Source organism: Sporosarcina sp. USHLN248 (assembly GCF_037144575.1).
GTDB classification, from domain to species: Bacteria; Bacillota; Bacilli; order Bacillales_A; family Planococcaceae; genus Sporosarcina; species Sporosarcina contaminans.
Genome location: NZ_JBBCZC010000031.1, coordinates 1 through 47624, shown reverse-complemented (window position 1 = coordinate 47624; position 47624 = coordinate 1). Strand labels below are relative to the sequence as shown.

45 protein-coding genes, 1 pseudogene and 2 other annotated features are annotated in these 47624 nt (G+C 40.6%); of the genes and pseudogenes, 44 read left to right on the top strand and 2 right to left on the bottom strand.

The genetic code is table 11. The features are described 5' to 3' along the window. Window positions 1-531 precede the first annotated feature (531 nt). From WFH04_RS13005 to WFH04_RS12935, 15 genes are all read left to right on the top strand, one after another. Complete coding sequence (locus tag WFH04_RS13005; RefSeq protein ID WP_336824485.1) at window positions 532-1284, top strand: aminoglycoside adenylyltransferase domain-containing protein; 753 nt, start codon at window positions 532-534, stop codon at window positions 1282-1284. 203 nt (window positions 1285-1487) lie between these two features. Beyond that, complete coding sequence (locus tag WFH04_RS13000) at window positions 1488-1946, top strand: GyrI-like domain-containing protein (protein ID WP_336824484.1); 459 nt, start codon at window positions 1488-1490, stop codon at window positions 1944-1946. Window positions 1947-2632: 686 nt separating this feature from the next. Then, window positions 2633-3580: a DUF3196 family protein gene (locus tag WFH04_RS12995; protein WP_336824483.1), complete on the top strand. Its 948-nt coding sequence runs from the start codon at window positions 2633-2635 to the stop codon at window positions 3578-3580. Between the two features lie 110 nt (window positions 3581-3690). Beyond that, on the top strand, window positions 3691-4977 hold the full coding sequence (gene tig / locus WFH04_RS12990; protein WP_336824482.1) for a trigger factor: 1287 nt from the start codon (window positions 3691-3693) through the stop codon (window positions 4975-4977). A 412-nt stretch (window positions 4978-5389) separates the two neighbouring features. Further along, on the top strand, window positions 5390-6655 hold the full coding sequence (gene clpX / locus WFH04_RS12985) for an ATP-dependent protease ATP-binding subunit ClpX (RefSeq protein WP_336824481.1): 1266 nt from the start codon (window positions 5390-5392) through the stop codon (window positions 6653-6655). A 122-nt stretch (window positions 6656-6777) separates the two neighbouring features. Continuing rightward, the gene (lon, locus tag WFH04_RS12980) at window positions 6778-9099 is read left to right on the top strand and encodes an endopeptidase La (protein WP_336824480.1); all 2322 of its coding nucleotides are present in this window, start codon (window positions 6778-6780) and stop codon (window positions 9097-9099) included. After that, window positions 9096-9677, top strand: coding sequence for a ribosome biogenesis GTP-binding protein YihA/YsxC (gene yihA / locus WFH04_RS12975; RefSeq protein ID WP_336824479.1), 582 nt, complete (start codon window positions 9096-9098; stop codon window positions 9675-9677). The genes lon and yihA overlap by 4 nt, the downstream gene beginning before the upstream one ends. A gap of 226 nt (window positions 9678-9903) precedes the next feature. After that, the gene (hemA, locus tag WFH04_RS12970; protein WP_336824478.1) at window positions 9904-11256 is read left to right on the top strand and encodes a glutamyl-tRNA reductase; all 1353 of its coding nucleotides are present in this window, start codon (window positions 9904-9906) and stop codon (window positions 11254-11256) included. A gap of 44 nt (window positions 11257-11300) precedes the next feature. After that, window positions 11301-12131: a cytochrome C assembly family protein gene (locus WFH04_RS12965; protein WP_336824477.1), complete on the top strand. Its 831-nt coding sequence runs from the start codon at window positions 11301-11303 to the stop codon at window positions 12129-12131. Between the two features lie 118 nt (window positions 12132-12249). Further along, a complete protein-coding gene (hemC, locus tag WFH04_RS12960; protein WP_336824476.1) occupies window positions 12250-13179 on the top strand; it encodes a hydroxymethylbilane synthase in 930 nt (309 codons plus the stop codon). After that, complete coding sequence (locus tag WFH04_RS12955; protein WP_336824475.1) at window positions 13172-13936, top strand: uroporphyrinogen-III synthase; 765 nt, start codon at window positions 13172-13174, stop codon at window positions 13934-13936. Before hemC ends, WFH04_RS12955 begins: the two co-directional genes overlap by 8 nt. Continuing rightward, window positions 13936-14916 (top strand): porphobilinogen synthase, encoded by a 981-nt coding sequence (gene hemB / locus WFH04_RS12950; protein WP_336824474.1) that lies wholly within the window; start codon window positions 13936-13938, stop codon window positions 14914-14916. Before WFH04_RS12955 ends, hemB begins: the two co-directional genes overlap by 1 nt. Window position 14917: 1 nt before the next feature. Next, window positions 14918-16210, top strand: a complete 1293-nt coding sequence (gene hemL / locus WFH04_RS12945; protein WP_336824473.1) for a glutamate-1-semialdehyde 2,1-aminomutase — start codon at window positions 14918-14920, stop codon at window positions 16208-16210. Window positions 16211-16435: 225 nt separating this feature from the next. Further along, a complete protein-coding gene (locus WFH04_RS12940) occupies window positions 16436-17452 on the top strand; it encodes a cell envelope integrity TolA family protein (RefSeq protein ID WP_336824472.1) in 1017 nt (338 codons plus the stop codon). A 241-nt stretch (window positions 17453-17693) separates the two neighbouring features. Then, window positions 17694-17913 (top strand) — a binding site (T-box leader). A 70-nt stretch (window positions 17914-17983) separates the two neighbouring features. Beyond that, window positions 17984-20629 (top strand): valine--tRNA ligase, encoded by a 2646-nt coding sequence (locus tag WFH04_RS12935; protein WP_336824471.1) that lies wholly within the window; start codon window positions 17984-17986, stop codon window positions 20627-20629. A 17-nt stretch (window positions 20630-20646) separates the two neighbouring features. Here the strand turns inward: WFH04_RS12935 and WFH04_RS12930 are convergent, their stop codons facing one another. Beyond that, window positions 20647-21441, bottom strand: a complete 795-nt coding sequence (locus tag WFH04_RS12930; RefSeq protein WP_336824470.1) for an ATP-grasp domain-containing protein — start codon at window positions 21439-21441, stop codon at window positions 20647-20649. Further along, window positions 21438-22304 (bottom strand): ATP-grasp domain-containing protein, encoded by an 867-nt coding sequence (locus tag WFH04_RS12925; RefSeq protein WP_336824469.1) that lies wholly within the window; start codon window positions 22302-22304, stop codon window positions 21438-21440. Before WFH04_RS12925 ends, WFH04_RS12930 begins: the two co-directional genes overlap by 4 nt. Before the next feature lie 61 nt (window positions 22305-22365). Here WFH04_RS12925 and WFH04_RS12920 point away from each other — a divergent pair, with 61 nt between their 5' ends. From WFH04_RS12920 to WFH04_RS12780, 29 genes and pseudogenes are all read left to right on the top strand, one after another. Then, window positions 22366-23604 carry a bifunctional folylpolyglutamate synthase/dihydrofolate synthase gene (locus tag WFH04_RS12920; protein WP_336824468.1) on the top strand — a complete coding sequence of 413 codons (1239 nt, stop codon included), beginning with the start codon at window positions 22366-22368 and terminating at the stop codon, window positions 23602-23604. Between the two features lie 185 nt (window positions 23605-23789). Further along, window positions 23790-25496 carry a sensor domain-containing diguanylate cyclase gene (locus WFH04_RS12915; protein WP_336824467.1) on the top strand — a complete coding sequence of 569 codons (1707 nt, stop codon included), beginning with the start codon at window positions 23790-23792 and terminating at the stop codon, window positions 25494-25496. Between the two features lie 17 nt (window positions 25497-25513). Next, the gene (locus WFH04_RS12910) at window positions 25514-27244 is read left to right on the top strand and encodes a sensor domain-containing diguanylate cyclase (protein WP_336824466.1); all 1731 of its coding nucleotides are present in this window, start codon (window positions 25514-25516) and stop codon (window positions 27242-27244) included. Window positions 27245-27380: 136 nt separating this feature from the next. After that, complete coding sequence (locus WFH04_RS12905; RefSeq protein WP_336824465.1) at window positions 27381-27806, top strand: type IV pilus modification PilV family protein; 426 nt, start codon at window positions 27381-27383, stop codon at window positions 27804-27806. An 18-nt stretch (window positions 27807-27824) separates the two neighbouring features. Then, entirely contained in the window at window positions 27825-28256 is a 432-nt protein-coding gene (locus WFH04_RS12900; RefSeq protein ID WP_336824464.1) for a prepilin-type N-terminal cleavage/methylation domain-containing protein, read from the top strand. 19 nt (window positions 28257-28275) lie between these two features. After that, on the top strand, window positions 28276-29490 hold the full coding sequence (locus tag WFH04_RS12895) for a hypothetical protein (RefSeq protein ID WP_336824463.1): 1215 nt from the start codon (window positions 28276-28278) through the stop codon (window positions 29488-29490). Window positions 29491-29513: 23 nt separating this feature from the next. Then, a complete protein-coding gene (locus tag WFH04_RS12890; protein WP_336824462.1) occupies window positions 29514-30836 on the top strand; it encodes a VanW family protein in 1323 nt (440 codons plus the stop codon). Window positions 30837-30852: 16 nt separating this feature from the next. After that, on the top strand, window positions 30853-32508 hold the full coding sequence (locus WFH04_RS12885) for a GspE/PulE family protein (RefSeq protein WP_336824461.1): 1656 nt from the start codon (window positions 30853-30855) through the stop codon (window positions 32506-32508). Window positions 32509-32518: 10 nt separating this feature from the next. After that, on the top strand, window positions 32519-33556 hold the full coding sequence (locus tag WFH04_RS12880) for a type IV pilus twitching motility protein PilT (RefSeq protein ID WP_336824460.1): 1038 nt from the start codon (window positions 32519-32521) through the stop codon (window positions 33554-33556). A gap of 2 nt (window positions 33557-33558) precedes the next feature. Continuing rightward, window positions 33559-34770: a type II secretion system F family protein gene (locus WFH04_RS12875; protein ID WP_336824459.1), complete on the top strand. Its 1212-nt coding sequence runs from the start codon at window positions 33559-33561 to the stop codon at window positions 34768-34770. A 120-nt stretch (window positions 34771-34890) separates the two neighbouring features. Then, window positions 34891-35331: a prepilin-type N-terminal cleavage/methylation domain-containing protein gene (locus tag WFH04_RS12870; protein ID WP_336824458.1), complete on the top strand. Its 441-nt coding sequence runs from the start codon at window positions 34891-34893 to the stop codon at window positions 35329-35331. Window positions 35332-35343: 12 nt separating this feature from the next. Further along, complete coding sequence (gene pilM, locus WFH04_RS12865; protein WP_336824457.1) at window positions 35344-36303, top strand: type IV pilus biogenesis protein PilM; 960 nt, start codon at window positions 35344-35346, stop codon at window positions 36301-36303. Next, window positions 36303-36911, top strand: coding sequence for a hypothetical protein (locus WFH04_RS12860; protein WP_336824456.1), 609 nt, complete (start codon window positions 36303-36305; stop codon window positions 36909-36911). Before pilM ends, WFH04_RS12860 begins: the two co-directional genes overlap by 1 nt. Next, window positions 36904-37584, top strand: coding sequence for a hypothetical protein (locus tag WFH04_RS12855; RefSeq protein WP_336824455.1), 681 nt, complete (start codon window positions 36904-36906; stop codon window positions 37582-37584). Before WFH04_RS12860 ends, WFH04_RS12855 begins: the two co-directional genes overlap by 8 nt. Beyond that, window positions 37581-38336, top strand: coding sequence for a prepilin peptidase (locus WFH04_RS12850; RefSeq protein WP_336824454.1), 756 nt, complete (start codon window positions 37581-37583; stop codon window positions 38334-38336). Before WFH04_RS12855 ends, WFH04_RS12850 begins: the two co-directional genes overlap by 4 nt. 88 nt (window positions 38337-38424) lie before the next feature. Beyond that, on the top strand, window positions 38425-39105 hold the full coding sequence (locus WFH04_RS12845) for an ABC transporter permease (RefSeq protein WP_336824453.1): 681 nt from the start codon (window positions 38425-38427) through the stop codon (window positions 39103-39105). Window positions 39106-39203: 98 nt separating this feature from the next. After that, window positions 39204-39818, top strand: coding sequence for a Maf family protein (locus WFH04_RS12840; protein WP_336824452.1), 615 nt, complete (start codon window positions 39204-39206; stop codon window positions 39816-39818). Between the two features lie 16 nt (window positions 39819-39834). Beyond that, window positions 39835-40506 (top strand): RadC family protein, encoded by a 672-nt coding sequence (gene radC / locus WFH04_RS12835; protein WP_408020191.1) that lies wholly within the window; start codon window positions 39835-39837, stop codon window positions 40504-40506. A gap of 428 nt (window positions 40507-40934) precedes the next feature. Further along, window positions 40935-41951: a rod shape-determining protein gene (locus WFH04_RS12830; RefSeq protein WP_336824451.1), complete on the top strand. Its 1017-nt coding sequence runs from the start codon at window positions 40935-40937 to the stop codon at window positions 41949-41951. A gap of 19 nt (window positions 41952-41970) precedes the next feature. Then, on the top strand, window positions 41971-42864 hold the full coding sequence (mreC, locus tag WFH04_RS12825) for a rod shape-determining protein MreC (RefSeq protein WP_336824450.1): 894 nt from the start codon (window positions 41971-41973) through the stop codon (window positions 42862-42864). Next, window positions 42861-43379: a rod shape-determining protein MreD gene (gene mreD / locus WFH04_RS12820; RefSeq protein WP_336824449.1), complete on the top strand. Its 519-nt coding sequence runs from the start codon at window positions 42861-42863 to the stop codon at window positions 43377-43379. Before mreC ends, mreD begins: the two co-directional genes overlap by 4 nt. Before the next feature lie 24 nt (window positions 43380-43403). Continuing rightward, a complete protein-coding gene (minC, locus tag WFH04_RS12815) occupies window positions 43404-44075 on the top strand; it encodes a septum site-determining protein MinC (protein WP_336824448.1) in 672 nt (223 codons plus the stop codon). A gap of 2 nt (window positions 44076-44077) precedes the next feature. After that, window positions 44078-44875 (top strand): septum site-determining protein MinD, encoded by a 798-nt coding sequence (minD, locus tag WFH04_RS12810; protein ID WP_336824447.1) that lies wholly within the window; start codon window positions 44078-44080, stop codon window positions 44873-44875. A gap of 169 nt (window positions 44876-45044) precedes the next feature. Further along, entirely contained in the window at window positions 45045-45596 is a 552-nt protein-coding gene (locus WFH04_RS12805; protein ID WP_336824446.1) for a peptidoglycan DD-metalloendopeptidase family protein, read from the top strand. After that, window positions 45593-46204 (top strand): metalloprotease, encoded by a 612-nt coding sequence (locus WFH04_RS12800; RefSeq protein ID WP_336824445.1) that lies wholly within the window; start codon window positions 45593-45595, stop codon window positions 46202-46204. Before WFH04_RS12805 ends, WFH04_RS12800 begins: the two co-directional genes overlap by 4 nt. Before the next feature lie 42 nt (window positions 46205-46246). Continuing rightward, window positions 46247-46320, top strand: a sequence feature (ribosomal protein L21 leader region). Between the two features lie 13 nt (window positions 46321-46333). Further along, complete coding sequence (gene rplU / locus WFH04_RS12795; RefSeq protein ID WP_336824444.1) at window positions 46334-46642, top strand: 50S ribosomal protein L21; 309 nt, start codon at window positions 46334-46336, stop codon at window positions 46640-46642. A 6-nt stretch (window positions 46643-46648) separates the two neighbouring features. Further along, a complete protein-coding gene (locus WFH04_RS12790; protein WP_336824443.1) occupies window positions 46649-46975 on the top strand; it encodes a ribosomal-processing cysteine protease Prp in 327 nt (108 codons plus the stop codon). Between the two features lie 12 nt (window positions 46976-46987). Continuing rightward, window positions 46988-47278, top strand: a complete 291-nt coding sequence (gene rpmA / locus WFH04_RS12785; protein WP_336824442.1) for a 50S ribosomal protein L27 — start codon at window positions 46988-46990, stop codon at window positions 47276-47278. A gap of 181 nt (window positions 47279-47459) precedes the next feature. Next, window positions 47460-47624: pseudogene (locus tag WFH04_RS12780) on the top strand (ISL3 family transposase); the annotation flags it as partial.

The following is a 47624-nucleotide window of genomic DNA, read 5'->3' as shown; positions in this document are numbered from 1 at the left end:
CGCCTTGTCTGACAAGCGTTTTCAAGCCAAGCTGGGCAAACACCTATCTCATGACTACAAACCTTAAAAGAACTGTAGACAAAGTAAAAAGATACTTTGTCTACAGTCTGAAAGAACGTCCTATTCGGGCGTTCTTTTTTATTTAACGAAAATCGGTTTGTAAAGATGGAAGCTATTAGTATATACGTTTGATGCTTTTTACTTCGAGTTAGACATAGTGGAACCAATTAATCTCTCGTTTGAAACCTCGCATAATACACTGAAAGCCTCTTGGACATACACAAAAGAAACTCCGTTCCGATTTTTTGCTGTCGTGGCATACTGGTCGCACCAATACCTATCGTATTGCTATTGGCTATGAAAAATTACATGTGCTTGTATTACAGATGAAATAAACAGTGTTTGGCAGGATTAATTGGAACAGGAGATGTTGTGTATGTTTCAAATAATTTATAATAGATACAGTTCTATTTTTAGGTCGCAACTATTCAATGATACATACTACAAATTCATTTTGGAGGTGAAGTTCAATTGGATACGAAAAAAACATTGGATAAAATTTCAAATGAGTATCAGAAAATACTACGGAATAACTTAGTAGGTATTTACGTTCATGGATCAATTGCATTTGGCTGCTTTAATCCGAATAAAAGTGATATTGATTTTATTGTTGTTGTTGATGAATCCCCGTCACTTGAAGAAAAGATAGCATTAATCAATGTGTTATTGAAATTATCAAGTGAGTCACCTGCGAATGGTTTTGAAATGAGTGTTGTACTTTTAGACTCATGTCAAAATTTTGCTTATCCTACACCTTTCGTACTTCACTATTCAAAACTGCACATGCAGCAATGTTTGGCTGATATTACGTCATATAGTGAAATGATGAACGGAACAGATAAAGATTTAGCTGCCCATTTTACAGTTATTAAAAATGTTGGCCTCACTCTTTTTGGAAAGCCGATTGATGACGTATTTGGGGTTGTACCGGAAAATGATTATGTAGATAGCATACGATTCGATATCGCTAATGCGGAAAACGAGATTTTTGAGCGCCCAGTCTACATTATTCTTAATTTATGTCGTGTATATGCCTATAAGCATGATCGGTTAATTTTATCGAAAGAACAAGGTGGGATGTGGGGCATTCAAAATCTTGATCATAGATATAGTCCTATAATTTCAACAGCTTTAAGAAATTATAAAAAAAACGAAGAGTGTGCATTTGATGTTGAGCTATTAAAGGAGTTTAGTAGGTATATGTCTAAGTTGATTTTTAATTAAATATAAAATGTCTTGTAAATACAATTTAGTTATCGTTTGCTTATTGCAAGGCGACCAACGGCTTAGGAGGTTGTTGCTCTATTCACGACAAATTTAATACTTTAGAAAGTAAATATAAAAGCTTTATACTATTTGAATTATTGATATACTCGTGAAAGGAAAGGGTTTATACAACTCGTTTGGGTTATAAAGGGGGAGTGGCGATGGAAGTTCAAATTAAAGAGAGTAATGAATTGAAGTTAGTCGGGTTCCGAGTGATATGCGAAGGCGATCAATTTATTACTGAAATACCTAAAGCATCTTTGCGATTAAATGATCGTGTTGACGAAATTCAGCATGTTATCAATCCGGATGTTCAAATGGGTGCGTTTGTAGTGGAACCTGAAAATGCTGAGGCAGATGGATATTGGGTTTGTGTTGAAGTGGAGGAGTTTGAAAAGATTCCTGCTGATATGGTTGCTTTAACTGTGCCGGCGCAAAAGTATGCAGTTGTAAGGCACAGGGGGAGTAATTCGAAAATAATGGATCTATATGATGACTTGCATAAATGGATTGAAAATGAAAATTATAAAAGGCTAAAAAATAGATGGCATATTGAGAAGTATTATAGTTGGACAGATATAGAAAATGTAGATTTAGAACTATGGGATACAATTGAGTGACGTGTTGAATTGGAAGCACCAATATTGCCGCGAATAAATCCTGTTGCTTGAAATTTAATTTAACGGCAGGTTTTGCTTATGCTTTCTCGTTGAATATTTTGGTTTTGTAGATAAGAGGCAGTTTGAGGCAAGTAATTTATATAGTAGAAGTCCACGCTGAAGAAAAAGTATTAGCTGCAATTCAAAGAGTGATTATTCAAAAGAAGAAAGCTGTAAATGACCTTTTTGTAATAGGTAAGTAAAAACCTCATTTATAAACTACTGCTTGCAAATAAAAGAAACCATTTGACTGCCGTAATCGTTTATATGAATAGCGATTGCGGCAGTTCCATTCTTACGCATACAGCCACACTTGACTAAATCTGTATACGAAAAAAATTGATCGGCAAACAAAGTGTTGTGTATCTAATAAACTCAGCAAATTGAAGTGGGTTTCTACAAAGCAAGTATTGTTTTTGAAGTTGAAATAGAACCTTATTATATAATAGTAAGAATGCTGTCAAATAACCTATAGAAATGAATACATTTTTAGTTGTAAAAAGGGATATGGTATAGTGAACATAAATTAGTGAAATCTCCACATTATAATGGAAGGAGAAGAAGTTACTTGAATGAACCTGAGTGCACATAGTGTAGTTGGGTGAAAGAGGGTGTAAGCACTGAAAAGGCGTAAATACGGCAGATTAATGAAGAGAGATAATGTAATTCTTTTTCCTGGTTCATTGGAAAGATTGCTTGATGAAGGTTTGGATGCTGTGGAGGATGGGGATTATGAACGTGCCATTAAAGCCTTTGAACAAGTTTATCGCTTCGATACTGACCATCAAAGCTACTTAGCACCATATGCGGTTGCTCTGTATGAGACGAAGGATTTTGTCAAGGCAAAAGAGATCGCGGAGAAGTTGTTGCAGAGCGGCACTGCGAATTATATAGATGCAATGGAATTATATCTTGCGATTAGTATTCAACTGCAATTGTACGATGAAGTGGAGATGGCAATTGATGCGCTGTTCGAAGAAGATGCCATTCCAGAAGAAATGGTGAATAAGTTTAACTATTTAAGGCAATTAAATCAAAGACTATCTGATCGCTATACACCTGATGAAACCCGTTTTCACCAAGAAACCTTCACATTGGAGGAGTTCCTTGAACAACCGGTTGAAATGCAGCAAAATATGCTTTCAACATTGGAAAGCGGAGACATAACATCTGCAATTCCCGTTATAGCGCAAATTGTTGAACAAGAAGAATTGCGACCGTTAGTTGTTACCTTTGCACTCGTATTACTTTATCAGGTAGAGTACGAGCAACCGGTAACCGTGAAAAAATTCGGCAGAGAGAAAACGGTAATCCCTTCGAAGATTGCTTTGCCAAATCAAGACGAACGAACTGCCGAAGTCCTCGATTTGTTAGGTGTGCAATTTGAAAAAGATCCTTCCATGTTGCAATTAGCAATTGAAGCTGTACAAAAGTATGGTATTTTAGATTACCCTTTTTCGTGGGATGGCTATTCGACAGAAGAGGTTGCAAAAGCATATGCACAATACATACATAGCATGTTTTCGGGGAATCAAATTGAATGTAATGACCTGTGTACATTCATCCGACATATCGATCAAGAAACGGACCGGTGAGAATTCGTAAATCTGTTGAAAGATCGAAAGACTATGATATACTGTAATGGTTGTAAATGACGTATACACGTGCGAAAATATATTGTTGATAATGATTCGGAGGTTTTTACATGTCAGTCAAATGGGAAAAAGAAGAAGGCAATAAAGGGATATTAACAGTAACAGTGCCAGCAGAGAAAGTCGATGCTGCACTTGATGAAGCGTTCAAAAAAGTGGTGAAACAAGTTCAAGCACCTGGGTTCCGCAAAGGAAAAATGCCACGCAAAATGTTTGAAAGAATGTACGGTGTAGAAGCGCTTTATAATGATGCGCTTGACATTATTCTTCCAGAAGTTTACAGCAATGCGCTTGACGAAGCAGAAGTAGAGCCAATTGCACAGCCTGAAATCGATGTAGAGCAAATGGAAAAAGGAAAAGAACTTATTTTCAAAGCTCATATTCAATTGAAGCCTGAAGTGAAATTGGGCGACTACAAAGGTCTTGAAGTGAAACGTCAAGAAACTGAAGTAACAGATGAAGAAATCGAAGAGCAATTAAAAGACCGCCAGCAAGCTTTTGCTGAAATGGTCGTTAAAGAAGACGGCGCAGTCGAAAATGGCGATACTGTCAACTTGGATTTCGAAGGATTTGTTGATGGAGAAGCATTCGAAGGCGGAAAAGCAGAAGGCTATGATCTTGAAATCGGATCGAACTCTTTCATCCCTGGTTTCGAAGAGCAAATGGTAGGCATGAAAATGGGCGAAGAGAAAGATATCGAATTGACATTCCCTGAAGAATACCATGCTGCTGAATTAGCAGGTAAACCTGCAGTGTTCAAAGTGAAAGTAAATGAAATCAAATCAAAAGAAATTCCTGAACTTGACGATGAGCTTGCAAAAGAAATCGATGAAGAAGTGGAAAGCTTGGATGCACTTCGCAGCAAATTGAAAGAAAAAACTGCTGAAGAAAAGAAGGCTGCTTCTGAAACTGCATTGCGTGACGACTTAGTCGAAGCAGCAGCAAGAAATGCAGAAATGGACATTCCAGAAGTTATGGTTGATTCTGAAGTTGACCGTATGATGAATGACTTTGCACAACGTTTGCAAATGCAAGGCATGAACCTTGACCTTTACTTCCAATTCTCTGGTCAAGACGAAGATGCATTGCGCGCTCAAATGAGAGACGATGCACTTAGCCGTGTAAGAGTTTCCCTTACATTGGAAGCAATCGGTAAAGAAGAAAACATTGAAGTGACTGAAGAAGAGATCAACGAGGAGCTTCAAAAAATGTCTGAGCAATTCGGTATGGAAATCGATCAAATCAAGCAAACTTTAGGTGGCACACAAGTTCTTGAGAATGATCTTCGTTTCAACAAAACAGTTGAATTCTTAGTGGAAAACGCAAAAGTTACTGAATAATAGCAGATGAATACGACAAGGTACGGAAGACCGTACCTTGTTTTTCTTAACTAAAGTAAGCTGAATGAACATTATAGCTTTTAAATTTGATAAAATGAATATAAAGGTGTTTTGAATTCATTCCAAGATCTGTTATTCAACTTTACTTTCAGAATGTCCGACGAATGCTTTATAAAGTTTGAATTCAAAAAAAGAGTTCAATTTTAAATGGCTCCTATTCAAGTGTATGTTATTCACGAATATTCCGACAGTTGTAATAGGAATTGTTTCTGTTTTAAAGGAATTGCATAGAGGAGTTCCGAGGTATAATATAAATTGAATAGGTCATTCTTCTTGGGAGAGAGTTAATTCTAATTAGTTGATTAAAACGGGGGAATCTTGTAAGATTGTCACTTGAATAGGGGTGAGCTTGATGTTCAAATTTAATGATGAAAAAGATAACCTGAGTTGTTCTTTCTGTGGAAAAACCCAAGACCAGGTAAGAAAGCTTGTCGCTGGTCAAGGTGTATATATTTGTGATGAATGTGTAGAGTTATGTGCTGAGATCGTTGAAGAAGAGGTTGGCCTAGATGAGGATTTCGAGCTGAAAGATGTTCCAAAGCCACGTGAAATCCAAAGTATTTTGGATGAATATATCATCGGGCAGGATCGAGCGAAAAAATCTTTAGCAGTAGCTGTTTATAACCATTACAAACGTGTCAATACGAACAGTAAAATTGATGACGTGGAAATTTCAAAATCCAATATCGTCTTGATTGGGCCGACAGGTAGCGGTAAAACGTTGTTAGCGCAAACATTAGCTCGGATTTTGGATGTTCCATTCGCAATAGCGGACGCTACATCCCTTACTGAGGCTGGTTATGTCGGCGAAGATGTTGAAAACATCCTTTTGAAGCTGATACAAGCTGCGGATTTCGATATTGATCGCGCTGAAAGAGGCATCATTTATATCGACGAAATTGATAAAGTTGCCCGTAAATCCGAAAATGCATCCATTACTCGTGATGTGTCAGGTGAAGGCGTTCAACAAGCTTTATTAAAAATTCTTGAAGGTACGGTTGCGAGTGTGCCTCCGCAAGGCGGCCGCAAACACCCTCATCAGGAGTTCTTGCAAATTGATACAACGAACATTCTATTTATCGTCGGCGGGGCATTTGACGGCATCGAAGACATTATCAAACGCCGCACAGGCCAAAAGGTGATTGGCTTCGGTACGAACAATGAAACTGCAGACGCTGAAGAGGCGTTGCTATCAAAGTTGATCCCTGAAGATTTACAACGTTTCGGCCTTATTCCAGAGTTCATTGGTCGTTTGCCGGTAATTGCAACTTTGGAACCTTTAAGTGAAGAGACGCTTTATCAAATCCTAACGGTTCCTAAAAATGCGATCGTGAAACAATACCAAAAGATGGTAGGCATGGACGGTGTCAATCTACGTTTTGAAGAAGATGCACTCAATGAAATTGCGAAAGAGGCAATCGAACGTAAAACAGGTGCACGTGGTTTGCGTTCCATCATTGAAAATATCATGTTAGATATTATGTATGAACTCCCATCGCTTGAAGAAGTTACAGAATGCGTCATTACAAAAGATGCAGTTTTGAAAAAGGCAAGTCCATTGCTATATCGGGAAGATGGCTCACAGCTTGATCTCGATCAAGAGAAAAACACGGCATGATGCCTGCAGGAATAAAGCTGACGCCGAGGATGCGAACGTTTCGCTCGTCGGTTGTCAGCTTTTCTTAACTTATAGACCATGCTTGAATTGGACATACATAACATAATGGAGGTGACTTCCGCATGCAAAATAAAAAAACAAACATACCTTTATTGCCACTTCGCGGAATGTTAGTCTACCCGACAATGATTTTACATATTGACGTTGGAAGAGAGCGCTCCGTATTTGCAATTGAACATGCAATTGCACAAGATCATTTGATTTTCTTAGCGACTCAAAAGGATACAAGTATTGAAAACCCTGAAATGGATGATTTATACAAGGTAGGAATTATAGCTTCTGTAAAATCGATGACTCAACTTCCTAATGGAACGTATCGGGTTTTAATTGAAGGACTCGATCGGGCGAAATGGTCGAATTATGAAGAAGCAGATTTATATCCTGTTGTAGATGTCCAAAAAATGTCCGACAATGAAGAGTTGGATGCGGAAAGCGAGGCCCTTATGAGGACTTTGCTTACGTATTTCAAAAAGTATTCCAAGATTTCAAAACGGGTTTCTAAAGAAACGTATGATTCCGTTGCATCTATCACTGAGCCGGGAAGATTAGCCGATATGGTTGCATCTCATTTGCCGCTGAAGCTGTCGGCTAAACAAGAAGTTCTTGAAATGACGAACGTTAAAGAACGTCTGGAATGGCTAATTAGCCGTCTTTACAATGAGCAGGAAGTTTTGAACTTAGAGCGCAAAATTAATGAGCGGGTCAAAGAAGCGATGGAGAGAACGCAAAAAGAGTTCTATCTCCGTGAGCAGATGAAAGCGATTCAAACTGAATTAGGAGATAAAGACGGTAAAGGTTTAGAGGTTGCAGAGCTTACCGCGCGAATTGAAGAAGCGAATATGCCTGAAGGTGTAAAAGAGGTTGCGCTGCGGGAATTAGATCGCTATGAAAAAGTGCCATCTGCTTCTGCAGAAAGCGGTGTAATTAGAAATTATATTGATTGGCTTGTTTCGTTGCCTTGGGCTGTAGCATCCAAAGATCATTTGGATATTAAACGATCAGAAAAGATTTTAAACCGTGATCATGAAGGTTTGGAAACCGTTAAAGAGCGTATTTTAGAATACTTGTCGGTAAGACAATTGACAAACTCATTGCGCGGTCCAATCCTTTGCTTGGACGGACCGCCAGGTGTCGGTAAAACTTCATTGGCAAAATCGATTGCTGAATCTTTAGGTAGAAAGTTTGTCCGAATCTCTTTAGGTGGCGTACGTGATGAATCGGAAATTCGTGGACATCGCCGTACTTATGTAGGAGCGATGCCGGGAAGAATCATTCAAGGAATGAAAAAAGCAGGAAAAATCAACCCTGTTTTCCTTTTGGATGAGATCGATAAAATGTCCAATGATTTTAGAGGAGATCCTTCTTCAGCGATGTTAGAAGTGTTGGATCCAGAACAAAATAGTACATTCAGTGATCATTATATCGAGGAGCCGTACGACTTATCGAATGTTCTGTTCATTGCAACATCCAACGATCTAAGTTCGATACCGGGGCCATTGCGTGACCGTATGGAAATTATCAATATTGCGGGATATACAGAGCTTGAAAAACAGGCAATTGCCAAAAACCATTTAATACCGAAACAACTGAAAGAACACGGCTTAACGAAAGCGCAAGTCCGTTTTCAAGACGAAGCGATCATGAGCGTAGTGCGTCATTATACGCGAGAAGCCGGCGTCAGGGGGTTAGAACGGGAAATCGCCCGCATTTGCCGGAAAGCTGCAAAGCTTATTGTAACAGGAGAGCAAAAGAGCATTACAGTTAGCCCGCGTACAATTGAAAGCCTATTGGGCAAAAAGAAATTCCGATATGGACAAGCAGAAGAAAACAATCAAATCGGCGTCGCAACAGGTCTTGCCTACACTGCAGTTGGCGGCGATACTTTGCAAATAGAGGTTTCATTATCACCGGGGAAGGGAAAACTTATCTTGACCGGCAAATTAGGCGATGTCATGAAAGAATCCGCACAGACAGCGTTATCCTATGTCCGATCAAAAGCAGGTGATTTCGGAATTGACGCTGATTTTTATGAATCGAATGATATTCATATCCATGTTCCCGAAGGAGCAGTGCCAAAAGACGGTCCTTCCGCTGGGGTGACAATTGCGACTGCATTGGTATCTGCATTGACGAAACGCCCAATTCGCCGAGAAGTCGGCATGACTGGTGAGATTACGCTTCGTGGCAGAGTATTGCCAATTGGCGGAGTGAAAGAGAAGACGTTAAGTGCACACCGTGCAGGCTTGACAACGATCATTTTACCGATCGATAATGAACGAGATATTGAAGAAATACCAGAAAGTGTGCGTAACGAGTTGACTTTCAGGTTCGTTTCTGACGCGGAAGAGGTCATTTCGATCGCGATAGAGGGGGCTTTAAAGTGAAAGTCAATCACGCGGAAATTGTAATAAGCGCAGTGAAACCGGAGCAATATCCAGAGGATGGATTTCCGGAATTTGCGTTAGCAGGTCGTTCGAATGTCGGAAAATCATCTTTCATCAATAAAATGATTGGCCGGAAAAGCTTAGCAAGAACTTCTTCTAAACCCGGAAAAACGCAAACATTGAATTTTTATAAAATCGAAGAACAGCTCTTTTTTGTCGATGTACCAGGGTATGGCTATGCAAAAGTTTCCAAGTCGGAACGTGAAGCTTGGGGCAAAATGATCGAGCGGTATTTGACTGGCAGAGAACAATTAAAAGCTGTCCTGTTAATTGTCGATTTGCGTCACCCTCCAACAGAGGACGATTGCATGATGTATGATTTCTTAGGGCATTATAATATCCCAACGATTGTCGTAGCGACAAAAGCGGATAAGATCCCAAAAGGCAAATGGGAAAAGCATAAAAAAATAGTCCGGGAAGAATTGCAAATGCGTGCGGGAGATCCACTTGTCCTTTTTTCATCAGAGAAAGGTATCGGGATGGAAGAAGCATGGCGTGAAATAGAAAGTCGAATGTAACAATGAAATGTCCGGATGGGTAACCCCTCATCCGGACCATTTTTTTATCTGTCTTTTAAATGCATATTGACTATTATATAATTTTCTTTATCTAATAATAATTATTCTAAAAATCGTCCGCAAACCCTATAAATTCAAATGTTGTTCACATTATAAACTTAAATTCGGCAGGAAAGTATGTTATAATTATGACCAGAAATAAGAACGTGAGAGGTGTGAACACCTAATGCATACAATCGTAGTCGGTGTCAACTATAGAACTGCACCGGTTGAAATTAGGGAAAAATTATCATTTGTAGAAGCTGAATTGCCAAAAGCGATGCAAATGCTGCAATCTGAAAAAAGTATATTAGAAAATATTGTCATATCGACTTGCAATCGTACAGAGCTTTACGCCGTTGCTGACCAACTCCACACAGGGCGGTATTATGTTAAGCGTTTCTTAGCGAATTGGTTCGGCATGTCCATTGAAGAATTATCGCCTCATTTGATCATTTATGAGAACGACGAAGCGATTGAACATTTGATGAGAGTGACAGCTGGGATCGATTCGATGGTATTAGGAGAGACACAAATCTTAGGGCAAGTCCGGGATAGCTTCTTGAAGGCTCAAGAAATCGGTACAACAGGAACAGTTTTCAATGAACTGTTCAAAAAATCGATTACACTTGCAAAACGCGGCCATTCAGAAACAGCTATTGGCGAGAATGCGGTTTCTGTTTCATATGCTGCAGTCGAATTAGGCAAAAAAATCTTCGGCAGTTTAAACAATAAGCATGTGGCGATTTTAGGTGCAGGGAAGATGGGCGAACTTGCTATTAAAAACTTGCGTGGCAGTGGAGCGAAAAAAGTGACGGTCATTAACCGTACTTTTGAAAAGGCAGCTGAAATGGCTGATCGTTTCGGCGGAGTGGCCAAGCCTATGCAAGAATTACAATGCACCCTTTTAGAGGCGGATATATTAATTAGCTCGACAGGGGCGAAAGATTTCGTCATCGATTATGAATTAATGCAATTCGTAGAAAAACTAAGGAAAGGCAAACCACTTTTCATGGTCGATATCGCAGTACCGCGCGATTTAGATCCGAAAATTGGTGAACTTCCAAATGTTTTCCTGTATGATATCGATGATTTACAAGGAATTGTAGAAGCCAACTTGGCAGAACGCAAGCGGGCGGCGGATGAAATCGGCGTAATGATCGAACAAGAAGTAGCCGAGTTTAAGGAATGGATTGCAACACTTGGCGTTGTTCCTGTAATATCCGCTTTGCGTGAAAAAGCACTTTCCATTCAGCAAGAAACAATGGAAAGCATCGAAAACAAAATGCCGAATTTGACGGCCCGTGAAAAGAAATTGCTTAACAAACATACGAAATCGATTGTCAACCAAATGTTGAAAGATCCAATTCTCCAAGCGAAAGAATTGGCATTGGATCCACAAGCAAGTGAAAAAATGGCTTTGTTTAAGCAGATTTTCGGATTGGAACAAATTTCTATGCAAGAAGAAGTTGAGAAAACTGAAAAGCAACATTCGGTAAATGACAAAAAAATTACGTATGAGCCTGACTATCAATTTTAAGCCATATCGCTTTATGGTAAAGCTGGAAAGGCAGAGAATGCATCATGGCGGAAATGACTATGGCAAGATTTCATGAAGTGATGCTTGTTTTATACGCGGTGAGCCTCGTCTTTTATTTCATCGATTATTTAAATAAAGACCGGGTTGCTCACCGCAGTGCCTTTTGGATTCTGCTGGTCGTCTATTTGATGCAAAGTGGATTCTTAATTGCTCAAGTAATTGAAATGAAAAGGTTTCCCGTCCTCTCCCTTTATGAGGGCATTTATTTTTATGCCTGGCTTCTCATATCGTTGTCTATGATTCTCCAGGCGTTTTACAGAGTCGGTTTTGCTGTTTTCTTTTTAAATGTAATCGGCTTTATTTTTATGACAATCCATACATTTACACCATCACAAGCTGGCCAGACGACGATCGAGCATTCACTCATTTCAGAACTGCTCTTTATCCATATTACATTTGCTATCCTCTCCTATGCGGCATTTGCAATGTCTTTCGTTTTTGCAGTATTATATTTGCTCGTTTATAACATGCTGAAAAACAAAAAATGGACGAGTCGTTTTACGAGACTGCCCTCTTTGCAACAATCGATGGTGGGGATGAAAGTATCCATCTATATCGGCATTCCTGTATTGCTGATCAGCCTCATTTTAGGGACGCAATGGGCAAATATCGTTTTGGATAAGTGGTCCATTTTAGATGTAAAAATTATTGGATCTTTTTTCTTAATTATTATTTATAGTTTCGTATTATTTCTACAGCGAAGTGGCAGACTGTCGGTGAATGATTTTGCATGGGCGAATATTTTTTCATTTCTATTTATCATTATCAATTTCTTCTTGGGCAGCAAGCTATCGCAATTTCATTTTTGGATGTAACAGTAATGAGCAAATAATATTCTTTTGAAATTTGCTTTTGGCAGCATATGGGTGATAAAAAACGCCGACGTTTATATGTGAGGATGCCGTAGCGCAATTGGTTGAAAGGAAGAGTTTAATGAGAAAAATAATTGTAGGTTCCAGAAGAAGTAAATTGGCGCTGACGCAAACGAATTGGTTCATCGATCAAATGAAGGCTGCGGGAGCGCCATTTGAATTTGAAGTAAAAGAGATTGTCACAAAAGGCGATAAGATTTTGGACGTCATGCTTTCCAAAGTGGGAGGAAAGGGACTGTTCGTAAAAGAAATTCAGCAGGCCCTGTTTGATAAAGAAATTGATTTTGCTGTACATAGCATGAAGGATATGCCGGCTGTTTTGCCTGAAGGCCTTACGATTGGTTGCATTCCTAAGCGTGTAGATGCGCGTGATGCCTTTATTTCCAACGGACATGTCAAGTTTATGGATTTGCCTGTCGGCGCAGTGGTTGGGACGTCCAGCCTCCGAAGAAGTTCGCAATTACTGTTGTTGCGCCCGGACTTGGAAATTAAATGGATCCGAGGCAATATCGATACACGTTTGAAAAAAATGCAAGATGGTGAATACGATGCAATTCTTCTTGCTGCAGCCGGCTTGAAAAGGATGGGTTGGAGTGATGACGTCGTAACGGAATATATGTCGATTGAAGATTGCATTCCTGCTGTCGGTCAGGGAGCTCTATCGATTGAGTGCCGAAGCGATGATGAGGAGCTGTTGTCCGAACTTCAAAAACTGAATGATGAAGAGACACGTAAAGCTGTTGAAGCAGAGCGCACCTTCTTATCCGAAATGGACGGTTCATGCCAAGTTCCAATTGCTGGATATGCTGCATACGAAGGCGATAAGCTCGAAATGACAGGTTTTATTGCTTCTCCTGATGCAAAGCAAATCTTTAAGAAAACATTCAGCGGCACTGATCCAATTGAAATTGGCCGAACAATTGCGAATGCGTTACGTGCCGAAGGAGCTGCCGAAGTGATCGAGAAAGTGAAGGCGGAAATGGATGCGTGATAGAGGTCCGCTTTTCGGAGAGACGGTTTTATTTACAGGAACCCCTAAATCTCCTGAAGTTTTCAACTTAGTTAAGCAATACGGCGGAACGCCAATCTCTTTGCCGCTAATTCAAGTTGCTGAAATTGAAGAGGCTGATGATGAACGGAAAATGAACGAATGCTCTCATTTTGATTGGTTAATTTTCACCAGTCAGAGTGCAGTGGAAGCATTTCGGGCAAAGATGCTCCGTTTCGGCTTTTCTGCCGATTTAATCCATTCAAAAATCGCAGCGGTCGGTACAAAAACTGCGGCGGCTTTAGAGAAAATCGGTTTTAACGTATCATTTATTCCGACTGTATTTAGTGCGGACACATTCGTAAAGCAATTTCAGCCTGAAACAAATAGGCAATTGAATGTGCTTTTCTTACGCGGCAATTTGGCTGGAAGTTTGATCAAGGAAGAATTGCCTTTCCATGTAGTTGAATGGACTGTTTACAAAACTGAAAAGCAATTATCTTCGATTGGAAAAATTTTAAATATATTGGATGAAGCAACAAGCGTTAACATACTGTTTGCAAGTCCGTCGGCAGTCCACATATTTGCGGAAACAATTGCTGCTAGTAGGGGATGGGAAGGATTTACGATTTGTGCAATCGGACATGTTACCGAACAAGCGCTTATCGAAGCAGGTGCCCCTCGAGTTGATGTTAAACCCGAAACATATACACTTATTGACCTCGTTGATGCATTGGCGAGACGAAAGGAAGGATTATGATGAACGAGATGCAATTTCGCCGCAATCGCCGGTTGCGTAATTCAAATACATTGCGTGCAATGGTAAGGGAAACCTCTTTGCATAAAGAGGATTTTATCTATCCGATTTTTGTCATTGAAGGCGAGAACATTAAAAACGAAATTAATTCAATGCCGGGTATTCACCAATTTTCGTTGGATCGACTTATGGAAGAAGTGGATGAAGTTGTTGCATTAGGCATTCCATCTGTTATTTTATTCGGCATTCCTGAAGAGAAAGATGCTAAAGGAACTGGCGCATATGATGATGAAGGGATTGTCCAAAAAGCAACGCGATTAATTAAAGAAAAATACCCGCAATTAGTCGTTATTGCAGATACGTGCCTATGTGAATATACAGATCATGGGCATTGTGGAATTGTTCACGGGGAAAAAGTACTTAATGATCCATCCCTCGACTTGTTGGCAAAAACGGCTGTCAGCCAAGCGAAAGCTGGAGCAGACATTATCGCGCCATCCAATATGATGGATGGATTCGTCATTGCAATTAGACAAGCGTTGGATGCGGCAGGCTTTGAAGATATTCCGATTATGTCATACGCGGTCAAATATGCATCTGCATATTACGGACCGTTCCGTGATGCTGCGGACTCAGCACCTCAGTTCGGCGATCGAAAAACATATCAGATGGATCCTGCTAACCGTTTGGAAGCACTTCGGGAAGCGGATTCCGATGTTAACGAAGGTGCGGATTTCATTATCGTAAAACCTGCCTTATCTTATTTGGATATTATGAGAGATGTAAAAAACAATGTGCTATTGCCAGTTGTTGCTTATAATGTAAGCGGAGAATATTCAATGGTAAAAGCTGCTGCTCAAAATGGCTGGGTAGATGAGAAACAAATTGTTTTAGAAACATTGATAAGTATGAAACGTGCGGGCGCAGACCTCATCATGACATACCATGCCAAAGATGCTGCACGTTGGCTGGAGGAGAAATGAAATGGCAAAAAGCTACGAAAAATCGAAAGCTGCTTTTGCGGAAGCAGTAAAGTTACTACCAGGTGGTGTGAATTCACCTGTCCGTGCATTCAAATCGGTCAATATGGATCCGATTTTCATGGAAAGCGGTAAAGGCCCAATGATTCGTGATATCGATGGCAATGAATACATCGATTATGTCCTTTCGTGGGGTCCCCTCATTTTAGGGCATACGAATGATCAAGTGGTGGAGGCCATTAAAAAGGTAGCTGAAACAGGAACAAGCTTCGGTGCACCAACTTTATTGGAAAATGAATTAGCGGAAATCGTCATTGATCGGGTACCGTCCATCGAAGTTGTTCGGATGGTATCTTCTGGTACAGAGGCGACGATGAGTGCGTTGCGTTTAGCACGCGGATATACGGGCCGAAATAAAATCTTGAAGTTTGAAGGATGCTACCATGGCCACGGAGATTCATTGCTCATTAAAGCTGGATCTGGCGTTGCTACGCTTGGTTTGCCTGACAGCCCTGGTGTCCCAGAGGGCATCGCGAAAAATACGATTACGGTCGCTTACAATGATCTTGAAAGTGTAAAAGTGGCGTTCGATCAATTCGGCGATGATATCGCTGGAGTGATCGTAGAGCCGGTTGCGGGTAATATGGGCGTTGTTCCTCCGGAGCCAGGTTTCCTTGAAGGGCTTCGTGAATTGACGGAGAAAAATGGTTCATTACTTATTTTCGATGAAGTAATGACCGGTTTCCGTGTAGACTATAATTGTGCACAAGGCTATTTTGGCATTACGCCTGATTTAACTTGCCTTGGGAAAGTAATCGGCGGCGGACTGCCTGTCGGCGCTTACGGAGGCAAACGTGAAATTATGGAGCAGATCGCTCCGGCGGGAACAGTATACCAAGCAGGCACTTTGTCTGGTAACCCACTTGCGATGACAGCAGGCATTGAAACTTTAAAGCAATTGACACCTGACTCCTATAAATATTTCATGAAATTGGGCGACCAATTGGAGGCCGGATTCAGAGAAGCAGCTTCAAAATACAATATCCCACACACTGTCAACCGTGCAGGATCAATGATCGGATTCTTCTTTACGAACGAAAAAGTATTTAATTACGATCAAGCAAAAACAGCAGACCTTAACTTGTTTGCAGAATATTACCGTTTGATGGCTGACGAAGGCATTTTCTTACCGCCATCCCAATTTGAAGGCATGTTCTTATCGACTGCGCACACTGAAGAGCATATCACAAAAACAGTGGCTGCTTTCCATAAAGTATTTGAGCAGTTGTCAAGATAATTTACTTTGAAACACCTTTTCCTCTTTTGTGTTGAGGAAAAGGTGTTTTTATAATGACATTGATTCGATCAAATGAGTTTTTAATTGACCTTGATGGTGAAGATAGGAACTACGCCAGTAAACCACCATTTATATGGGCTTTTCCTCTGAAATTGACTTTGGCGCATTCTATTCACAATTGTCTATGCATATCATAGCAAATGAATGATTATGGGAGGGAGACAGTTGAAGAATATAGAGTGGAAAATGGAGGAGGTTTTTTATTTTCCTCCTGAGATAGGATTGCCAAAGCACACGGACACGATAAGGGTAAAAGCTGGTTTTACGGAAAAGCGATCAGAAGAGGCTGTGCGTTTGACAGGCATTTACCATATCGCTGCAAAAATTGATTTTGAAGAAGGTCAGCGTGCGGAGGATTTATCGGATTCATATGTTTATATCGATGATGTAGAGTTAGATGGACAAAAAGGATACTTTGAATATGCGGTGCCGCTCCATGTCGATTTGCCTGCAGAAGTTCAGGCCCCACTGCAATTGACCGCAAAAGATGTGAAGACAACGATCGATGATCAGGGAGCTTTTAAAATTGTATGGAATGTCAACTGTTCCTATGTCGATGGGAGGGAAGATAAGCTAGTAGAGAAGACAGAAAAGAAAACAGTAGCACAGCAAGAAGTCGAACCTCAAGCTAAAGACACATCTCAACAGGAGATTGAGCTGAAGAACAAATTGACTGCCAAAGAAAAGAGTGAGCCGGAGGACAAAGTAACCGTTAGAGAAAAGAATGAGCCTAAGGTTAATGCCACCGCAAAAATAGAGACAGAGACGAAAGAAAAAGCCGTTGCCAAACAAGTAAGCGCACGAAAAGAAGAATCTGTCACTAAGCAAGAAAGCGATGCAAAAGAAACCGCTGTTGCACAACCGACCTCAGAAACCGAAAATAAGGCAGATACAACAGAGGTAATGAGTAATCATTCGGAACAAGCTGAAACTAAAAAAGAAACGGCTGTCAATAAGACGAAACCGAATGAAGAGGTAGCCAATTTGACAGTACTGGATGCTGAAAAAGGAGCTGAACAGCCGATTGCTGCTGGAACTTCAAATGCTCCAACAGTTAACGTGGTCGCAATGCATGACAGCAGTTCATACGGCGACTATGACGATATGCTGTCATACATTGCGGGGTTGCCTGATGAATGGAGTACGACGTCATTCCGTTCAAATGATGTTTTTGTACAGTAAAAATGCAAGGCCGCATAGAAGGCAAAGCAGTAAAAAGTCTCCGGTCGTCGGCACGAACAATAGCCGAATGAGCTGAAAAACGGCGATTGGTATAATAATGTTTTTGCAATAAAATCTTGTTTTTCGGAGCCACGGTGGCAATAAATATGGGTTATAGCCTTTTCTCATATTCCCATCCTTTCATATAGATAGTGTACTTGACGGTAACCTTACTCGTCATATACAATATGGATAACTGTATAATGATGCATTGATCGGGATAGTAAGCAACATCTTTTATTCAAGAGAGGGCGCCAATGGTGGAAGGTGCCTATAAAAGATTTGCCGAACGTCACCCGGGAGCAGTTTCCGTGAACAAATAGTAGCGGAAGCCGGTTAGAAGCCGTTATTTGTGATTGAGGTGCGTGGCTTTTCCATGCACGAATAAAGGTGGTACCACGAACAACTCCTTCGTCCTTTTAGGCGAACGGAGTTTTTTTATTTTCACCGTTCATTCACAAAACAACGTCTTATGAAAAAGGAGGAATTCAGATGTCAACAGAAAACATTTCGATGCCGACAAAGTACGATCCGAAGTCAATCGAAGCAGGCCGCTACGAATGGTGGCTCAAAGGTGAGTTTTTTAAAGCGCAGCCTGAAAGTGGCAAAGAGCCGTATACGATCGTCATTCCGCCACCGAACGTAACAGGTAAACTCCACTTAGGCCATGCCTGGGACACGGCCTTGCAAGATATTCTCATTCGAATGAAAAGAATGCAAGGCTACGATGCTCTTTGGCTGCCGGGTATGGACCATGCAGGGATTGCTACTCAAGCGAAAGTTGAAGAAAAGCTCCGTGCAGATGGCAAAACGCGCTACGACTTAGGCCGCGAAAAATTCCTTGAAGAAACATGGAAATGGAAAGAGGAATATGCTAGCCATATTCGCGCACAATGGTCTAAATTAGGGCTATCGCTCGACTATTCTCGTGAACGTTTTACATTAGATGAGGGGCTGTCAAAAGCAGTTCGTGAAGTGTTCGTTAAATTGTATGAAAAAGGGATCATTTATCGCGGCGAATACATCATTAACTGGGATCCGGCAACAAAAACGGCAATTTCCGATATTGAAGTTATCCATAAAGATGTTCAGGGTGCATTCTATCATATGCGTTACCCACTATCTGACGGAACGGGTAGCATTGAAATCGCGACAACTCGCCCCGAAACAATGTTAGGCGATACGGCTGTTGCTGTTCATCCAGAAGATGAGCGTTACAAACATCTCATTGGAAAAATGGTGAAGTTGCCGATTGTTGGTCGAGAAATCCCGATCGTTGCTGATGACTACGTAGATATGGAATTCGGAAGTGGGGCTGTTAAAATTACGCCTGCACATGACCCGAACGACTTTGAAATAGGTAACCGCCATAATCTTCCACGCGTTTTAGTGATGCATGAAGATGGCACAATGAATGAACGTGCTGGCAAATATGAAGGGATGGACCGCTTTGAGTGCAGGAAAGCAATCGTTAAAGATTTGCAGGATATGGGTGTATTATTTAAAATTGAAGATCATTTACATTCCGTAGGTCATTCAGAGCGTAGTGGGGCTGTTGTCGAGCCATACTTATCCACGCAATGGTTCGTAAAAATGGCACCTCTTGCAGAACAAGCGATTAAGCTTCAGGAGACTGATGAAAAAGTCAATTTTGTACCGGAACGATTTGAAAAGACCTACTTAACTTGGATGGAAAATATTCATGATTGGTGTATTTCACGTCAATTATGGTGGGGCCATCGCATTCCGGCTTGGTATCATAAAGAGACTGGCGAAATTTACGTTGGCCACGAGGCACCTGAAGATGCCGAAAATTATCATCAAGACGAAGATGTATTGGATACATGGTTCTCCTCTGCATTATGGCCGTTTTCTACGATGGGCTGGCCGGATGTCGACAATGAAGAATTTAAACGCTATTATCCAACAGACGCTTTAGTGACAGGATATGACATCATTTTCTTCTGGGTGTCTCGCATGATTTTCCAAGGACTTGAATTCACGGGGAAACGTCCATTTGATGATGTTTTAATCCACGGACTTGTACGTGCGGAAGATGGACGTAAAATGTCAAAATCACTTGGCAATGGTGTAGACCCAATGGATGTCATCGATCAATACGGCGCAGATGCCTTGCGTTATTTCTTAACGACAGGCTCATCTCCTGGTCAAGATTTGCGTTATTCTACTGAAAAAGTGGAAGCAGTTTGGAACTTTGCAAATAAAATATGGAATGCGTCCCGTTTCGCTTTAATGAATATGGATGGCATGACATATGACGAAATCGATTTGTCAGGCGAAAAATCCGTAGCGGATGCTTGGATTTTAACTCGATTAAATGAAACGATTGAGCAAGTAACGAAGCTTGCTGACAAATATGAGTTTGGTGAAGTTGGACGCACATTGTACAATTTCATTTGGGATGATTTCTGCGACTGGTATATAGAAATGGCGAAATTGCCATTGTACGGCGATGACGAAGCTGCGAAAAAGACGACTCGTTCCGTACTTGCATATGTATTGGACAACACGATGCGTTTATTGCACCCAATGATGCCATTCATTACAGAAGAAATATGGCAAAACATCCCGCATGATGGCGAATCGATAACGGTAGCAAAATGGCCTGTAGCAGATCCTGCTTTGACAGATGAAGCGAAGGCTTCCAACATGAAGCTATTGGTCGATTTAATTCATGCAGTCCGCAATATACGAGCGGAAGTGAATACACCGATGAGCAAAAAGGTATCGCTTTACATCGCTGCAAAAGACGAAGCGACAGTTAACGTGTTGGAAACCAACCGTAATTATATTGAGCGCTTCTGTAATCCGGAAACACTTGAAATCGGAGTTGCGATTACACCACCAGGAAAGTCGATGTCGGCAGTCATTACAGGAGCTGAGCTATTTTTGCCGCTTGAAGGATTGTTGAATATTGATGAAGAAATCGAACGTTTGAAAAAAGAATTGGCGAAATGGGAAGGCGAAGTGAAACGGGTTCAAGGGAAGTTGTCAAATGAAAGTTTCGTTTCAAAAGCTCCAGAAGCTGTTGTAGCTGAAGAACGCGCGAAAGAAAAGGATTATTTAGAGAAAAAGGCGGCTGTTGAACGCCGTATTGAAGAGCTTCAAGAAATTTAAAGACTATAAAATCCCTGTCATTGCGACAGGGATTTTTGTATATACTGGATCAGCTTTTCAGCAATTGAAAAATCATGCGTTTTGTAAAGTGATCTTGCACCAACGGGATCTTCGATTTCATTCAACACCCATCTGCCGTCCGGAAGCAGAAGAAAGTCAATACCGATATAATCGCTTTTCAATGCTTTAGCGATCGTTTGCACTTGACGAACTTGCCATTCAGAAAGAGAATACTTTTCGATTGAGCCGCCTAAAGTATAATTTGATTTGAATGAATCATTCCCTTTCCGTTTTACAGCGCCTACAACATCGTTACCAATCATGAAAACACGAACGTCTTGGGCGTTTGACTCAATATATGGCTGACAAATTGCTGTTTTATCATGAAAAGCTGTGAAAAATTCATCCGCTTGTTCTTGCGTGTGACAAAGGAAAACTTCGTTGCCGCCATGGCCGTTCACTGTTTTTAGAACGACCGGATAGCCATGTATATTTGCAGTGGATAAAATTTTTTTACTTGGGATCGTTGGGATCCCTAATATTGTTGACAATTCATATGTTCTCAATTTATTGTTCGCAATGGCATTCACTTCAGATCGATTCACAACTCTAAAACCTTCAGACTCCCATCTCTTGGAAAGGGAAGAATTACGATCGCGAAATAGGATAAAATCTGCATCACGATCAGGTTCTTTGCCTTCGACAAGTAAACGGAGCGTTATGTCTGCTTTCTTGGCGCATTTGTACATTTCATCAATGAAGCCGGAATTACGTTCCGCTTCATACGCTGTGTAATAAAGATAGCCTTTCATGATAACTTACCTATAATATATTCAATCATTTTGTCCGCGACGTTTATGCCCGTCACATTATAAATATTTCGTATATGTGCTGCGGCATTTACTTCACATAATAGGGGTCGATCATCTTCTCCGAAAAGCAAATCCACTCCCGCAAACTCAGCACCGACCGCAGCTGCTGCTTGTATGGCCAAATCCTTCTGCTCCTCTGTCAGTTCGATGACAGTAGCTGTACCGCCATTCGTAATATTGGCACGGAAATCCGTCTCAGAAGCACGGTGCATCGCCGCCACAATTTCTCCGCCGACGATGTTTACGCGAATGTCTCTTCCTTTACTCGTTTCAATATATTGCTGGAAGACATAATCAACGCCTCTTAACTCGTCCACTTTATTGTAGAATTGTTCTTCGGTTTCAATCAAATAGACTTTCATGCCGAAAGAACCGTGTCCTTCTTTTATGATTAGAGGAAGGGATAACGTATCCAGTACTCTTTCGTAATAGCCGGATTGTGCAATTGTAAATGCGGGATATACTTTTGGAGCAATGATCGTCTTTGGCATTCGAATGCCATTTTTAGCTAATTGTATATATTGCTTCGCTTTATTATCGCAAGTTTCGATCACCTCTGGATCATTAAATACAGGGATTCCTTCGTTTTTTAAAAACGTTGCCAATAAAATATCTTTATCTAAAAAAACGACGAAATCCGGACGTTCTTCTAATCCGCTTTGTACATCCATAAGTACTTCATAATTTTTTTTAATGAATGCACGTAAACCCGCACGTTCAGCTGCTTCAGCCAGCAGCTCCGCCTGATCCCGGAATTTGTCGCTCGTCAAGCTGCCGTTATAAATGACCCAACAATCTTTCATCCGTATCCCTCCCGCCATGATATAATTACCTAAGCTGATTTTAACATAAGGAGTGGACATTTTGATTCCTAAATTGAATGACTATAAAGAGCGCTTTCAAATAGATAGTGTTAGTGTAATAAAACCTGGTTTGGATAGCATGCGAAAGGCTTTGGAAAAGGCGGGTAACCCGGAAAAGGATCTTCGCATCATCCACGTTGCTGGCACAAACGGCAAAGGCTCAACAATTGCTTTCATGGAAGCGATGTTGAAAGAGCATGGGTATAAAACAGGTGTTTTTTCTTCTCCTGCGTTGTATGATGTGCACGACCAAATACGCTTCGATGGTAGACCTATTCGCCAGGAGGAAATGGAGCGTTCTTTTGAAAAGATGAAAGAGGCGGGGGTAAGTGGACTATTAACTGATTTCGAATTGCTGACAGTGGCTGCTTTCGTAGCATTTGAGCGCAATAAACCGGATTATGTATTGTTAGAATGTGGAATGGGCGGTACTTTGGATAGTACAAATGTCGTTACGCCAATTGTTTCAGTTATTACTACAATCGCAAAGGATCATGAATCGTTTTTAGGTAATACGATTCGTGAAATTGCAAAGCATAAAGCTGGAATAATAAAAGAGACTGTTCCTGTAATTGCAGGAGAATTGCCGAGGGAGGCAGAAGAGGTTATAAGAAAGAAAGCATTTTTGGAACAAAGTAATTTGCTGTTGTATGGCACAGATTTTAAAATGTGCATGGATGAAACGGAAATATTCAGTGGTAGCAGGCAAATACCTTTGCAAAATAGAAGGATGAAGGGCCCGCATCAAGGGATGAATTGTGCGGTTGCAATTCAAGCATTGCTGTCGGCAAATGTTCCGCTACAAAACGATAAAATTGTGAAAGCAGTTGAACAGGCGCAATTGCCTTTCCGCTTTCAAGAAGTCGCGCCGAATATCTTTTTGGATGGTGCACATAATCCTGCAGCGGCAAAAGTATTAGCAGAGACAATTCGGAAAGAATTTCCTGGCGAAAAAGTGGATTTTGTCATTGGAATGCTATCAACTAAAGATATAAGAGCTACATTGGATGAACTGATTCCAGTGGCTTCATCATTTACTTTTTTACCATTTTCTCATCCTTCAGCAGCTTCAACGGAAATGCTATTAGCTTGCTGTAATCATCCAGTGAAAAGAGCGGAAATATCAAATGATGAAACTATCATCCTAAAAACAATCAACGGAAAGAAGAAAATAGTTGCAGGTTCACTATATCTTTTAGCTGGACTTTTGAACCATACTCATATAAGATTAGAATTATAGGAAAATTGGGCATTGGAAGTAGTTCCATTTTAACCCACCTTATAAGCTACCTTTAAAACGAATAGAGTACATAACATTTCGTTATAAAAACCGGCGGTAAAATGCACGATTGGATCATCACAATCAGTGGGCTGTAACATTCCCACTCACTTTATCCCATTGTTTGTAGTTAGGAGTGGATGCATTTGCAGTTGTCGAAGAATAAGCTGTCCACTATAGCCCATTTCATAGTTTGGCTACTCATAGTGCCACCGGGGCTTTTATACTTGTTAAGTAATTATTGGCCAGAAGATGTTAATTTGGCATATCTTTTCTTGTTTATCATCTTTTCATTTTTGACGGTCCTGTTTCCGATTAAGCTAAATGGACAACCAGTATCATTAGTGATGTGGGTGACTTTGCCTGCATTTTTATTGTATGGTGTAGCCGTGGAAGCGGTCGTTATGCAATTGGCCATTGTTGCGGCAATTTTTTCAATTCGAAGCAACCAGCGAAATATCCATAGGCTGTTTTTTAACTCTACGATGATGTTTATCCTCTCTGTATTGTCCGCCATCGCATTTTATTTTATAGGCGGACAAACAGGTTCAATGTCATTTTGGCTCGTCCTTATATGTGCGACAATTTATCGTCTTCTCTATACTTTTGTCAATTTTGAACTGATTAAAATGTATATGAAGGTGATTCGAAAAAGATCCCCATTTTCTATAAAGGATATTATCTATGAATATGCAACAGCCATTTTAGTATTGCCATTGGCGCTTACATTTTATGCTTTATTAAATATAATTGGTGTAAGCGCATTCTTATTATTAGGGCTTCCATTTTTTAGTACGTTACTCATTATTCGACTTCATGGACGTTCGGAAAAAGTGAATCATCTTATAAAAAAAGCAGGCGATATTGGAGTAGAGCTTTCCATTATGAATAATGGAGAACAAGTTACGGAACATTTCATTAAAAAGACGAGCGAATTATTCAATGCAGACTTTGTGTTCCTATTTGATAATCATGAATATCACTTAGAATTGTCAAAGTTTTATAATCGAAAGAGGTTTGTTGAACAAGAATACACGATTCACATCGGTGAAGGAGTCGCAGGTTTAGTCTTTGAAAAAAATGATCCGATTATTTATTCCAAAAGAAGAGACTGGGAAAAAGTGGCTACAGGTTTGGCGCCAGATGAAATGGAGAGCATTTTATGCATCCCGATTACACATAACAATAAAATTGAAGGTATTTTACTTTTAGGATCTAAGAAGAAGTCCCAGTTTAAGGATTTCCAATTAAGAATTTTAGATTTGTTAGGTTCTTACTATATTGTATCGACTGAAAAGGCCAAATATATGCAAGAAGTACTGTTAAGAAGTGAACGCTGTGCTTTGACAAAATTATATAACTATCGGTATTTGGAAGAGCAATTGCAAGCGGAAATCAGTCGAATGGAAAAAGGAAATATTGATACATTATCGGTTGTTATAGTAGATGTCGATCATTTTAAAAGTGTCAATGATTCATACGGACATCAAAGTGGAAATGACATCCTCTATGAATTAAGTCGAATCCTTGAAAATGTTCTGCCTGAAAATGGAACGGTCGGCAGGTATGGCGGAGAAGAATTCGTATTTATTTTACCTGGTTTTACAAAAGAGAAGGCTTTTGCTTTTGCTGAAGATTTTCGTAAGAAGATTAAACACCATCCATTCAAAGTCACTCCCGACCTTTTTTCGGAAAGAGGACCCATCGAAGTGTTTATTACAGTAAGCATCGGTGTTTCCAATGCGCCAGTGGATACTGATGAAGCGATGACTTTATTGCGCAATGCAGACAGGGCGCTTTATCTCGGAGCAAAGCAAGCTGGCAGGGATCGTGTCGCTGAATATGTAAAATAAAAAGCAGGGGGGATAAAATGAAAGTGACAAAGACACAAAAATGGCAAGTATATGCTCTTTGGGTTGCAGTCGTTCCAATCTCATTCGTCATGGCCTTTCATTTCTTTCCCACTGGACAGATGGATTATGTCAATTTGTCTATCAATCTTCTTATACTAATCGCCATTATGATGTTGCCGATTGCTTTTGACAACGTAACGATTACGTTGGAGAGATGGGTCATCTTCACTGTGTTTTTTAATTATGGCATTCTCGCCGAAATGATTTTTATGCAAGTTGCAATGCTTGTATTATTGTTTACTCAAACTACAAATTTAAGCAAAGTCTTCCGTTTCAGTGTAAACTCCATCATCTTTGCAATTGTTTCACTCGTTAGCGGCTCTGTCTATTATTTAGTAGGTGGCACGCCGCTATTTGAAAACATTGGACTTTTTGCGTTGACAGGCTTCATCTATGCTTCTCTTTATTCCATCATCAATTCGCTATTATTATTTTTATACTTTAAGTTTAGAAAGCTGAAAACAACGGATTTTCGAAAAGCTGCACGTTGGGATTATATCTCTTCCATGTTGCTATTGCCTTTCGCTATTTCTTTTTGTTTGCTTTTGCAGTTATATGGCAATAAAGCATTTTTCCTTATAGGGATCCCATTCCTAATCGTTCTTCTTGTTACGAGAAAATTTTTGAAATCCGATCAATTGCAAGACGTGTTATCTTCGGCTGCCGCAATTGGCCATCAATTGTCTGATCAGCTTCTAGTAGATGATGTGCTACAAACTTTTACTGGGAAATTAAGAAATGTCGTCCCATATGAAAGTGCATACATAGTGGATTTGCGGATTGGAGAAAATTTAAAGCTGTTAACTGCCATTGAAGGCAAATTTCGAGTAAGTGAGACCAATCGCTTTTCATTTCCGATGAAGAAAACTGATAAAGATGGTTTGAATATGGATGAAACGAAGTTATATGTAAATAAGAAAAGCATCGCTTCGTTGAAAGGATATCAATTTGCTCCATCCGTAGAAAGTGTGCTTACAGCTCCGATTAAAAGAAATCGTAAAACAGAAGGCTTTCTTATTTTGACATCCACTGAGAAATTTGGATTTACAGACATTCAAGGGGAGATTGTGACGCTTTTAGCTGGGTATTTTGCTGTAGCTGTTGAAAAAGCAAGATATTATGAACGGACAGTCGAGAAAAGCATTCGGTGCGGACTTACGAATTTGCATAATTTTCGATTCTTAGAAGAAAAATTAAATGAAGAAGTGATTCGTTTCCATACGAATGAAATCAATTCGTTGTCAGTGATCATTTTAGATATCGATCTATTCAAAGGGATAAATGATTCGTATGGACACCAGAGCGGCAATGACTTGCTCATCGCTTTCGCGAATTTATTGAGAGACTATCAAACAGATGATATTACATTAGCGAGATATGGCGGGGAAGAATTTGTTTTGCTTCTTCCTAACTATTCGAAAGATGAAGCGATCGAAATGGCGGAAGAAATTAGAAGAACAGTAGAACAATCAAACTTTGTCATTATGCCTGATCTTGGTGAAGCTAAAGAGCCGACAGTTGTGCAAATGACAATAAGCGCAGGAGTAGCAACTTTTCCGGAAGATGCATCAAACGGCAAAGAGCTTATGCGTAATGCAGACCGTGCACTCTATATAGGTGGCAAGCAGGCAGGTCGAAATAAAGTTGGAATATATGTAGAGGAGAATACCCAAGTGACAATTAATTAGCAGACCGGGAAACCGGTCTTTTTTAGTTTATGACTTTATAACTATCAAACGAGAATGGTTGATTAGTATTTCGGTTTTCTGTATGCTTTAAGTAATAGTTATGTAGATTTGTCAAAGAAAGAGGGGTACTAAATACATGAGACACATGAAACATTTGGAAGAAAGAGGGATGACGCTTGTGGAAGTATTAACATCTCTCGTTATTTTAGGCATTGTTTTCATCGGCTTCATGACAGTATTTCCTCAAATGACAAGTTTTAATATGAAAACAAGTACAAAGTTAGAAGCAATGAATGAAGCGAGAAATTTACTGGAAACTATTCAACATGTATATACATATGATGAGTTTTCTCAGGAAAATGGTTATGAAGTTGAAAACGATGAGTGGGTGAAAAAAGAAAGTAATGAATTAGGCGTTGTAGAATATAGAATAGCAAAAACCCCTTCCTTGCAGGCTGGAGCTACCTCTAATGAATCAAATCTACATGTCATCCAAATAAATATTGCAAAAGACGATAAAGTGGTCAGTGGGACATTTGGATTTATTGAAATTATTAATTAAGGAAAGGGCGACGGGCTTATGAAAAATCAAAAAGGATTCTCCTTAGTAGAAGTCCTTGCAGTCCTTGCGCTATCTTCTCTACTAATCTTGCTTATTTGGACTACTGTTCTTACAAGTATGAAACACAATGTATCGGAAACGAAAAAGCTCAAATTGCAACAGGAAGCAAATTACGTAATTGCTGAGTTTCAAAGGATTCATCGGCAATGTGATCAATATGAAGTTGAGATAAACGATACACAAATCGAACTGAAAAACTGTAACGGTCCGATTTCAAAACGAATCATTAGCGAGGGTTACAATTATCGTGAAACAACATTTTTGAAGGGGAGTATTGATGCGAAAAAGACAAATGCAAAACTTCCGTTCACATTAACTATTAAAGATCGTAATAATGAGAAGTTAACAATAGAGATCTCGACAACTTTATCAAGGTATGGAGTACAGTAGGTGATTTGGAGGATGTAAAATGAAAAAGCTAAACAATGAACATGGTTATGTCCTTTTGATAGTTTTGTTTTTAATAGTCCTCATAATGTCGAGCTCAGCTGTCTTTTTACGAGGTTCAATTGGCAATGCCCAACAGGAACGACGTGCAGATGAAAGTCATTTAACAGTAATGGCGGCAGAGGCAGGAATTGATTATACAAAGATCGTGTTGAATAACGAATTTAGTAGTCGTGAAGAAGAGATGGATAACTTGGTAAAGCAATTCATTGCCTCGACCCCAAAAGGACAAGCAGTGAATTATGAGGAAATTCATGAGCAAATGATGACGAAGCTTTCATTTTATTTAGAGGATGCTATACAACGTCATATTGGAACGGGAAATGCTATTAAAATCATTGAGCCTTACGAATTTCGACTTGTTCGCTATTCATTTTCTAGTCGTTCAGATCGAGAAATTGTTTTTGAGGGTGAGATAGAAGGCATACAAGAAGAGAATCGGAAGGTTTCATCCAAAAAGATTTCATTTCAACAATCCTTTAATATACCGGACTATAGTCAATCATCTGAAGCAACAGGGGATGGAACGTCTGTCGTTCCACCCAATATGCGTGATTTATACCCCGATTCGACAGCTGCCCCTGATTGCAAAGGAAAAAAAGTAGAAAGCACAACGTGTAAGGGAATTAAAAATAACGACTATCAACTCATTCAACAATCAACTGTCTATTTCCCGAATGGACTTAGTATTGATAATGGGAATTTGCGAGTTTATGATTCTACTATTTATTCAAAAACAGATTTGAAAGTGTCAAATTTAAATAAAATCATAAATAGCGATTTGAATATAGATGGGACGTTTCAAGCAAAAAACATGAACGGTATAGAAAATTCCACTTTAAGAATTCATGGAACAGCATCGATTACAAGCAATACAGATATGGAAAAATCCAATATGCTAATTTTAGGTTCGGCTCACTTGAATGGGCATTTAAACGTTAGCAAAAATTCAATGGTCTGTATAACGGGCTCTTTGACAGTGGATAAACAACTAATTGTTGAGAAAGGAAGCAAATTAGTTCACTGGGGAAGCTTCGTTGCTTTTGGAGGAATTCGAGGAGATGGCGAAATCATACAGGCAAATAGTGAGGCGGATGTATGGGATAGATGTAATTTACCGAACGAGCAATCCATTAAGTGGATAAAGCCGACTATAATTGACGTTAAGTACGATTAAAATTCACAGCGGAGGTGGCAGGTTTGAACCGAAGGACATTATGGATAGGTCTGTTTTCTATTTTATTTTTAATAATGCTATCTACCGCGGCTTTCGCTTCCGATTTCCGATTCGGTAAACATTTTTCTGATCACACTTTTATCGGTCCTTTTAATGTTTCGGGGTTAACCGAAGCAGAAGCAATCGCAAAACTCACCGATAATTTTGTGGAAATGACCGAAAAGGCGCAAGTTGCCTTATTGTATGTCGATACAGTCGTTCATGTACCAGTTGAACTACTTGAGTTAAATGTTCGCGAAACAGTAAAACAAGCACAATCTGGTATAGATAATCCTATTAAAGCGGATGTGTCTGTCAATGGGCTAACGACTTTGTTGGCACAACAGCTTCCAATCATTCATCCATCGACTGCGTCGATTGAAAAGATTGCTGCAGCCATCGAAAAAGAGATGGAAACAGGCATTATGCCAGTAGCAGTTCAGGTAATCGATTACTTGGAGGAAACTGAACTGCCATTATCGGAAATTTATTCTTTCAACTTTCCAGTGGATAGAGTCTCTCAGCAGCTGAATAATGCATTCGATAGGATCGATGGATTAGAGGTAGGCCCATTTGAAACGATATCCATGATGGAAGTGCTGGATGGTATTGAGTTATCCGATGATGAAATGTCAATCCTTTCATCTGTCGTTTATCAAGCTGTGCTGCAAACGAATTTTACAATTTTGGAGCGGCATACGCGCTCCTCATTGACGCCCTTTGTTGAAGGTGGATTTGAGGCAGCGATGAACCAGTCGTTAGGGCTAGATTTTACGTTTGAAAATCCGAATAAAACAAGTTATCGATTCCGAACTGATAAAATGTCAGATTCGATAAAAATTACGATTAACGGCCCCGCGTTTTACTATTCTTATGTCCCATATATATCTGAATTTACATCATACAAACCGCGTTCCGTGAAGCAATTTAGTGCATTTGTCAATGAAGGACATACAGTCGTTGCAAATGAGGGACGCGAAGGTGCTGAGTTTGTTGTTGACCGAAATATTATATTAAATGATGAAGTTGTTAGGACAGAAAATGTCTCGAAAGATTATTATCCACCAGTACCGCGGATTGAATTACATCCATTAACAAATAAAACAGCTTCTACTTCACTTTCACAGGAACTGCAAAATCAAGGTGAAGATCGTGAAGGAGCCAATACGAATCAAAATGAGATGAATGGAAAACTCATGGAAAACAATGATTCGTCAAGCAACAGAAATATGAATTCTCCAGAAAATGAAATAATAGAAGGACAAGCCATTTACGATAAAAGCGGGCTTCCTATTAAAGGAAAATAGATAAGGAGGGATCTAAATGGTGTCTACGAGAAAGCGTTTAGGAGATTTACTTGTTGAATCTGGATTGATTGATGATGAGCAGTTAACAACTGCGTTAGATGAAAAGCCGCGTGAACAGAAATTGGGAGACGCACTATTGCAAAGGGGATATATTACCGAACAGCAGCTTATTGAAGTGTTGGAGTTCCAGTTAGGCATTCCACACGTCAATTTGTTCCGCTATCCATTCGATCCGAAGCTGTTCAATATTGTGCCAAAGGAGTTTGCCAAACGAAGTTTAATTGTTCCATTGAAGACAGAAGGCGATAAGTTATTCGTTGCCATGTCGGACCCAATGGATTATTTGGCAATAGATGATTTGCGCTTGTCGACAGGATTTCATATTGAAGCGGCAATCGCCTCGAAAGATGATATATTGCGGACTATCTCCAAATACTATGATGATGACTTATTGGAGGATTTCTTCATAGAAAAGCCGGAGGAGGCAGCTGAACAACAAGAGTTGACTGATCTTGACTCGCCGATCGTCCGCCTTGTCAATCAAGTGCTCTCATCTGCAATTACACAAAAAGCGAGTGATATTCATATTGATCCACAAGAGCACCAAGTAGCGATCCGCTTTCGAGTAGATGGAATGCTGAAAACTGAACGTTTTTTGCCGAAGCATATGCAATCTATGTTGACTGCACGTATAAAAATCTTATCCAATTTAGATATTACAGAACACCGGATTCCTCAAGACGGGCGCATAAAAGTAACAATTGATTTTAGGCCGATTGATCTTCGCGTTTCTACTTTACCGACTGTATACGGTGAGAAAGTCGTCATGCGGATATTGGATTTAAGCAGTTCATTGAATGATTTGACGAAATTGGGGTTCAGCTCGCTAAATCTATCACGTTTCATAAAAGAGATTGAACGACCGAATGGCATCGTTCTAATATCGGGTCCTACTGGGTCTGGGAAATCATCGACTTTGTATGCGGCTTTGAACAGGTTAAATATGGAAGAGGTCAATATTATTACCGTTGAAGATCCGGTTGAATATCAGCTAGAAGGTGTAAATCAAATTCAAGTGAACCCTCAAGTTGGATTGACTTTCGCGGCTGGTTTGCGTTCCATTTTGCGACAAGATCCGGATATTGTCATGGTTGGAGAAATTCGCGATAGAGAGACGGTTGAAATTGCTATTCGAGCTTCCTTAACGGGGCATTTAGTGTTGAGCACGATTCATACAAATGACTCGATCGCTTCCATCACTCGTCTGATTGATATGGGAGTGGAACCATTCTTATTGACTGCGTCGGTTAATGCTGTTGTTGCACAGAGACTTATAAGAAGAGTGTGCCGGGATTGTGGAAAACCGATGCCTGCTTCCAATCGAGAAAAAGAACTATTCGGGAAGCGTAGCAAAGACATCGATACAGTCGTTAGAGGTCCAGGCTGCGCGGCATGCAATATGACTGGATACAGGGGCAGAGTAGCAATCCATGAAGTGCTCGTCATGAATGATGAAATGCGTGAAGTGATTAACAATCATGGAACACCTGCTCAACTGCGTGAAATAGCCGTCCGCAATGGTATGATTTTTTTAATAGATGACGGATTAGAAAAAGTACAGCAAGGCATTACGACTACTGAAGAAGTGCTGCGTGTAGCGCTTATTGAATAGGAGCATCTCAATGAATGAATCGATTACGGACATATTAACGAAAGCGTATGAACTGAATGCATCTGATATACACCTTACAGTCGGTGTGCCGCCTGTGTTTAGGATTCACGGCGATTTGAAGCGATACGGAGATCATCCGATGAAAGCAAGCGATACGGAAGAAATTGCAAAGTTAACGATTCCTGAAAAACTTTTAAACGAATTCAAAGAGAAAGGGCAAATTGATTATTCTTTTGAATTAGAGAAAATTGCACGTTTTAGGGTGAACACCTTTCAGCAACGAGGGCATGTTTCCTTGGCATTTAGAACAATCCCTGCAGAGGTTCCAACGATCGATGATTTACAAGTTCCAAATGTATTGAAAACCCTATCTCAAACGCCTCAAGGACTCATTTTAGTAACCGGCCCTACCGGTTCTGGGAAATCGACGACTTTGGCAGCTATGATTAAATATATGAATGAAACGATGAGGAAGCATATTATCACGCTGGAAGATCCGATTGAGTATGTGCATGATCATGGGTTGTCCATCATTGACCAACGTGAAGTCGGTTTCGATACAAGATCATTTGCGGATGGGCTACGCGCTTCTTTGCGCCAAGATCCTGACGTCATCTTAGTAGGAGAGATGCGCGATCTTGAAACGATTTCGACTGCGATTACTGCAGCGGAAACCGGCCATTTAGTATTGGCGACATTGCATACATGGAGTGCGGCCTCAACGATTGATCGGATTATTGATGTATTTCCACACGGTCAACAAGCGCAAATCCGTGTTCAGTTGGCAGGTGTATTAACTGCAGTATTATCGCAACGCTTATTTTCGACTGCCGATCGCCGTGGTAGAAAAGCTGCAACAGAGCTCATGATCAACAATGCAGCAATCGCAAATCTCATACGTTCAGAGAAAGTCCATCAAATCCCGAATGTCATCCAGACGAATCGCGCGACTGGAATGCATATGATGGCGACATCCGTGAAACAGCTTTTGGATGCAGGATCGATATCATATGAAGAGGCAAAGCCTTATCTTGAAGGTGATGAATAGCGATGGCTCGATTTAAATATGAAGGCCGCGACGCAAAATCAAAACGTAAAGGTTTTATTGTCGCCGCAAATAAGAGAGAAGCGGCGTTAAAGTTAAAAAAACAAGGAATTCGGGTGACGGATTTAAAGGAACAGCAAGAAACGGTCATGACGAAAGAAATTCATATTGGCAAACCTTTTAAAAGACCGCAATTCATTATGTTTTTACGACAATTTTCTACTTTGCTTAGAGCTGGCGTGACTATTGTAGAGTCAATACAAATTCTTTCTTATCAAGTGGAGTCTAAACCATTCCGAACAATATTAGTGACAGTTGGGGATGACTTGAGAAGCGGCGGTACACTTTCCGATGCATTACAAAAACATCCGAAAGCTTTCGAGCCATTGGTTATTAACATGATCCGTGCTGGAGAACTGTCAGGAACGGTTGATGATTCATTGGATAGGCTTGCCGAGCATTATGAGAAATCTCATATGACGAAGCAGAAAGTAGTTTCTGCGCTTTCTTATCCGATTATTGTTGGCATTGTTGCAATTGGGGTTGTCCTATTTTTGCTGACGTTTATAGTCCCGATGTTTGTCGGGTTGTTTGAAAGTGTTGGTGGAGAATTACCGTGGCTTACACAATTTGTTCTGATAGCAAGTAACTTTATGGTTGCTTATTGGTACATCGTTTTACTCATTGGTGCAGCAATTGTCATCGGGATTATTATGTTAAAGAGCAATAAAGAAGGAAAATATTTACTTGATACTTTCATTATGCGTTTACCGATATTTGGAGATATTGTAAAAAAGTCTGCTTTATCAACATTGACTCGTACACTTAGTTCCCTTTTTTCAAGTTCCGTTCCGATTTTACAGGCGTTATCAATGACTGAAAAAGTCGTAGAAAACGAAGTGATTTCAAGAGTAATTGCACAATCAAGACGTTCATTGGAGGCGGGAGGGTCATTGACAGAGCCTATGACAAATCATTGGGCGTTCCCACCACTAATTCCACATATGATTGCAATCGGAGAACAAACAGGATCGCTTGATTCAATGCTGTCAAAAGTAGCTGATTTTTATGAAAAAGAAGTAGAGGCATCAACGGATCGATTGAAGGCTCTCATTGAGCCGGTGATGATTATTTTACTTGCGGGATTTGTAGGCACTATAGTCCTATCAATTCTACTTCCTATGTTTACTATTTTTGCGGAAATAGATAATTTGTAGTCATATATTGTAGAAAAGTAATCAAAATAAATTTAATATAGGTTAATAGTTCCATATGCTGTAGGAGTTTGGTATTCTTAAATAGTAGAAAGACATTTGATAAAATGGGGAGGAATTGAAATGAGAAAATTATTGCAAAGATTGAAAAATGAAAAAGGGTTAACATTAGTAGAGCTTTTAGCAGTTATTGTCATTTTAGGGATTATTGCTGCAATTGCTATTCCGTCAATTGGAAACATTATAACGAACTCAAAAGTAAATGCCTTAAAGGCTGATGGTCAAAGTGTATTAGCTGCGGCAAATATGTATTTTGTTGAAAATTCGAAGGAAACAACTGTTACGATGGAAACCTTATTGGAAGATGGTTTTTTAGAGGATGCGGGTGGATTTGCAGCTGAAGGCGGAACTGCTGCCACAATAACAAAAGTTGATGGCGGTAATACGATTTCTGGAACTGCTGCTAACGGTGACGTTAAGGTAGAGTTTAGTAGTGCCACCAATGCTAATATTTCTGTTGCTGATGTTAAAAATGGCGGAGAAAATGTATCTGTAACACGATAAGGAGCCAACAACATGCCTTTTTTCAACCGCCGCAAACGTCCGGCATCATTGACAATTGAAGAAGACGCAATCCGTTATGTCCGGTTGAAGTCAGCGGAGCCGCTCGTCATCGACATTGCAGAAGAGGTATCTCTTCCTCCGAATACGGTCGTAGAGGGGAAAATCGTTGATGCGGAGACTCTGACGGTAATTTTAGAAGGAGTTGTGAAAGAATGGGGCATCGTAAGGCGCGATGTCCAATTCTTAGCTCCTGATACATATGTGATCATACGAAAAGTTCCGTATCCGAATGAGATTCAAGAGGATGAGTTAAAAGGTCATTTTTTTATTGAAATTGGTTCATCGATTTACTTGCCTTTTGAAGATCCCGTTTTCGATGTTGTGCCTTATGTCCCTTCTGTAGATGAAAAAGAAGCGATTTTGATTGCTTCCAAGGAAAGTATTATTGATCAATACGAAGATGTTCTGAAATCCGTAAAATTACATCCGGTCGTAGCGGATATCGGACCGCTTTCACTTTATCGGCTGTCTTATCAATCCTATGCTTTTACTGAAGACGAACACGTCATGATTGCTGATTTAAAAGGGAATAGCATGACGGTATCTATTTTTCACAAACATTACCCATTATTCATGAGGCCTGTTGATTTGGGGCAATCCGCTAATATAGCCATTGTTGTTGAAGGTGATACGGAAGCTGATGTTGCAACGCCCTCAGCTATCGTGTCAGAGCTTGAGAAATTAATTAATTTTTATCGATACAATATGCATAATGGGGCAGCATCGGTTACTCGCCTATTATTGAACGGTGACTATAGTCAAATGGATGAGCTTTCTGCCTTAATACAAGATCGGTTTACGATCGAAGCCGGCAGTCTTATGAAAGAACCTGCTCGTACAGCAGATGGACGGCAACAGTTGTCCGCTTCCTTCAATCGGACAATCGGGCTTTCTTTGAAAGAGGTGCGATAATGCTTGTTGATATTAATTTGTTGCCGGAAAAGGAAAAGGAACGTTCGGTGCTTTTCGTTGTAGCAGTCATTTTACTTTGCGTTGCTATCCTTATGGCGTCAAGCTTCTTTCTCCTTACATATCAAGTACAAAAAAATACAGATAAGCTTAATATGCAACTGCAAACGATACAAAAAGAACAGCAGGATTTGAAGGAACGAATGAATTTATCAAATTCAGTGAATGATATTTCAGCACTTTCGGATACAGTCGGATGGGCAGAATCTTACCGCTTTTTTACATTGCCTTTATTACGTGAAACAATCGCTCTTCTTCCTGAAAGAGGATTTTTTGTTTCATTTACATTCCAAGCTCCGCATCAGGCAGAAGTGATCGTACAATTCGATAATTATTCAGAGGCTGCTTATTACGCTTCAAGACTGAAAAAGTCTTCTTTAATAGAAAAAACGGAGTTGCAATCGGTCACAGCTGTGCAATTGGAAGAAGACGTACAAATGTCGTCTACCATTCTCCCACGCTATGAAGCTGTCTATTTAATCGACTTCAAGGATGATCGGAAGATCGAGCAAACGGAAGCGGCAGTGGTTGAGGAGGATTCCGATGAATAAATTATCGAAAAGGCAGAAGGAACAATTCTTAGTTGTTTTCTCGGCTCTTTTCCTTCTATCTATAGTACTGTTCTCTTACTTTAAGCTTTACTCACCGGCGAAATCCGAAAATGAGCTTGTACAACAAGCTGTTGTGAATGAACGCGATATATTGTTTGCGCTTCAGCGACAATCGGCGCAAAAGCAACCGAAAGACTTTGAAAGTTCTCGGCTCTTGCAACAGCAAATTCCGGTAAAGCCGCTTGAAGAGCTAGTTGCGCTTCAAATCGGAAAAGCGGAAGTTAAATCGGATCTAATTATACAGGAAATAAATTTCACAGTGGATGAGCCGATAGCAGTCGATTTGCCAGAAGAAGCGAAAAATGTTAAGCAACTAATAGCTGAAGTCGTAGTACGTTCAGATGATTACGCAAAAATTGATCGTTTTATCGAGGAAATGGAATCAATGGAACGGATTTTCGTTGTCAGTGCGATTGAATTTCGATTGACCGAAGAACAAAGTTCTTTGGAAAAGATCGATAAGCCTATGGATCTAACCATTTCTTTTCAAGCCTTTTATCGTCCGGATTTAATTAATTTAGAACAAGATTCTCCTAAGGTGGATGCACCACATCCTGCGGAGAAGATAGATCCGACTCCGTATAATGTTATTAAAGATGGTGACGTGCATTGAATATCGTTTGGATGATAATATTTTTTCTATACGGTCTCCTTTTTGGGTCCTTTTTCAACGTTGTAGGCTTGCGTGTGCCAATGAAGCAATCAATTGTGTCGCCGCCATCCCATTGTCCACATTGCAATAGAAGACTGTCTGTAAAGGATTTGATTCCTGTATTCTCCTATTTGTTCTTAAGAGGGAGATGCGGAGGATGCGGATTGAAAATCAGTCCGATCTATCCATTTTTTGAATTCATTACTGGAGTGCTATTTGCATACACCTATGTCTATTTTGGTTTCCAATGGGAACTGCTCGTCTCGATTTTATTTATATCTTTATTAATCATTATTTCGGTGTCGGATGTTTCCTATATGATTATTCCAGATAAAGTGCTATTGCCTTTTGCGATTGTATTTCTGCTATTAAGGATTGTTATCCCTCTTAACCCTTTTTATGATAGTATTTTAGGCGCTGCGGTTGGTTTTGGAATCCTTTATCTAATTGCTGTCCTATCAAAAGGTGGCATGGGTGGCGGAGATATAAAGTTATTTTTCGTTATTGGGCTTGTGTTGGGCACGATCCAAACATTATTGACATTATTTTTAGCGTCATTGATAGGGGGGATCGCGGGAATGATCATCGTAAAACGTTCCGGCAAAGGCAGAAAGACGCCAATCCCTTTTGGCCCTTCAATTTCAATTGCGGCTATCCTTTCCTATTTTTGGGGTAGACAGTTTGTCGAATGGTATCAGCAATTCTTCTTTTAAGTCGATAACTTTTATGGGACAAGGCGACAGACGTCTTGTTCTTTTTCATGCCCGTTTTGTTAAGGTTACTAAAAACGGGGTGTTGGACATGAACTTTCGGAAGAAATATTCTAAGATGACCGTATTGATGGCGATGCTCCATGGCGTCATTATCGGGATAGCTGCAGTTGCGGTTGTCGGCACTGTATTGGTATTTTCGAGTGGTAAAGAAGATGAAACGGCTTCAATGCAAAAAGAAATTCCGAAGGCTGATGATTCGGCTGGCCATGTGGAGACACCGACGAGCGGCCCGCCTCCGGTGGACAGTGAAAATCCTGCCGAAAGTATTCGTTTGTTCGCAAAGCAGCACGGAGTGTTTTCTACTGCTGAATCGGCATCAGCTTTTGTTGCGGAAGATCCGACACTTTCTAAGGCAGCTGTCATCCAAGCTGAAGGGCAATATTTCGTTTGGAGTGCAGTCGGTCTTACGGAGGATGAAATCGAAGTAAGTGAATACGAAGGGACTTTCCGCAAGCCTTTCGTTGCGGATACATCCGCTTGCACGGCTACGGGTGCGGGAAAGCTAAAGGCAGCTTTGGCGGAGACGGACATTTCCCAAATTAAAAATTTAGCATCTTCCATAGGGGAAGGTGATGAGGATAAAAAAATAGCTGCGTTTAAGGAACATTTGCTTGCTGTGACGGCTTTTTCGACAGATTTACGCATCGTTCGCTTACAGCTTCTTTCTCACTATTCACATACGGACAACTGTGCGAAAATTAAATTTTAACAGCTGTTATCGAGGTGAAATTGAATTATCTCGGATTGCTGAAAATTTTCATTGCCTCTTTTTTTCAGTATGATATTGAGAAAAAGGAGGTTCACTTTATGAAATTTACGATAAAAAAGCCGCTTATTTTAGCTTCATCTTCTCCAAGGAGGAAGGAGCTGCTCTCTCTCATCGGAATTCCATTTGATGTCGTACACAGTCAGGTGGATGAAAACATTGCATTAACTGCCGACCGATACCCGGAATATGTAATGGGATTAGCTGAAAAGAAAGCGAGAGCGGTTGCAAATAAATATAGGGAATCAATCGTTATCGGGGCGGATACAATTGTCGTTTTTGACAGAAAGGTTTATCCAAAGCCTGCAACGGAGGAAGAAGCAGAACAATTTCTTAAAGAGTTTTCGGGCAAGACTCATTCTGTATATACCGGTGTTGCGATCATCAACGACCGGGAGAAAATTACCTTTTATAATAAAACGGATGTAACTTTTCGGGACTTGGATGAGGAATTAATTCGAGGATATATTGCATCTGGAGACCCGATGGATAAGGCTGGGGGATATGGTATTCAAACCGCGGGAGCGTTATTCGTAGATTCTATTACGGGAGATTATCAAACGGTTGTAGGGTTGCCGATAGCAAAGCTGACTGAAGTATTGCGCAAAGAGGGATTGATTGAGCTGAAGGACGGTGAGACGATCCTTGACAACTGAAATGAGACCGAAAATGATGATCCGTGATGTCCATCTGGCGGACAGGCCTCGTGAAAGACTGATTAGGCAAGGTGCGGACAGCCTATCTAACCAGGAATTGATCGCGATTTTGCTGCGTACAGGAACGAAGGAAGAATCTGTGTTGATGTTAGCCAATCGCATTTTACAATCGTTTGATAAAATTCAAGATTTGAAAGATGCGACATTGGAGGAAATGATGTCGGTCAAAGGTGTTGGACAAGCAAAGGCTGTCCAAATTTTGGCAGCTGTAGAGATTGGAAAAAGATTGTATAGAAAACATTCTGAGGGAAGATATGTCATAAAATCCCCAGAAGATGTCGCTGCTTTTTTGATGACAGATATGTCATCTTTATTACAAGAACATTTCGTTGTACTTTTTTTGAACGTCAAAAATGAAGTGCTTCATAAGCAAACAATTTTCATCGGCAGCTTGAATTCTTCTATCGTTCATCCGAGGGAAATCTATCGCGAGGCAGTGAAGCGTTCGGCCGCGTCAATAATAGCCGCACACAATCATCCGAGTGGCAATCCTTCCCCTTCTCCAGAAGACATAGATGTGACGAAGAGACTGGTTGAAGCTGGGTCAATTATCGGCATCGATTTATTGGATCATATTATTATCGGTGACCATCGATTCATCAGTTTAAAAGAGAAAGGGTATATGTGACACTGTGATTTTGTTCTTCAATCCGTTATAATGTGTTGTATGATTTTATCTGAATCCAGCAGATGACCATAATATGCCATAACTGGTCGGATAGATGCGAAGATCTTGTCATTTATTGTAAGCTCATCCATCGGCTGAATTTAGGTAAAGCTTCAAGCGTACGTCAAAGATTTTTAGACGAGAGTAGAATTCCGCTTATCCTTGATAGACGTTGGCCGATTAAAATCATCGCATCCTGCAACAACGTCGGTCAAAGGACGTCCTTTATGGTAGATGGCTTGTTAACAGAGAGCCTTTTGCCTTTATGGAAATAAAATCGAAGGATGAAGGACTGAGAAAGAGCTATCTCGAAAAATCTGGATGCAATTGCGCTGAGGCATTTTGATAAAAAACCAATACATGCGGTTATGAAGAAAGGAAGAACAAATTTGTTTGGATTAGGTTCAAGAGATGTCGGGATCGACCTCGGCACAGCAAATACATTAGTGTTTATTAAAGGGAAAGGAATTGTTTTAAGGGAACCTTCCGTAGTTGCTAAAAACACTGTGACAAATGAAATCGTAGCTGTCGGAAGCGCTGCGAAAAATATGATTGGCCGGACTCCGGGATCTATCGTGGCTACACGTCCGATGAAAGATGGAGTGATCGCAGATTTTGAAATTACGACAGCGATGATCGAGCACTATATGAAAGAAGCGACAAAAGCTGCCGGCAGTGCTTGGAAAAAGCCGAATGTCATGATTTGTGTACCTTTTGGCATTACTTCTGTTGAACAACGCGCGGTAATTGACGCTGCTCGACAAGCAGGAGCGAAAGACGCATTTACGATTGAAGAGCCGTTTGCTGCAGCAATTGGTGCGAATTTACCGGTATGGGAACCTACTGGTAGCATGGTCGTCGATATTGGTGGGGGTACGACAGAAGTTGCGGTAATTTCTCTCGGTGGCATCGTAACGAGCGAATCAATCCGCGTCGGTGGAGACTCCATGGATGGAGCAATTATTAGCTACATACGAAAAATGTATAATTTGACAATCGGTGAACGTACGGCTGAAGCGATTAAAATTGAAATTGGTTCCGCGAAAGTTTCAAACAAAGCGGAGAAGATGGAAATTAGAGGCCGTGATTTATTAACTGGATTGCCAAAAACATTGGAAGTTTCTTCGGATGAAATTGTTGAAGCGTTAAAAGAATCCATTTCCCAAATTATTGAAGGCGTTAAAAAGACATTGGAAGCTACACCACCCGAACTTTCCGCTGACGTTATGGAACGTGGAATCGTTTTAACTGGTGGCGGTGCGCTTCTGCAAAATTTGGATAAAGTGATTTCTGATGAAACGAATATGCCTGTTTTCATAGCTGAAGATCCGCTTGATTGTGTCGCAATTGGAACAGGTAAAGCGCTTGATAATTTTGAAGTGATTAAAAAGATGCAAGTTAGGTAAATGAGGGAGGACTTGGGCAATGCCACGTTTTTTTTCGAATAAACGATTGATTTTATTGCTTGTGGGCGTGATTGTCCTTGTGGCATTGATTTCCTTCTCTCTGCGTGATCGGCAACATGCCAACTTGCCGGAACAGATTGTAAAAGACGTAGTCGGCTTCGGACAGTCTATCTTCTCGAAGCCGGCACGTTATATTACCGGCACTTTGGATAAAATCGACGGTATTTTGAATACATACGAAGAAAATAAACATTTAAAAGCGAGATTGAAGGAATACGCTTCAACCCAGACGGAATTGACAGATGTAAAGGTGGAAAATGATCGGCTGCGTGCCATTATCGGCAAAGAAGAGAATTTACGCAATTACAATCCGATACACGCAACAGTTATTTCACGAAACCCTGATCAATGGGAAGAGAAGCTTGTCATTGATAAAGGGTCAATTGCTGGTGTCGAATTGAATATGGCAGTCATTACAGCGGACGGTCTTATCGGAAAAGTAGTACTTGTATCAAAAACGACATCCACTGTTGAACTTCTTTCGACAGAAAATAAGAATTTTCGTGTAGCAGCTGTTATCCCGGGGAAAGAAGCAGTTTTCGGATTAATTGAAGGGTACGATACTGAAAGAGGAGAATTGATCATGAAACGGATCGATTCAAACTTTGAAGTTGAAGTAGGGCAAAAAGTTGAATCTTCCGGATTGGGAGGCATTTTCCCGAAAGGCCTGCTGATCGGTGAAGTGACTGAAGTTTCAACCGATGATTTCGGGCTGACAAAATTAGCCTATATCAAGCCGGCAGCGGATTTCGGCATGTTAGACCATGTCATGGTAGCAGAACGGACAACGACTGTTACGAGCGGCACTGATGGAGTGGTCGCCGAAGACGATGAGGGGGAGGATGAATCATGATTCGATTCATTATCCCTCTTATTGCTGTCATATTATTTTTCCTCGAACCGGTTTTTAGTCTTTTCTCTCCTATTTCAATCGCAGGAGTACAGTATACGTTAGTGCCGCGATTTGTCATCGTCTACTTGATTTTCATCGCGGTATATTATAGCAGGCGACGTGCCATTATCTATGGAATCGTGCTTGGACTCTTGTATGATATGTATCACATTGATATTATTGGAGTATATACGTTTTTATATCCCGCGTTATGTTATCTTGCTGTATTGATCATTCGGCAGATTCACCGCCACATTTTAGTGGTGATGATGTTGTCATTATGTTTGATCATTGTCTTAGAAATGTTATCGTATTTATTCGCGAGTTTGATTTCATTAACAACGATCGGCTTTGAAGAGTTTGTTGTAAGCAGGCTAATGCCGACGATGATTGCCAATTCCATTTTTGTCGGTATGTTCGGCTATCTATTCAAGTCGCTTATCGATAAAAGCGGATTGCAAAAAGCCGTGTCATAATGGTGGGAACTGTGGGGGACGCAAATGGCGAAACAGCAATATGTAATAATTAAAGGTACAAAGGACGGACTTGTCCTTAAACTTGATGATAAATGCGCGTATTCGGACATGATTGCGGAACTCCGTAACAAGGTGAACGAAAACAGTCTGGATGGAATCGCAGAAGTGAAAATCCATATTGGAAACCGTTATTGCAACGAAGAAGAATTGAAGGAAATTATGAATGTGGTGCATGAGTCGCCGCATTTACGAGTTTCAAAGATTCAGAGTGAAGTGATCACGATTGAAGAATGCAATCGGAGAGTCGTTGAAAATCAATCTGAAACATTTATCGGCATCGTCCGTTCCGGTCAAGTGGTGGAAGCGGAAGGTGACCTCGTCGTAATTGGTGACGTCAATCCGAACGGGCGGGTTGTCGCAGCTGGTAATATATACGTTTTGGGCAGGTTAAAAGGAATTGCCCATGCAGGAGCAGAAGGAAATGAAGAAGCGGTCATCGCTGCTTCCTTCTTGGAAGCGACCCATTTGATGATTGCGGATAAGATGGAAACGATGACGGATGAACTGACGATCCTTGCCGAACAACCGGAAATGGAATGCGCCTATATCCATCCGAACGGGTTCATCGCTATCGATCGCTTGCAGGAACTTCGGATTCTCCGGCCACATTTGTCAACATTCAAAGGAGGGAGATAGGTATGGGTGAAGCAATCGTAATTACATCGGGCAAGGGAGGCGTCGGAAAAACGACGACTTCTGCGAATTTAGGGACCGCTTTGGCATTGCAAGGTAAAAAAGTGTGCTTGGTGGATACCGATATTGGCCTTCGTAACCTGGATGTCATTTTAGGGCTCGAAAACCGCATCATCTATGACCTTGTCGATGTCGTTGCAGGCAGATGCAAAATTCATCAGGCGTTAGTGAAGGATAAACGGTTTGAAGATGGTTTGTTTTTATTGCCGGCTGCTCAAACGTCGGATAAAAATGCTGTCAATCCAGAAGAAATGAAAGATTTGATTACGGAGCTGAAAAGGGACTATGACTACATCCTAATCGATTGTCCAGCGGGAATCGAGCAAGGCTATAAAAATGCGGTTGCTGGCGCTGACCGCGCAATCGTCGTAACGACACCGGAAATTTCAGCAGTCCGGGACGCGGATCGGATTATTGGTCTGTTGGAACAAGAGGACATCGAGCCGCCGAAATTGATTATTAACCGCATTAAAGCTCAGCTATTATCCAATGGAGACGCATTAGATGTCAATGAAATTACGACACATTTATCCATCGACTTATTAGGGATCGTCTTAGATGACGAGAATGTAATCTCTTCATCGAATAAGGGCGAACCGGTCGTAATGGATCCGTCCAATCCAGCTGCAATTGGTTATCGCAATATTGCCCGAAGAATTTTGGGTGAATCCGTCCCGCTCATGTCATTGGATGCGGGAAAGGTAGGATTCTTTGGAAAGTTGAAATCATTGTTTGCAAAATAAAGGATAGCACATCGTTCGGAAAAATTTCCGGACGATTTTTTATATGAAGCTATTAGTTTAAGAGAGCCCCAATGCATATTTGCCCAAACATTGTCCATTTTGTATGGCAATCGCCCATAATATTCGGTCCTCTCCCGTCATATACTGAGAAAAAAGGTGGTGTGGCGGGGTGAAATGGAAAACGAAGTGGGTAGCTGCTTTCTTTTTAGTGCTTGCGGTATTCAGCTTCGCTAAGTTAGAAGAGCGGGGGATTGTAAAGAAGCCAGTGACTCAATATATTACGACAGGGAAAGATTTTGTCATCATGAAAAAATGGGTCTCTTCTATGTTAGGAGATAAAGATGAAGACACGATTGCGGTTTCTGCCGATCCGGTAGAAGAGATGCCATTTTCGGAATATGAATCTATGCAGCCGTATATGGATGGCGTCCTATTTTCATATACGAATGTCATGCCGATTAGAGCGCAAGGGGACGGGCTCGTTGTTTTTACGGGCTTTACAAGACAGTCGGGGAAAACCGTCACAGTTATGTATGAAAATGGAGATGAAGTGACGTACGGATTTGTCGGCTCTTTTGAGAAGCTTCCTTACTCGACTGTTAAAAAAGGGGACACGCTCGCTCTTATGAGTGATGAAGCGATCTATTTGCAAGTGAAGCGTGAAGGTGTCAATTTGGATGCAGGGCTCCTATCCACATATTTTTCGGATGGCAATCAATGAAGTTCCGTCTCCATCCAATATTATTGCCATTCTTCCTGTTTTTAGCATTTACTGGTGGATTGGCTTTTTACGCACTCATTTTCATATCACTACTCCTCCATGAGGCGGGGCATATCATCGCAGCTCGCATAAACGGAATGTCTGTGCGGTCTGTCACCATTATGCCTTATGGAGGGGAGATGAGAATTGCAAAACGGTATCTTTATTCGAAAAAGGCCCGTTTTTTCGTCGCGATTGGAGGTCCTATAGCAACTTTAATTGTCCTTTTGGCTGCTAAGCTGATTCCGTTTGTAGGGGATGATCAAGTTGTCCAAATACAGATGGCTATTTTATGCTTGAATGTACTCCCTGTTTTGCCGCTTGACGGTGGACAAGCCATTTGTGCGCTAATGGAAAAAAGCAATGATCCGTATCGGATCCGTTCTGCGTATTATCTCTTTTCCATTGGATTTTTCCTTGCTGTGATCATTATAATAGGTTACTGGCTCCCGCAATCTTTACTATACGTATTGTTGGCGCTTTTCCTGCTAAGTCAAAACATAGTTGCATTTCGATTTCGAAAATATGAATTTGCGTATGAAAATCTTATGAGAAATCGGTTGACGTGAAAGAGTTGCCGTGGTAATATTCTAATGTTATTGTTTGTAGCACCCGTGCTACAACCGCACTGACAAGGTACAAGCATCCGAATGGATCACCTTTGAAGGCGAGTCTTAGTCTAAAGAGGAGGTGCAAGTATGTACGCAATTATTGAAACTGGCGGAAAACAAATCAAAGTCGAACAAGGCCAAGAAATCTACATTGAAAAAGTAGTTGGTGAAGCTGAAGAAACAGTTACATTCGACAAAGTTCTATTCGTAGGTGGAGAAGACGTGAAAGTCGGCGCTCCATTCGTGGAAGGTGCAACGGTTACAGGTAAAATCGTTAAGCATGGCCGTGGCAAAAAAATCACGGTTTTCAAATACAAGCCGAAAAAGAATTACCACAAAAAACAAGGTCATCGTCAACCTTACACTAAAGTTGTCATCGAAGGCATCAATCTGTAAGCAGACATGATCAAAATGATTATCAATGAACAATCATCAGGCCGTATCAGCTCATTTGAGATGACGGGCCACGCTGACTTTGCCGAGCATGGGAAAGACCTTGTCTGTGCAGGCGCATCAGCGGTTTCCTTTGGAGCCGTTAATGCGATTATTGCTTTGACTGGCATAACGCCTGATATCGATATGGGGTCAGACGGCGGTTATTTGAAAGTGGTTCTCCCGGAAACGGAAAAGGACACGGAAATTCAATTGATCGTTCGTGCGATGATTGTTTCATTACAGACGATTGAACAAGATTACGGGCAACATATAAACCTTATATTTAAAAGGTAGGAGGTGGCATACATGCTACGTTTGGATCTTCAGTTTTTCGCATCGAAAAAAGGGGTAGGTTCTACAAAGAACGGCCGTGACTCCGAATCGAAACGTCTTGGTGCAAAACGCGCCGATGGACAATTCGTAACTGGTGGCTCTATCCTTTATCGTCAACGCGGAACAAAAATTCACCCAGGTGAAAACGTTGGACGCGGCGGTGACGACACACTTTTCGCAAAAGTTGACGGCGTTGTTCGTTTTGAACGTTTTGGCCGCGACAAGAAAAAAGTTAGCGTATATCCAGAAGCTCAAGAAGCTTAATGGACTTTCCGGAGAGGACTGCATGAATAATTGCAGTTCTCTCTTTTTTGTTTCTGTTTATTTGGGTTCTATAATATTTGTTGGGGTATTCACACAAATTCAACAAAAAAAAGCACGTAATCACCATTTCTTTTATACTTGAATTGTCGGAAAACAAGTAAACGAAAGGTGATACGTGCACATGAATTCTATCATGAATATTCCAGGATTAAAAGGTGTAAACATTGAAAAGATAGAGGAGGTTGGGGAGCGGACCGCACTTTACGTTTCGCTTCCGAGGCAGCCTCACAAATGCCCTAAGTGTGGGGCAATGACAACGAAGATCCATGACTACCGCATTCAGAAG

Excerpts from the sequence above, each read along its gene's own strand:
- WFH04_RS13000 (WP_336824484.1), top strand. The coding sequence starts at position 1,488 with ATGGAAGTTCAAATTAAAGAGAGTAATGAATTGAAGTTAGTCGGGTTC.
- WFH04_RS12995 (WP_336824483.1), top strand. The coding sequence starts at position 2,633 with ATGAAGAGAGATAATGTAATTCTTTTTCCTGGTTCATTGGAAAGATTG.
- tig (WP_336824482.1), top strand. The coding sequence starts at position 3,691 with ATGTCAGTCAAATGGGAAAAAGAAGAAGGCAATAAAGGGATATTAACA.
- clpX (WP_336824481.1), top strand. The coding sequence starts at position 5,390 with ATGTTCAAATTTAATGATGAAAAAGATAACCTGAGTTGTTCTTTCTGT.
- lon (WP_336824480.1), top strand. The coding sequence starts at position 6,778 with ATGCAAAATAAAAAAACAAACATACCTTTATTGCCACTTCGCGGAATG.
- hemA (WP_336824478.1), top strand. The coding sequence starts at position 9,904 with ATGCATACAATCGTAGTCGGTGTCAACTATAGAACTGCACCGGTTGAA.
- WFH04_RS12965 (WP_336824477.1), top strand. The coding sequence starts at position 11,301 with ATGGCGGAAATGACTATGGCAAGATTTCATGAAGTGATGCTTGTTTTA.
- hemC (WP_336824476.1), top strand. The coding sequence starts at position 12,250 with ATGAGAAAAATAATTGTAGGTTCCAGAAGAAGTAAATTGGCGCTGACG.
- WFH04_RS12955 (WP_336824475.1), top strand. The coding sequence starts at position 13,172 with ATGCGTGATAGAGGTCCGCTTTTCGGAGAGACGGTTTTATTTACAGGA.
- hemB (WP_336824474.1), top strand. The coding sequence starts at position 13,936 with ATGAACGAGATGCAATTTCGCCGCAATCGCCGGTTGCGTAATTCAAAT.
- hemL (WP_336824473.1), top strand. The coding sequence starts at position 14,918 with ATGGCAAAAAGCTACGAAAAATCGAAAGCTGCTTTTGCGGAAGCAGTA.
- WFH04_RS12935 (WP_336824471.1), top strand. The coding sequence starts at position 17,984 with ATGTCAACAGAAAACATTTCGATGCCGACAAAGTACGATCCGAAGTCA.
- WFH04_RS12930 (WP_336824470.1), bottom strand. The coding sequence starts at position 21,441 with ATGAAAGGCTATCTTTATTACACAGCGTATGAAGCGGAACGTAATTCC.
- WFH04_RS12925 (WP_336824469.1), bottom strand. The coding sequence starts at position 22,304 with ATGAAAGATTGTTGGGTCATTTATAACGGCAGCTTGACGAGCGACAAA.
- WFH04_RS12910 (WP_336824466.1), top strand. The coding sequence starts at position 25,514 with ATGAAAGTGACAAAGACACAAAAATGGCAAGTATATGCTCTTTGGGTT.
- WFH04_RS12905 (WP_336824465.1), top strand. The coding sequence starts at position 27,381 with ATGAGACACATGAAACATTTGGAAGAAAGAGGGATGACGCTTGTGGAA.
- WFH04_RS12900 (WP_336824464.1), top strand. The coding sequence starts at position 27,825 with ATGAAAAATCAAAAAGGATTCTCCTTAGTAGAAGTCCTTGCAGTCCTT.
- WFH04_RS12895 (WP_336824463.1), top strand. The coding sequence starts at position 28,276 with ATGAAAAAGCTAAACAATGAACATGGTTATGTCCTTTTGATAGTTTTG.
- WFH04_RS12885 (WP_336824461.1), top strand. The coding sequence starts at position 30,853 with ATGGTGTCTACGAGAAAGCGTTTAGGAGATTTACTTGTTGAATCTGGA.
- WFH04_RS12880 (WP_336824460.1), top strand. The coding sequence starts at position 32,519 with ATGAATGAATCGATTACGGACATATTAACGAAAGCGTATGAACTGAAT.
- WFH04_RS12875 (WP_336824459.1), top strand. The coding sequence starts at position 33,559 with ATGGCTCGATTTAAATATGAAGGCCGCGACGCAAAATCAAAACGTAAA.
- WFH04_RS12870 (WP_336824458.1), top strand. The coding sequence starts at position 34,891 with ATGAGAAAATTATTGCAAAGATTGAAAAATGAAAAAGGGTTAACATTA.
- pilM (WP_336824457.1), top strand. The coding sequence starts at position 35,344 with ATGCCTTTTTTCAACCGCCGCAAACGTCCGGCATCATTGACAATTGAA.
- WFH04_RS12860 (WP_336824456.1), top strand. The coding sequence starts at position 36,303 with ATGCTTGTTGATATTAATTTGTTGCCGGAAAAGGAAAAGGAACGTTCG.
- WFH04_RS12855 (WP_336824455.1), top strand. The coding sequence starts at position 36,904 with ATGAATAAATTATCGAAAAGGCAGAAGGAACAATTCTTAGTTGTTTTC.
- WFH04_RS12845 (WP_336824453.1), top strand. The coding sequence starts at position 38,425 with ATGAACTTTCGGAAGAAATATTCTAAGATGACCGTATTGATGGCGATG.
- WFH04_RS12840 (WP_336824452.1), top strand. The coding sequence starts at position 39,204 with ATGAAATTTACGATAAAAAAGCCGCTTATTTTAGCTTCATCTTCTCCA.
- radC (WP_408020191.1), top strand. The coding sequence starts at position 39,835 with ATGATCCGTGATGTCCATCTGGCGGACAGGCCTCGTGAAAGACTGATT.
- mreC (WP_336824450.1), top strand. The coding sequence starts at position 41,971 with ATGCCACGTTTTTTTTCGAATAAACGATTGATTTTATTGCTTGTGGGC.
- mreD (WP_336824449.1), top strand. The coding sequence starts at position 42,861 with ATGATTCGATTCATTATCCCTCTTATTGCTGTCATATTATTTTTCCTC.
- minC (WP_336824448.1), top strand. The coding sequence starts at position 43,404 with ATGGCGAAACAGCAATATGTAATAATTAAAGGTACAAAGGACGGACTT.
- minD (WP_336824447.1), top strand. The coding sequence starts at position 44,078 with ATGGGTGAAGCAATCGTAATTACATCGGGCAAGGGAGGCGTCGGAAAA.
- WFH04_RS12800 (WP_336824445.1), top strand. The coding sequence starts at position 45,593 with ATGAAGTTCCGTCTCCATCCAATATTATTGCCATTCTTCCTGTTTTTA.
- rplU (WP_336824444.1), top strand. The coding sequence starts at position 46,334 with ATGTACGCAATTATTGAAACTGGCGGAAAACAAATCAAAGTCGAACAA.
- WFH04_RS12790 (WP_336824443.1), top strand. The coding sequence starts at position 46,649 with ATGATCAAAATGATTATCAATGAACAATCATCAGGCCGTATCAGCTCA.
- rpmA (WP_336824442.1), top strand. The coding sequence starts at position 46,988 with ATGCTACGTTTGGATCTTCAGTTTTTCGCATCGAAAAAAGGGGTAGGT.